Source organism: Lactobacillus sp. UBA5813 (assembly GCF_002417895.1).
GTDB lineage: Bacteria > Bacillota > Bacilli > Lactobacillales > Lactobacillaceae > Lactobacillus > Lactobacillus amylolyticus.
The window spans coordinates 1-57,671 of sequence record NZ_DICZ01000044.1 but is presented as its reverse complement, the minus strand read 5'-3'; the positions used below and the strand labels follow the sequence as shown (position 1 = coordinate 57,671).

Genomic DNA, 57,671 nt, shown 5'->3' with positions numbered 1-57,671 from the left:
TGGATTGCATGGAACTCAATTAATTGGCTTGCTAGCTATTTTATTCATGCTTTTATCTACCTATCTCTGCTCTCGCGGAATGACAGGTATTAAAATTATGTCTTCGATCGGTGGAATCTTTATGATCCTGATGAATGTCATTTTTATTCTGACCAGTATCTTGATCCTATGCCTTAATCGCGGACAATTAGCTGAACCGATTCACGGCATTTCTAGTTTCATTGTTTCTCCTAACAAGAGTTTTCAAACACCGATTACAATTATCTCGTTCGTCGTTTATGCTGTCTTTGCTTATGGCGGAATGGAAACGGTCGGCGGTGTGATCAACAATATGAAAAAACCGGAGAAAGAATTCCCACGTGGATTAATCATCGGTTCATTGTTTACCATTATTTCTTATGTCTTGATGATCTTTATGACCGGCTTTTCAGTCAATTATCAACAAGATATTCTTCATGGAAATGCAAATACTGGTAACATCACCTATATTGTGTATGGTACTTTAGGTCGCGAATTAGGTCATGCGTTGAACCTTGACCCACACGCATCATTAATCATCGGTCAAGTTTTCACCAGAGCTATTGCTTTATCCGGATTGATGGGCATGATGGGAGCCTTCTTCGTCTTGCTCTACTCACCTGTTAAGTCCTTCATCATGGGCTCAAACCCTAAATTGTGGCCTAAAGCCACAACCAAATTGAACAAACATGGCGTACCTGCCAATGCAATGTGGGCTCAAAGCATTTTCGTTTGTTTATTAATTGGTGTCGTCTCCTTTGGTGGCTCTGCTGCAGCCAGCTTCTATCAAGTTTTAACTGATATGGGCAATGTCGCAGCTACTGCACCTTATATTTTCTTGATTGGTGCTTTCCCATTCTTCTTAAAGAAGGACTACCCACGCAAATTCAGAATCTTCACCAATTACAAGTGGACTGTTGCGTTAGTTGTCTTTGTTGAAATTATTGTATGTACGGGAATTGTCTTCACGATCGTAGAGCCAATCCTTGAAGGAAATTACGCTACTGCATTCTGGACCGGCTTTGGTCCTGTCTTCTTTGCACTAATTGCTTGGATCTTCTATGAAGTTTCCAGAAGAAGAAATCATATTGATGAATAAAATAAAAAATTGCAGCTGCTTTAATTAGCAACTGCAATTTTTTTATCTTATTTTTTCTATTTCTGCTTGTAAATTCGAACATGGTTCTGCGTACAAGCAAAATACCAGTATCCAGCTTCATCATCGCTTACTAATTCTTGGCCATCTGCGGGCAATTCCAAAGCTTCATTGAAAATCTTTTCATATTCAGCGATGCTCAACTTGCTTCTGCGATCAAGCAAAGCCTGATCGCCTTCAGGATCCAATTGTCTTTGATAATTATCAATTACGTTGCCAGAATAGAATTCAGCCATCGCACCAGACCCATATGAGAATAATCCAATTAATGCGTTGTGAGACAATTCAGCATTTTCAAGCAAACTAAGCAAACTCATATAAAGAGCTGCTGTATAAATATTCCCCACTTGCATGCTAAATTGCTTAGAAGCATCAAAATTGGTCATTAATCTTTCAGCCGTTCTTTCATCTTGATCTTCAATGGCAATTCGGTTAGCTTTCAATCCCTGCTTAGTAAAAGGCAAATGATAAATAATAGCGGAAAAGTCTTGCGTATTCCAGCCCTTTTTTTCTTTATAAGCATCAAACGTCTTTTTAAAGAAATCCAAATAAACTTGCGTCGAATATTTGCCTTCAACTAAGGCAGTAGAATGATCATTTGGCCGCCAGAAGTCGTTAATATCTTGACTATATGCACTATGACCATCGTTTAAGGCTAAAATCTTAGGTTCACTCTTAATCAGCATCGAAATTGCACCGGCACCTTGGGTTACTTCTCCTGGAGTTTTAATCCCATAACGGGCAATATCACTGCCGATCACGATCGCAGTCTGCTCAGGGTGAACACGAACAAAGTCGCGCGCAATCATCAAGGCTGCTGTTAGACCAAAACAAGCTTCCTTAACTTCAAAAGTTCTTACTTCTGGCTTCATTTTAAGAGCAGTTTTAACAAATAAAGAAGCAGATTTTGATTGATCAACACTGCTTTCTGTTCCAAAAATAAGCAAACCAACTTTATCCCGCTCGATCTTGTTCCAATAACGCAAGGTGGCGTTAATTCCCATTGACACAGCATCTTGAGTTTGGTCGGCAACGCTCATTTTTCTTTGGCCAATTCCAATTAGATATTTATTGGGATCTTCATTTCTGGCATTTGCCAAATCTACCATGTCCACATACTTATTCGGTGTAAAAAAGCCAATTTTATCAATTCCTACTTGCATAAAACTTATTTTTCTCCTCTTACTTCTTTTAAAAAAGCCTCTGCATCTTTCATTGAATATTTTTTTGCTTTGCGCATCAATTTCAGAACCTGCTTTTTTTCTTCGTCATTCGCCTTTAAAGTGGCAACAAGGTTACGTGCTTGCAATTTCATATGTCCCGCTTGAATACCACTGGTCGAAATTGCCAAGATTGCCGCCAAATTGTTTGCTAAACCAACACTGGCAATAATTTCGGCTAGAGTCTTAGTATTAACTTTACCCAAAATTCGATAAACCTGCTGAACATCTTCACGAGCCGAAATGGAGCCGCCTACCGTGCCAATTGCCAAAGGCAGAGTTACTTCTCCGCAGAGCTTGTTATCTGCAACGGTCCACTTTGACAAGCTGCGATATTGTCCATCCTGATTAGCTAGAACACCACAAGCCGCTTCAACGGCGCGATAGTCGTTGCCTGTTGCCAGCAGGACCGCATCAACGCCATTCATAATTCCTTTATTGTTGGTCACAGCCCGATAAGGATTATCATGAGCAATCTGACTGAGCAAAGCAATTCTTTGGGCAACTTCAAGTCCACCAACGCTGGCTGGATCTAATGCGATTTTAGCCGTTGTCAATTGACTTGGATAATTGGATAAGATTGCAAACATTTTTTCATCAATGCCAGCATAGTTTTCTAGTTCAGCCGCCAAATATTCTAAAATCGAATTTGTTTTATTGGCACCCATCGCCTCTGCAGGATCAACCAATACTTTTAGATAAAGAAGGTCCTGCTTGACTTCGGCCTGGATTTTCTTTAGACCGCCGCCATGCTTAACCAAGGAGTTGAATTGCTGATTGGCTTTTTTAATCAAATCGGGAAAGGTTGTTTTTAGCGTTTCTAAACTAAAGTGTTTATTAATCTTTAGAACGATTTGACCAAAAATCCCGTTCCGTTTGCTATCAGCTATGACGCCACCATTTTTAGCAAAAATACTCATGCCATGATTGGCAGCTGCAACCACAGATGGCTCCTCTGTTGCCATTGGTACCACATATTTTTGCTGATTGACAATTGCCTTTTGAACAAGGCCAACCGGCAAACGCAACTGGCCAATGACATTTTCACTTAATTTATCCAGCCGCGACAATACTGCATCATCAATTGCATCTAACTTGATGCCAGCAGCAAGCAGTTTTTTTCTTCTTTGTTCAGGACTAAGTTGATAAAATTTCATTATACGCGCTCGATTTCATAGGCAATTGCCTGTCCACCACCGATACATAGAGTGGCTAATGCCTTTTGCCCGTTTACCTTTTTTAAATCGCTGATTGCCGTTGCAATTAGACGGGTTCCCGTTGCTCCCAAGGGATGGCCTAAGGCAATTGCTCCACCTAAGATATTCAGCTTATCAGCCGGGATATGCAAGTCGCGTTTAAGAGCGACAGCTTGTGCCGCAAAAGCCTCATTAACTTCAAAGGCATCATAGTCATTAATTTGTGTTTTAGCCTTTTTTAGCAATTTTTTAACGGCAAAATATGGCGTATAGCCCATTAAACTTGGATCAAATCCAGCTTCTGCGAAGTTTCCAAGTTTAGCAAGTGGCTTTAGACCTAATTGGTCGCATTTTTCTTTAGTAGCTAAAATCAACATGCTTGCGCCATCATTTAAAGGTGAAGCGTTGCCCGCTGTCACTTTGCCGCCTTCTTTAAATACGGCTTTCAGCTTAGCTAAGGCAGACATGCTTGTATCCGGACGAATGCTCTCATCTTGAGCTAAAGTCTCGCCATTAAGCGTAATTGGCAATATTTCATCCGCAAACGCATTCTCTTCAACCGCCTTGACGGCTTTTCTATGAGATTCAACACTAAAACGGTCCATTTCTTCTTTAGAAATATGATACTTCTCAGCAACGTTTTCCGCCGTGACACCCATGGGTTGCCCGGAAAAAGCATCAATCAAAGCATCGGTAAACAGAGTATTTCTTAAATGACCGCTTGGATTTTCTTTATCTTTTTTATCAAGTACATACGGTGCATTGGTCATGCTTTCAGCACCACCAACGGCTACCAAATCCAGATCGCTCATCATCATCTGTCCTTGAGCTAGACGAACTGCTTTTAAACTCGAGCCACAGACGTCATTAACAGTTGTTGCGACCGTAGATTCAGGCAAACCTGAATTAAGTGCTACTTGCCGCGCCATATTTTCGCCTAAACCGGCTGCTATGACGTTTCCCATGAAGACAGCTTCAACTTCAGCCGGATCCAGATCAATCGCTTTTAAAGTCCCTTTTAGGGCCATTACGCCGAGATCAACGGCAGTTTGATCCTTAAAAAAGCCCTTATAACGACCAAAAGGCGTTCTTTTGGCTGCAACAATATAAATATCTCTCATCTAAAATTATTTTCCCTTTAGCTGTTTTTATATATACCTCATATATTATAAATAAAACCAAGAAAAAGCTCAGGCATGATTGTCTGAGTTTTATTAATTCTTCAAATTATTTCTTTTCAGCAGCTAATTTCTTGCCTAAATTGATAATGTATTCGCGCAATTCATCTTTTGTCTTAGGATGATGCAAACCATATTCAATTGAAGTTTCAAGGTAACCTTCCTTGTTACCAACATCATGACGGTCACCCTTAAAGACGTGAGCAAATACTCTTTGGGTTTTGTTCATAGTATCAATCGCATCAGTTAATTGGATTTCGCCGCCACGACCTGGTTTTTGATGAGCTAAAATATCAAAAATCTCTGGCGTCAGCAAATAACGGCCGATAATTGCATAATCACTTGGCGCTTTATCCACATCTGGCTTTTCCACAAATGATTTAACGTTGATTAAGCCTGGTTCAATTTCATCAGAAGGTTCAATGACACCATATTTAGACACTTCTTCATGCGGCACTTTCATAACGGCAATTGTTGATGCATGGGTTTTATCATAACGATCAATCAATTGTTTGGTTAATGGTTCTTTGTCATCCATTAAGTCGTCGCCAAGCATAACAGCAAACGGCTCATTCCCAACGAAGCCGCGGGCCTTTAAAATAGCATCTCCTAAGCCATTTGGATGTGGTTGCCGAGTAAAGTACAAATTAACACCCAAATCGGTAATATCTTGCGTTAACTTAAGGAGTTTATCTTTACCTGTTTTGGCTAAGTCCTGCTCAAGTTCTGGGTTGGAATCAAAATGATCCTCAATTGAACGCTTATTTTTGCCAGTTACGATTAAAATATCTTCGATACCTGATTTTTTGGCTTCCTCAACGATAAATTGAATCGTAGGCTTATCAACAATTGGCAGCATTTCTTTTGGCATTGCCTTAGTTGCTGGTAAAAAACGGGTGCCAAGACCGGCAGCTGGAATAACTGCTTTTCTAACTTTCATAAATACACACTTTCTATTATTGATGACGTTTTTGCTGAATGTAAGAAGCAATTCGACCTGATGAATATTCTAAATCACCATATTTGATTCTAGTGATTGTCGCGTTAATGCTTGTTCCAAATAAGAAAAGCAAAGAAATAATGTTCAGCCACAACATGAAAATAATAAAGGTTCCAATAATGCCATAGTTTTCCCAACTGATAGGAAAATGATGCAAATAAAAGCCAAACAAATAAGACAGTGCTGACCAGCTAAGAACCGTAAAAATTACGCCAGGCCAAATAATCCTTTTCCGCAGCTTAATATTCGGCAAAACATAATTAAGATAAGCTACCGCAACTACCATCATCAGAATGATGACCGGATAGCGATAACTAAATATCTTTTTAATCTCTCCAACTGAAATGGACATAATTGGACGCAAGAACTCCAATACTTGCTGACCAAAAATCATTACTAAAGCAATTGCCGTAAAGACAATAATCATGAGCGCCGTCAAAAGAATAGTAAATGACCTTGTCCACAAAAAATTCAGAAAGGATAATTTTAACTCAACTGCATGAACGCCATAGAGTCGGTTCATTCCAATTCTAATTGCATTTACCATGTTCGAGAAAGACCAAATGGCCAAAATAATACCGAATGAAATATATCCGGTCGAATTATTTTTCAGCAAAGTATTAATGATTGGCATGATATATTTGGAAACCTGATCCGGAAAAATAAGGTCCAAATAGTCTGCAATTGGCTCTGTATTGATATGAAATAGTGGCAGAACATTCCCAACAATAATTATGATTGGAAAGATTGAAAACAAAATATAATAGGCAATTACAATTGAACTTTGAAAAATTTCACCTTCAGCAAGCACTGAAGACAACTTTTTATAAAAAGAACCTGCTTGCTCTCTAAAGCGCCCGACAGAAGTTTTCATCCATCTACCTTAGTCATCCATCTCATCAAAATGAGGCAAGTATTTTTCATAACCATCATATGGCTTTTGCAAAGTCAAAATCTTAGGACCATCTTTGGTAATTGCAAAAGTGTGTTCAAATTGGGCGGCTTTTGAACCATCTGGAGTAGCATAGTAAACCCAATCATCATTTGGATCATCAACAGTTCTTTGATCAATATGCCAATCGCCGCCTGCTTCAACCATTGGTTCACATGTAATAGTCATGCCCTCACGCAGACGAAGACCATGACCGGCTTTACCCCAGTGTGGAACTTCAGGATCTTCATGAATAGATGGTTGAATACCATGACCAACTAATTCGCGAACGTCACCATAATGATGCTCATCTTCAACAAAAGTTTGAATAGCATGGCCGATATCTCCAATTCTGTTGCCAAGAACAGCTTGATCAATCCCGAGATACATTGCTTTTCTGGTAGTTTCGATCAAATCTTGATCTTCTTTTGAAATTTTGCCTACAGGATAAGTAGTACATGAATCAGTTTCATAGCCATTAAGGTTGCAAGTTACGTCAACCTTAACAATGTTGCCTTCATTTAAAATGCAATCTTTTCTTGGAGTTTGGTGTGCAACTTCATCATTAACTGAGATGCAGGTACCATATTTATAGCCTTCGAAACCTTGTTCTGAAAGACGGCCACCCTTTGATTTAACGTATTTTTGGCACCATTCTTCAATATTCCAAGTTGAAATACCTGGTTTAATTACATCACGCAAGCCTTCAAACATTGATGCAAGAAGTCGGCCGGACTTTTGCATTCCTTGCAATTCACGAACAGATTTTATCGTTATCAAAATATTCTCTCCTCATCAAAAAATAGTTACTTTTATTATAGCGTTTTTTAAAAGTTTGCTAAAGGATTACGATAATTATCAGAAATTATGTATACGATAATTATCAGAAATTATGTATAATAAAGGTTATATATAAGACGCATGAAAGGTAGAGTTATCATGAAAGCCAAAATTGTTTATGCCAGCATGACTGGTAATGACGAAGATATAGCTGACATGCTTGAAGAAGATTTGCAAGACTATGGCTTTGAAACAGACTCAAGCGACGTCAGTTTTGCGGATGCAAGTGAATATGAGGATGCAGATTTATGCATTTTCATTACCTACACTTACGGCGAAGGCACGATGACCGATGATTTGGCTGACTTTTACGACCAACTGAAAGATATTGATTTAAACGGCAAAGCTTTTACGGTGATGGGTTCAGGAGACAAAACCTATGGTGAACACTTCTGTGAAAATGTTTTTGACTTCGAAAAAGCATTTAAAAAGTGCGGCGCCGAAGAAATCACAGCACCGGTAACCATTGAAAATGCTCCGGATGATGACGATATTGCGTTAATCGATCAAGCCGCAAAGGAAATGAATGAAAAACTAAATGGATAAAAATATGCAGCAAAATAAATGGGCTGTGTTTAGCGACAAAAAAAATATTCGTCATTTGGGGCAAAAGCTAATGAGACGTCATAGAAATTTATGGGTTTACATGCTTTTCGGTTTTGTCGCAGCTCTAATCAATACTGTGGCCTTCATGATCTTGCATCAGTGGTGGCACAGTGCCGTGGTGATTTCCAACACGATTGCTTTCATCGTTTCTAATTTGGCTTCTTTTTACTTTAATCAAAAAGCTGTCTTTATCAACAATGTCGACCATGAACATTCAACTTGGCATAAACTAGTAGCCTTTTTTACTTATAGAATCATTTCACTGATTCCAGATACATTGATTATGTTGGTTGGTCTTTCATGGCTCCATCTTAATGCCTTGCTTGTCAAAATTATTGATCAAATTTTAGTCGGAATTTTCAACTATCTGACGACCAGATCAGTCTTCCAAAAGCAAGAACATACAATGATTGAACGAGCAAAAATTCGGTTGGAACAACAAAAAGAAAAGCATGAACACAAAAAAAAGCAATGAGTAATTAAAACTCATTGCTTTTCTTTTATTCAAAATCCTTTGGTCTTGGACCTGTCTTGTCTGAGAAGTAGTATGCAATATCATCCATGATCCGATCAGCCGCATGACCATCCCCATATGGATTCTTTGCATTGGCCATCTTGTCATAGGCATCCTTGTTTTCCAAAAGCTCAAGCATGCTCTCTCTGACTTTATCCACTTCTGTACCCACAAGTCTTAAGGTTCCGGCTTTGACTCCTTCTGGGCGCTCAGTGGTATCTCTTAAAACAAGAACGGGCTTGCCAAGGCTTGGTGCTTCTTCTTGTACACCGCCGGAATCGGTCATGATGAAGTATGAACGTTTAGCCAAATTGTGGAAATCGACCACATCCAATGGTTCAATCAAGTGAATTCTCGGGTCACCGCCAAGAACTTCGTTGGCAACTTTTTGCACTCTTGGGGATAAGTGGACTGGATAAATGATTTCCACATCATCATGGCTGTCGATAACCTGCTTCATGACCTTGAAGACGCGGCGCATTGGTTCACCCTGATTTTCGCGACGGTGCATGGTTACCAAAATCACTTTGCTCCCAGGCGTAATTTCATCCATCACAGCGTGATGATAATCTTTTTGCACAGTTTCATGAAGAGCATCGATTGCAGTATTACCGGTCACAAAAATGCCATCTGGTTTGTGATTTTCTTTTAACAAATTAGACTTAGACAATTCAGTTGGTGCAAAGTAAAGATCAGCCATGTCATCAGTCATTTGCCGGTTCATCTCTTCAGGAAACGGTGAATACTTGTTCCAAGTACGAAGTCCGGCCTCAACGTGGCCCAAAGTTGTTTGTTCATAAAAAGTGGCTAAGCTGGCAGCAAAACTTGTTGTGGTGTCGCCGTGAACTAGAACGATGTCTGGCTTTTCTTCTTGGATGACTTTAGCTAAATCATTCAAAACTTTTGAGGTAATATCCTCCAAAGTCTGGTTCTTGTGCATAATGTTAAAGTCATAGTCAGGCTTAATTTTAAAAATATCCAAAACCTGATCCAGCATTTCACGGTGCTGCGCACTAACAACCGTTACTTCATCAAAACGCTCATCTTTTTTCAGTTTTAAAACGAGCGGTGCCATTTTGATTGCTTCTGGACGCGTACCGAAAACCGTCATTACTTTTATTTTTTTCATTACGCTTTTTCTCCTTTATTTCATTGGATTAAGCATGATCACTGTCACTAAGCCCCAAACAAGAAATACACAAATTAATGCTGTGTATAACAAATATTTTCTTGTCTTTGGTGGCCGATTTTTATCCAAACCAAAAACCAGGCAAAAACAACCAATAATAATTGCGGCAGCTGCTAATAATAAATAAAGCATAAGTCTCTTTCTTATCCTAACTATTCAAAAATATGATCCTGGTGAGATTTGAACCCACGACACACGGTTTAGGAAACCGATGCTCTATCCAGCTGAGCTACAGGACCAGCACAAATTAACTTTATCATAAAATGACAGTTAATTCACTATGTAATAGATTAATATTCCCGACTAAAGAACGTCCGCGGATGATTCGTATCAGCGATTTTATCAGCAGCAAAAACAAACGGTGCCCAAATCTCCAATGCAATTAACATGTTGATTATTGCCAAGATAATTGCTCGCCAGTCATAATTGCAGGCCAAAAAGGAATTAAAAATCGGCGGCACAATCGATGGAACGGCAACTTGAACCGGATTGACCAAGCCCATAACGGTTATCCAATAAGAGAAAGCGACATTAACCAAGGGTGCCAGTATAAATGGAATAAAGTAAATTGGATTCAGAACAATGGGTAAACCAAAAACAACCGGTTCATTTATATTGAAAATTCCTGGAGCAAGTGCAACTTTGGCAATTGTGCGGTAATCACTGCGTTTTGAAAATAGCAGAATCGCAATAATCAGCATCAATGTACCGCCCGTTCCGCCAAACCAGGAAAAAGAATCAAATGATCCTCTTACCCAAATAAATTTCGGAACTTGAGCATTTCGAGCAGCCGTGACATTGACATTTTGCGCAGTTAACCAAATTGAATCCAAAATTGGCGATAAAACAGCCAGACCATTTAGGCCGAAAAAACCAAAGACTTGCACTAGCAGCGTGACAAGCATGACCACGCCAAAGCCTTGACCTAATTTGACTAAAGGAATTTGAATTGCTTCCAAGAGCCAGTTGCCAAAATAAGTGCCCACAAATGTCTGAAAAAGATAGTTGATTGCACCTACACCAAAGATTGCAAGAATTCCTGGAATCAAGGAATCAAATGCAGCTTGTTCAGCATGCGGCAAATTGGCCTGCAAATGAATCATGATCCGTGCTTTATAACATAATACATAAATGCCAAAGCCGAGTGAGCCGAACAAAATGGCAGTGAATATTCCCGTGGTTGAAAATTGCTCAATGCAAAAAGCTTGTTTGACCGTAACGTTTTCACCATGAAGCTTAATCTGTGCATAATTGGCAACGCTGATCATAAAACTGGACAATGAAATAATTGCTCCAGCCAAACGGTTTGCTTCAAATGTCTTTGCCAACTGATAACCCAAGGAAACCGCTAAGAATAACGCAAACAAGGCAAAACTGCCGCGCCAAACGATATTGCTGATTTTGGCCAACGGCTGCATGGCAAAAGCAAAGGTATCCCAACCCAATTGTGTTCTAGCAGCATCAATCAAGCTTTTAATCAGGACCGCTACTGATCCAGCAATTGTAATCGGCATTACTGAAACAAAAGCATTCCTCAAGGCTACCAACCACCGAATTTGAGCGATTCGGTTAGCAATTGGCAACAGATTATTCTCCATCCAATAAACTAATCGATTCATTTTTTCACCTTCAAATAATGTGGATGATAACCTTTATTCTTGTTCTTTCTCTTCTTATGCTTTTTAACTTTGGCAGTGACCACTGCCGTTGCCTCTTTTTTCTTTAGTTTTGGCTTCTTTTGCGTCAAATGATAGCCCGCAAAATAAACTCGCCTAACTTCAACTTCTCCAGCCAATAGCTTTTTCAGATCACGAAAATCATGATCATCGCCTAAAGTAACAACATAGCCTTCTTTATTCATCCGACCCGTTCGTCCAGCCCGATGAAGGTAGGTATTAACCTCGCTTGGAATCTCATAGTTAATTACATAAGTTAAGCCTGGAATATCCAAACCTCTCGCCGCTAAATCCGTTGCCAGCAGCAATTTGGTTTTGCCATTTGCTAAATCATGCAAGGCTTCTTCGCGACGCTGCTTGCCAAATTCATTAGCCAGCAATTCAAATTTGGTTTTGGTGTGGCCGAAGATTCCAGCAAATCGGACCATAGTTTGATTTGAATCAAAAAAGAGAATCCCCTTAAATTGATCAAGTTTGGTCATTCTTTGCAAGAATTCTATTTTATGAGCATTATCGACTTGCAAGAAGTAGTGTTTGGTTGTCGTCCTTTGCTCTGGACGCACATCAATTAGTAAAAAGCGGCGGGCAAAAACATCTTCGGCATCCTGCGTTATTTCGGAATCAGTTGCGCCAAACAGCAAAATCTGTGCCTCACTTGCAAGATTCTGCCCCAATGAACTAAGCAATTCCATCTTAGTAAATTCCAATATGTCATCAGCCTCATCGATAACCAATGACTTAATCTGGGCTACTTTTATGCGTCCGCTAGAAAAGAAGTCAAAAAAACGACCTGGAGTGGCAACAACTACCTCTGGATGCTTTTTCTTCAGTTTATCTTCTTGACGCCCGCGATTACCAGCACCTACCAAGGACACTCCGCTTAAGCCTAGGGCATGCAAATAAGGATTAATTGCATGTCTGATTTGAACGGCTAATTCAGTAGTCGGCGCAATAATCACAGCGCTATTTGCTTCGCCCTTTTTGATTCTTTCCAAAGCCGGCAACGCATAAGCTAATGTTTTACCAGTTCCTGTTTTAGCCAGGCAAACACAGCTGGCACCATTCAAAATGGCGTCATAGCTTTCTTTTTGAATTAAGGTTGGTGTTCTTTTATGTTCTTTTGCGAGAACTGCTTTAATTTTTTCTTGATACATTATTGTGTTAATTGTCCATATTTCTGTTTATATTGAGTAACCGAACCGTTATAAGAAAACATCGTTACTCCCTTTTCCAAGCCACTAACATCCTTGACTCGACCATTATTAGTATAACGCCAAAATGCATATTTCATTTTATTTGGCTGCTTGCTACCAGACGTGATAAATTGCGTTTTTGCCGAGAAAAATTTTGCATAACGATAATCGACCGCTACAATCACTTTCTTACCTGATTGCATTAATTTTTCTGCAAGCTGCCCCATTTTGCTTAGGTAGCTACTCTTTGTACTGGCAACAGCCGGAATAAGCATAATTGGTAAACTGCCAGAATTATTGCCGACTTTTTTAACAAAATATTGATACTGCTGCTGAGGTGTTGACTGATTGCTAAAGTAAATCTCCGTGCCAAAAGCCAGCTTCGTTCCCTGAATCTGATCACGACAGGACAGATAGTTATCATCAAAATAAGATTGTCCTTGTGTGCCGCGCAAATAAACAAAAGAAATTCCGTTTGCCTGCAATTTATGCAAATCAATGTAATCAAAATCCTGCGTCAATTCTACGCCGATGGCACTGGTATTCGAATTGCTGGGCAAGGTTGTTTGCCGGCGAAAATTAAGAAAACCGATGAAAAGACCTGCCACTGCTAAAACAAGCAGCGTTAAAATCAACGGCAAAGTAAATTTATGATGAAACCTCTTCATCGCTTTTTCCTCCCTAACTAACTATTTTAACCAATCTCTTCTTCTATACCAAGCCCTTAATATTTTGTATAATAAAAAGAGTTTGATTCACGTTCTTTTTTGAAAGGTTGATAAAATGAAAAGACAGATTTCCTTCACCCAGGCTCTGGCGACCGTAGTCGGATCAGTCATCGGTGCTGGAGTTTTTTTCAAAATAGGTACAATTACGGCCCAGACAGGCAGTACTTCAATGACCTTGTTTGTCTGGATATTAGCCGGAGTAATTTCAATTGCTTCCGGCTTAACCGTTTCTGAAATTGCGGCCAGTTTGAAAGTCAACGGGGCAATTAAATATTTAGACTATACATATGGCAGAGTGTGGGGCTTTCTCTTCGGTTGGGCACAAATGATCGTCTACTTTCCCGCCCAAATCGGAGCCTTAAGTTCTATCTTTGGCGTTCAATTTGTTTCTTTGTTTGGCATCCCCAGTAAATTTTCCAATCTAATTGCGATTTTACTGGTTCTATTCTTATTTGGAATTAACCTAATCGGAACGAAAGTTTCCAGTAAAATGCAATCAGTAATTACGGTATTAAAAATTATTCCAATTGTTTTAATCATTATCTGGGGAATTTTCAATCAAAATCGAATCAATATTCAAATTTTGCCACTTACGGTTGGTGCCGGCAAATCAATGGCTGGTGGCCTAAGTCAAGGTCTTCTTTCAGCACTTTTTGCCTTTGAAGGCTGGATCGTAGTTACTAATCTCGCCAACGAAGTAAAGAATCCTGAAAAGGACCTTTCAAGAGCCATTATTGCTGGATTGTCCGGTATCACTTTGATCTACGTACTGATCAATTATACCTTTTTGACTGTTCTGCCAATTCATCAATTAGTCAATAACAACAACGCTGCTTTTGAAGCATCAATTAAATTATTTGGTCAATTTGGCGGCAAATTGGTAACTGTCGGCATTTTGATTTCGGTCTATGGTGCAGTTAACGCCTTTATGCTAACAGGGATGAGAACGCCGTATATTCTTGCTCAGGACAATTTGCTCCCTTATTCTAATAAGATTGGTAAAACTAATATCCATACTGGTGTACCAATTATTGGCGCCGTAATCGTCAACTTGATTGCAATAATTATGATTTTGCTAGGCAACTTTAATGTTCTAACTGACATGCTGGTCTTTGTCATGTGGACCTTCAATACAATGCTTTCAATTGCAGTTCTTGTTTTGCGCAAGCGGGAACCTGAATTAAAGAGACCATTCTCGGTTCCTTGGTATCCATTGATTCCACTAATTTCAATTATCGGTGGTGTTTTCATTGTTTTTTCCACAATTATCAACCAATTCATTCTTTCAATGATTGGAATTGGCTTAACCTTGCTAGGAATGCCAATTTATTATTACAAGCAAAAACAAAATAAGGCCAACAATAATTTAAAGAATTAATTTTTGTAAAAATAAAAACCTTGCCGTTTTTGGGCAAGATTTTTTATTTACCTTTTTTAATTACTTGGCATATTTATCAATAATTTTTGGCTTTAATACACCGATATAAGGAATATTACGATACATGTTTAAAAAGTCTAAACCGTAGCCAACAACAAATTCGTTGCCAACTTTTGAACCATAATAATCGACTGTGACGTCAGTTGTTCTGCGAGCGTCCTTATTCAAAAGAGCACAGCACTTAACGCTCTTAGCTCCGCGACCCTTAATTAGGTCCTTCATAAACTTCAACGTTAAGCCAGTATCAACAATATCTTCGATAATCAGCACATCGCGATCTTTGACATCGGCACTAAGATCTGTCACTACTTTAATTTTTCCAGTAGATTCAAAACCATTGCCATAACTGGAAACATCAAGGAAATCTAATTGATGGGCAACATCCATTTGCCGGGTAACATCAGTTAAGAAATAAATTGCGCCTTTTAAAGCACCAACAACCAATGGTTTTTTGCCAGCATAATCTTCAGTTAATTGCTTGCCCAAGCGGACGCACATTTCATGAATATCATCTTCAGTGAACAACTTATGATCAATAATTTGATTAATATTATCTGCCATTTTGTTTAAATATTCCTTTACTAATAATCATTAATAAATACTCGATAAAAGTGATTATAACATCTTTATATAAAAAAAGCGCTAGTCTCAGCGCTTTCTCTTAACCTTTTTAAAAATTATGCTTATTCTTGATCAGCATTTTTTTCACTTTCAGGTTTAACAATAAACCATCTCATAAAACCTTGTTCAATACTATCAAGTTTGAAATTGTAACCTTCAATTGTGATGGAATCATCCTTTTTAAGATCAGGATAATGTTCCATCATATAACCACCAATAGTAATAATGTCGCTATCTTGAAAGCTCTTCAAATCAGTATGGAAGTAGCGTTCAAAATCATACAGGGTAGTTTTACCAGAAACGTGAACATTGCCTTCTTTATCCTTAATGATGTAATCATCAGAAACATCATCAATTTCATCTTTAACGGAACCAAAGAGTTCTTCATAAATATCTTTATCAGTTACAATTCCGCTCGTACCACCGTATTCATCAACTACCAAAACAATTGGTGTGTGTTTTTGAATCATCAAATGCAAAATATCTTGAATTGGCATTGATTCAGGTACAGTAATAATTGTCCGAATAATTCTGGTTACAGGGACGTTGTTGTCCACTTGGTTTTGCTGAACAATGTCATAAGCATAAACATAACCAACGACGTCGTCTTTATCATTATCACGAACAACTGGAAAACGACTGAACCCTTCATCCAAATACATTTTAAGGGCTTGTTTAATTGTGTCAGTTGAATCAAGAACCGTTAAGCGTGTCCGGTCAGTCATAATGTCCTTTGCAACTTTATCATTAAGCTCAAAGGCACGTTCCATGTAAGTTAAATCATATTTATCAAGTGATCCGCCATGAACGGCATTTTTCGATAACTTAATAATTTCAGACTGTGAATAAATTTCGTTTTCTTCGTCAGCCGGCTGGAATCCCATTAACTTTAATAGCCCATTGGAACTCTTGTTTAAAAGCCAAACAAACGGATAAACCAAGGTATGGAACCATTGCAGCGGCGTAATGATACCCATTAAAATTTTGACCGGCATATCAATTGCAATATTCTTAGGCACGATTTCGGTAACGACAACTTCCAAGTAAGTTAACAAAATCAAACCTAAAATAGTACTGACTGATTTTACCAATGAAAGATTCATTGGCGTCAACTTAAATAGTTTTTCAAGAATGGCAGCAATCGTATCAGCCGAGAACCAACCTAAAATAGCACCAACTAAAGTAGTACCAACCTGGGTAGTTGACAAATACTCATTCAGATTGCGAACCATATGCAATCCCCGTTTTACTTTTTTCTTGTTGCCCTGACCATTACTAAGCATATCTTCAAGTTGACTGGCACGAGTCTGCACTAACGCAAATTCGGCAGCAACGAAAAAGGAAGCAAAGATAAAAATAATCAGTGTTGCAATCAAATTTTCAATTATTTCAGGATCACTCAAAATTTTGTCACCTTTTTAATAAGAATTTATAAAATCTTCCGTTTACTTTCATTCTACCATTCTTATAAAAACTTATTTACTCAACTTATAAATCTTTTCAAATGGTACTCTGTCTGGGTAGAACTTTGGATCATTTACTTCTGCACCATTGTCGCGATAGCCAAGTGCAATTGCCATTCCGACCAATTCATTTTCAGAAATGCCGGCATATTTGCGAACCAGGTCAGGATAAGAAACCAATGAGTGCGCAGGCATTACTGAAATACCGTTATTAATTGCTGAAAGCATCAAGCTTTGTGCAAAGATTCCCAAGTCAAAAACAGACCAAGTTGGGGAAATCTTAGGAATGGTCAAAAATGCAATTGCTGGTGCATTAAACATTTCCTTATTTGCTTCATTAACCAAATTAAGCTTATTTCTAAAAAAGTATGTCTGCGAAGCACCCATCGTTGCCATGTTGCGACTTGGAAAAGTATCCCAATCAAGCAAAAGCATTGATGCAAAGTCTTCACTTGGCTCTTTGCCAGAATCAGCGTTTTCCATTTGTGCCTGCTTTAACTTAGCTAAACTGTTACCCGTTACCATGTAGACGTGCCATGGTTGAGAATTAAGCAAGGATGGTGAATGCTGCGCATCTTTAACAATTTTAGCCAGCAATTTTTCATTTACTTTCCGGTTAGTAAATTTACGGGTTACTCTTTCCTTTTTAAAAACTTCATCAAAATCCATTTAGAAGGCCCTCCTAATTTCTTAGTTTAAATTATATTAAAACCAGAATAATTTTTCTTACTTTTGCTCTTCTTTCTTTGCTTTTTCTTCGGCCTCTCGCTTCTTAATTGCTTCTCGCATCGCCAAGTCATTCTTGTGAACAGTATTAAGAGCCGTAATTGTCAATTCTAAACCACCAATACAAATTAATATTAGACCTAATGGAAACAAAAAGAAGAAATTCGGATTATTTTTTAATGGCGCAACAATCCCCCAACAGAGAATTCCTGCAATCATAATTACAATTCCTATAACAACACTTTTGGTACTTGGTCGATATCTTTTCATAAAATCACTCTTTCAAATATTTCTTTAAGGCTGCTAACTGCTTCTGCCCTTCATTAATTCCAATCTGGTAAACGCGCTTTAATTCATCCTTATTAGTCTCAACCGTACCAATTTCAAGCGGATATGGCGGACGAATCACAAAAATCTTCTTTTCCTTTTCTTGCCGTTCAATTTCATCAAGACAGCGATTATAATCTTGTGATCGTGTTTTTATTTTCTTTAAAATGGCTGGATATTGCCGTAAAACCATTTTCTCAATTGGCCACAATTTATCTTTGCCTTTGCGATATTCTCTAGGCTGAGAAGTTATCACGACGTTTAAATCATAATGCTTTTCTGCAAAGGTCAATGGTATTGAGTCAGAAACCCCACCATCAAAATAGTAATGTCCTTTAATTGCGACAGGATGTGCAAAAAATGGAATAGAAGCCGAAGCTCTAACCCATTCAAGGTCCGTATAACTGCCATCCCTTAAAAGATGATAGTCAGCTTCACCAGTCTCAACATCAGTGGATACGCTCCAAAATTCCATTGGATTTTCTCTAAAAGTTTTTTTATCAAACGGATCGTACTCTTCAGGAATCAAATGGTAGCAAAAATTTGCCGCATATAAATTGCCCGATTGAAACCAAGACTTCCAACTGGCATAACGTGGATTGCCAGCAAAACGTAAATTATAACGCAAGACTCGTCCAGGCTGTTTAGATTTCAGATTAACACCAAAAGCCGTACCAGCTGATACGCCAACTGCTCCGTCAAAAGTTACATTGTTTTTCATCAAGACATCAAGAACGCCAGCGCTAAACATTTCACGCATTGCACCGCCTTCAAGAACTAATCCCTTTTTCACCTGAACACCTCCATATTTACTCTTCTTATTATTTTATAACAAAAAAGTTCCGACTAAACGTCGGAACTTCAAAACTATCAAATTAGCTATTATCAAATTGAGGTTAATTTAACTTTCGGGGAAAAAATATTTAACAAAACAATTAGTTAAAATGAATAGTTTGTGCTTTTTCGGAATGCTGAATGCTTCGCTTTTCAATTGGATCAACAGCCTTAAGCAGATCCATGTTAGTGTAAACAACAATTACACTGTCATCATAACCGGCATCAGTAATTTGTTTCAGGTCCATTGTGGCTAACTGATCACCTGCTGAAACTTGATCGCCTTGTTTAACATTAGTAGTGAAAGGAGCACCTTTTAACTCTACTGTATCAAGACCTAAGTGAATTAAAAGCTCAAGACCCTCTTTAGTTTTAATTCCAATTGCATGCTTAGTTGGGAAAACAGTAGAAATTTCACCGCTTACAGGAGCATAAACATTGCCATCATTTGGCTTAATTGCAAAGCCATCACCTAACATCTTTGTTGAAAAGACGTCATCTTTAACATCAGTAATTGGCATCAATTCACCACTTACTGCTGCTAAAACTTCAGTACCAGTAGCTTTCTTTTTCTTAAAGAAATTGAACATAACTATAACCTCAACTTTTTATAAACTCATTAAAAGGATAAGTCCGAAACAAATTACTAAAAACAAACCGGAAACAATGCTGACAACTGTGGCTGTTGCATCACGCTGCCCATTCTTAAGACTTTTTGCTTCGTGAATTCCAATTAAAGCCATCACAAAACAAAGAAAATTGCCAACAAGAATTTGACTTATAGCTTGCCACATCATGAAGAAACGATAATTCTCATAAGTTTCAAGCACTTCTTGTTCTTTCAGTAATAAATAGTATCCTGTCATCAAATCAACGAATGCGATGATCACACCCACTGCAACCGCTGGTTGTTTGAACATTACTGTCCATGATTGCTTGCTAGCGAGAATGCGCATTTCAATCATTAACCAAAAAGCAATTGGGATTAAAAACAAGATGTAAGAATACCATTTAATGGTTCGATTTGCATCTAAATGTACCGTTCTTGCAATTCGGTCAAGTAGATTCGAAAATTTGCGTTTACTTACTGCCCACATCACGGTTCCTCTTTTCAGTATGAAAGGCTGAATAATCACTAACCAATAGATCAACTAAACAATAGGCTGGAGTAAAGGCAACCTCTTGGTTATCTTCAGGTCCTTCCAAAAAAACTACAGTTGGAAAATACATATTGTATTGCGTTAAAGATGCTAATTTATTTTGCTTCATGTTGGTTAATGAAACCAAAACAAACTTATCCGTCCGCAACTTCAATTTTGCAATTTCTTCATTGATGATCTTACTGTCACCCGAAAATGAAATAATGAATAGTACATCACCTTTTTTAGCATTTCGACCTGCAGCCTTAAGCTCATCTACAGCAGAAGGCAAAATTGTCGTATGTAAACCAACCATGAATAACTCATGTGAAATGTATTGTGCAATTAACTGCTGTTCCCATCCAGTTGAAAAAAGATAGACCATGCTTGCATTATCAAAAGCTTGATATAGATTTTTCAAATTCAAGCTATGAAAATACTTTACAACATCAGCTGTTGCCTTTAACAAATCATTAGCAAAATCACTATGGACTCTAATTGCTCGATTCTCAGACGAAGCAAGTTCATCGAGATCAAACTTTAATTCACTATAACCACTAAGTCCTAATTTCTTGCAGAGTCTGAAAATAGCGGATTCTGAAATATACAGTTTCTTTGCTAATTTAGACAAACTGAGTTTGCTGTAAGATTCTGGGTTATTTACAACAAATTGAATGATCTTTTTTTCAGAATCATTCAATTTATCGTTATTATTTAAAATCATTGTTTTTAGATTTGCCATAACTCGTGCCTTTACATACATTCAAAATGTAAATATATTTTAGCACAAGTTAGCAATCGCTTACAATTACATTAAACTCTTCATGTTATCAACAATTTGATCTGCGTCTAAGCCAACTACAATGTCAACTTCTTTTTCATTATCTTTACGTTCGACTTCTTTAGCATCGTACTTCTTGAAGTCAACATCGTTAGCAACTTTGCTCATATCAACAACATGAGCTCTTACTCTAGTTGAGCAGCTGATCAAATCATTAATGTTGGATTCGCCACCAAGCAAGTCAAGGTAAGCAGTAGCTCTTTCAATATATGGATTATCTTGAGTAGTTGATACTTGAGCAGCGTTTCCGCTTTGTTTCATCAAGTCGTTCATTTCATCAAGAACTTGAGGAACATCAAGACCTACAATAACTTGAATAGCTTTACCATGGTGAACAACGTTAACAGCCTTGTTTGCCTTGAATTCTGAGTCAGGAGCAACCTTGCTTGGATCTGCAACAGATACACGTAATCTAGTAGCACATGAGCTCAATTCGGTAATGTTTGAAGCACCACCTAATAAGTCAAGGTAAGCAGTAGCTCTGGCAATGTAAGGATCGCTAGCATCTTTGCCAGCTTCCTTAGCAGCCATCTTTTGTTTGTATTCTTTCTTGTTAATAAGTTTAACATCTTGATCATCAGCTTCACGACCTGGAGTGATGTAGTTAAACTTTTCAATCATAATCTTGAAGACGAAGTAAGTAATAATACCGAAGATAATACCAACGATAAATTGCATTACATAAATCTTCCAGTGGTGTTCCCACAATGGCAACCAGTTCTGGGATGCGATACCAATAGCACCGTCTGACATAAAACCTCTTAAACCAAATGCGTACATCACAGTGTTCATTGTAGCTGACATTACTGAGTAAACAACCCAAAGAACTGGAGCTGCGAACAAATAAGTAAAGTCAATAGGTTCAGTAATACCTGCTAAAACTGAAGTTAAAGCAGCTGGGATAAGCAAAGCTGAAGTTTGCTTCTTCTTGTTCTTCTTAGCAGTTGCGTAGAAGGCAAGACAAATAAATGGAACTAAGAATACTTTTTCGTTACCGTAAAGCTGGAATCCTTCCATTGGTGCTAATTGAGCCAAAGGACGAGAACTTGCGGCATATTCTGCCAAGTGCTTCAACCAGTATGGTTGCAAACCACCGGCAACAACGGCTGGACCGAACTGGAATGGAATGTATACCAAGTGGTGAAGTCCAGTAGGAATCAAAATACGGTTTAAGAAGTTGTAAACCCAAATACCGATAAATCCACTGCTTACAATGAAGTGTTGCATAGCAGTAATACCGCTTTGGACTTTTGGCCAGCCCCAGCAAGTAAGAAGTGCTAATGGAATCATTGCAAAGAATGCAAGGAAGTAAACATAAACTGAACCTTGGAAAATACCTAACCAATCAGGCAACTTCTTATCGAAGTATTTGTTGTGGAGCCATCCAACGATCAAGGCAACTACCAAGGCACCCAAGATACTGGTATCAAGAGTCTTAATACCGGCAATGGTAGTCAAACCGTTGTTAGTAGCGTTTGAGGCAATTTGAATCTTGTCAAAGTTTGGAATACCAAATGCGCTGCCCCAGTGTGACAACATAGCACCGATAAAGTAGTTATAAGTCAAGTAAGTGATTACTGACTCCATGGCAGCTCTACCTCTAGCTTTGTTAGCTAAACCAATAGGTAAACCTACCGTGAACAAAATTCCTTCTTGGTTGAAGACTGTCCAACCACCGGCTGAAATTGTATCCCAGATGTTGTACCAAGTGGTACCTGGGTTTGCAAGTGAACCGAACAACGTTGCGTTATTGAACAAGCTACCAAGAGCTACGACAATACCCGCAAATGAGAACAGCATAACTGGGACGAACATCGCAGCCCCAAAACGCTGTATTTTCTGCATCATAATTATTTCACCTCTAAAAACTATTTAAGTTCTGGCCAATATGGTTTATTAACAACCATCATGTCATCAAGAATCTTCTTAGCAACGCTTGCATCTGGAACAGTCTTGTTCAAAGTGAAGGCTTGAAGCATCTTGTTGTATGAATGTTCAACATATGCATCAACAACTAATTTTTCACAAGTTTGTTGTTCCATCATCAAGCCGCGTTGGAATCTACCAGCCTTACCAGTAGCAAGTGGTTGGATACCATCTGCGCCGTAGAGGCAAGGAACTTCGACAATTGAATCTGGATCCATATTGGAGATAGCACCATTGTTAGGACAGTTGGCTAAGAACTTTTCATGAGTGTTGTAAGCAATTGCGTGGCAAATATCTACAATATATTCTGAGTGAAGTCCTGAAATGTCCCAAATGTTATCTTTAGCAGTACCAGCTTCAACAATTCTCTTGCATTCACCAAAGACAATCTTTTGACGGTGTTCAAGAATTTCATCAGTACGAGTGTGCTTTGGATTTGCATTAGCAACTTCGTATTGTGGGAAGTAGTAGTATTGCATGTAAGTGTTTGGCAAAGTGGTTGGATCTAATGAGTAGCAGTCTTTAGCTTTCTTAAAGGTTGCTTCCCAACTAGCTTCAGTATCTTTATCGTAGTCGCCGCCAACCCAGTAGCCATCTTTAGAAACGTAGTCCTTAAGCTTAGGCATTAAGTCTTCGCCAGTCTTCTTATTGCGAACTGACTTCCACCAGCCGAAGTGGTTTAAACCATAGTAAGTGAAGTCTAAGTCGTGGAATGAATCCAAACCACAGATCTTAGCCATTCTGTTCATAATGTCGATAGGCATGTCACAAATGTTGATAACCTTTGCATTTGGACGAAGACGACGACAAGCTTCAGCAACAATGGCAATTGTGTTTGAATAATTAATCATCCAAGCATTTGGTGAATACTTTTCCATCCAGTCAATAATTTGAATAATTGCTGGAATAGAACGTAAACCATAGGCCATTCCTCCGGGTCCGGTTGTTTCTTGACCATTAACACCGTACTTCAAAGGAATCTTTTCGTCTAAGCTTCTCATATGATACTTACCAACACGAATTGAACCCATTACGAAGTCAACATCAGTAAAGGCTTCCTTTGGATCGGTGGTGTATGAGAACTTAATTTGTGGCGCTCTTTCTTTAATGATGATTTCTACGGCTTTTGCAATTTTTTCTTGACGTTCTGCATCGTTGTCATAGAACTTTAATTGTCTAAGTGGAAACATGTCTTGACTTTTGATCAAGTCAAGCACGAAGCCTGGTGTAAACGTGCTACCGCCACCGGCGATAACTACCGAATACTTCTTATCATTAGCCATTTAGAATTACCCCTCAATATATCTAAAACACTAAGGCTAAATCAAATGATATCAACTTTTGAAAAGCCTTATTAAGCAGTCAGCTAACTTACAGTTTTATTTATATCATAATTTTAAAGTTATGTAATCGCTTTCTCTGACTACTGAAAATTTATTTCAGCGTTTGAATGCTTTATTTCATTTTATGAAATATATTTCAAAGGTAAAGAAAATTATCGAGCCTTTATTTTAAGACTAAAATAAACTGATGTATAAGTGCTTTCTTTTGGTACCAATGTTATTTTATTTGAGTTATAACTTGACCGTCAATTTTGATGCTTGGAATTCGTTTCAGCATTTACGAAACTCTTACATGCTCTAATAAATAAAGACAAAATAAAAATCACAGCCTTTCAACTGTGATTTCTATTAATCTATTCTATTGTTTTGTCTTAATTAAGACCTTCCCATTTCCATTCGGTAACTTCAGGAATATCCTTACCATTATCACGAATGTATTGGTAGTGCTTAGCAAGCAAGTTATCCATTTCATTTACAAAGTCCGCATTCTTGCCAGCCAAACTTGGAATGCTTTCAACAGCATCTTTAGCTAAATCGAAACGATCAAGGTGGTTCAAGACACGCATATCAAATGGAGTAGTGATATCACCATTTTCTTCATAACAGTGAATATGAACATTGTAACGTTTACGGCCGAACCAGATTGATTGCATCATGCTCTTGTAGCCGTGCCATGCAAAAATAACTGGAACATCGCTTGAGAATAGACGATCAAATTCTTCTTGTGAAATAGCGTTAGGATTATCCGTCGTGTTCATCAATTTCATGACATCCACAACATTGATGTAGCGAATCTTAAGTTCTGGGAACTTCTTGTGCAAAATATCAATCGCTGCTAAAGTTTCCAAAGTTGGTTCAGTTTCAGTTGAAGCAAAGACAACATCTGGCTTTGCACCCTTGTCAGTTGAAGCCCAATCAATGTAGCTTAAGCCTTTGTCAGCAAGTTTTTCAGCTTCTTCAATTGAGAACCATTGTGGACGAGGTTGTTTAGAAGTTACCAAGACGTTGATACATTCACGATTTTGGAATGCCTTATTAGATACAGCAAGCAAGGTATTTGTATCTGATGGCAAATATTCATGAATCAAGTCTGGACGATTCTTTTCATATAAGTGAGTCAAAATACCTGGATCTTGGTGAGTGTACCCATTATGGTCTTGTTGGAATACTGTTGAAGTTGCCACGAAGTTAAGAGCTGGGTAATCGTGACGCCAATATTGTTCCTTAGCTTTACGAAGCCATTTCATGTGTTGCGTAAGCATTGAATCAACTACACGACCGAATGCTTCATAAGTTGCAAAGAAGCCATGACGACCAGTCAAAACATATCCTTCAAGGAAGCCTTCATCTTGGTGTTCTGATAATTGTGAGTCAATGATGCGGCCGCTTGGAGCCAAGTTTTCATCATTTGGTTCATGAATTTCTGGTTCCCATTGACGCTTTTGATCATCAAGCAAGCTGAACAACCGGTTGGACTTAGATTCATCAGGTCCAAAGCCTCTGAATGTATCAGGGTTAAGTTTAGCAATTTCATCCAGATACTTAGCCCATTCAACCATGTCTTGTGCTTCCATTTGACCTGGCTTAAATTTCAAAGCATACTGGCGGTAATCTGGCAAATTCAAGCGCTTAGGGTTCTTACCCCCATTAGTGATTGGGTTCATAGCCATTCTGTGATCGCCCTTAGCAGTGTTTTCGGTAACGATTTCTTTAGGAGAGCCGTCTTCATTGAACAACTCTTCAGGCTTGTAGCTCTTAAGCCAATCAACAAGCATATCCTTGTGTGTCATATCGCCTTGTGCGACTGGAATTGGAATTTGGTGAGCACGGAATGAGTTTTCAATTGGGTTGCCATCCAAGTCCTTCTTTGGGCCAGTCCATCCCTTTGGGCATTGGAAGATAATCATTGGCCAATGTGGCAAACTTGCGTCATTGTTTTCACGAGCATGCTTTTGAATAGCTTTGATTTCTTCAATGACTTCATCCATGGTCTTAGCCATTTCTTCATGAACTTGCATTGGATCCTTTTCACCGTCAAAACGGCCACCCTTAAAGACAGAAACAAAGTGTGGATCCCAACCCATGCCGCGGAAGTATTCAGTTAATTCTTCATCGCTCATTCTCGCAACGATTGTTGGGTTAGAAATCTTGAAACCATTAATTTGCAAAATAGGAAGAACGGCACCATCTTTGATTGGATTGATGAACTTGTCGCTAAACCAACTTGCTGCAAGTGGTCCAGTTTCTGATTCACCGTCACCGATTTCAACAGCGGCAATTACATCAGGATTATCCAAAATTGCACCGGTACCATGTGAAAGTGAGTAACCCAATTCCCCACCTTCGTGGATTGATCCTGGAGTTTCTGGAGCAGCGTGAGAAGCAACACCACCTGGGAAACTGAAGCGCTTGAATAATTTTGCCATACCCTTTTCATCTTGAGTAATTTCTGGGTAGCGTTCAGTGTATGAGCCGTCAAGGTATGAGTTAGAAACCATTACTTGGCCACCGTGACCGGAACCTTCAATATAGAACATATCTAAATTATATTTCTTAAGTACACGGTTTAAGTGAGCGTAAATAAAGTTTTGTGGAGCAATTGTTCCCCAGTGACCGATTGGCTTTGGCTTTACATCTTCAGCAACTAAAGGGGTCTTAAGAAGAGGATTCTTCATTAAGAAAAGCTGCCCAACTGACAGATAGTTGGCTGCACGCCAGTATGCGTCAACACTCTTTAAGTATTCTTTTGAATCGTAATCGACTGACATTTTCTTCTCCTTTTAAATAATTTTGAAAAGCTGATACATTTATATTTGATATTTTTGACTACGCCTATATAATACCAATTTTTAGTAAGAGTTCAACTATTTTTTAAATTGGTACCTACCAATTATGATAAGTGCTTTATTTCTGCTGTCACGCTTAAAAGATTGTTATAAAAGCATTTATCATTTTTGGGCTAAGTGTTTGCTTTGTGATATGCTTAATAATGCTTATTTAATACTGCTAAAATGCTTACTAAACTAAATAACTTTTTGAAAAGCTGTTAGCTTTTGAGATGGAGGAAGAAAAATGACTCAAGAAGAACGTTTGCTAGAAATTAAAGAAATGCTAAAAAAGCAGCATCGGCTTTCTACACGAAAACTAGCTGATCATTTTGGCGTCGCCTTTGATACAGCAAGACGCGATGTATTGCGATTAACTTCAACCGGTCAAGCCGTTCGTATTCACGGCGGTTTGATGGAGCTTGAACATAATACCGTTCCGGACTTCTTAGTCAGAAGTCAAATTCAATCTCCGCTTAAAGAAAAAATGGCTAGAAAAGCCAAGCGTTTTATTCATCCTGGGCAGAGTTAGATTTTATTGCTTCTTCGACAACCTTGGAGCAGCTTTGCCATATGATTGCTGGCATTGATTTGCAAGTTGTCACTAATTCAGTTGATAATGCTTTTGCTTTGATGAATTCTCCGCTTCCTGGTGTAACGATTTTAGGTGGCAAGCTTTATAAAAAAGAGCATTATCTTGCTTCATCTGATGCTCTAGAGCAAATAAAAAAGCTGCGCTTCAACACAGCTTTTATCGGAGCATCCAAAGTTCGTCAAGATGGTATCTATACCGCTAGTCAAGCTGATGCGGAAATTATCGAAACAGTAGTTGCTCACAGCAACCAAGTTGCTTTAATCGCAGAAAAATACAAATTCACCAATCATAATTCTTCCCCTTACTTATCAGCTCCATTGAGCAAAATTGATGTCGTCATTACTGACACGCCAATTCCTACTGAATTTAGAAATGCGTTTACTGAACGGACGCAAATTATTCCGGTGATGAGGAAGGATAGTTATGCTTAGTCTCTTTAACAAATTTAATTCTAATCAGCAAAAAGAAACCGATGAAGTTTATCAATTATTGCAAGAATTTTATGATAGCTTTTTTGGCAATATGTATGGCCATGAAGCATTTGCCGTTAACGAGTCAGCAGCAAAAGCTGATGAACGAATTGAATTTAAAAACAAAGCGGGTAAGCTTGAGCTATGTTTACACCAGTCCCCTGAATGATGCCAAACAGTTCATGCCTTTCTAAAGACCTGTTCTAATTACGATGAATCTAAAAAGAGTGCAAGACGCACATGGTTTGCACTCTTTTTTTAACGATTTAAATTGACGAAAGTATTAAACCGCATGTAATGATAATGAACGCGCATATTAGAAACTTCAAATGGCGTCCCATCATCCAAGAAGAAAATCCCTTCCATTACCCCTACAGGTTCTGTTGCCTTCAACTTCATTTTTTCTTGATCTTCTTTGTTTGATGGCTCAACAGTAATATTCAAAAAGGATTTCGTTACTGTTTTATTCTGTTCATCTTCCAAATAATTAAACAAAGACTGCTGCAAGGTTTCTGGTTTTAGTTCCGGCATAATCTTGATCGGCAAATAGCCGCGCTCAATTAGGAAAGGCTGCTCATCTAGCAAACGCAGACGTTTAAATTTATAGACAAAATCATTTTCATTCAGAAACAGGTCCTGGGCAATCTCCTTGGGAGCCTTAATAACATGAAAATCCAGCAATTTAATTTGCTGCTTTTTGCCTGGAACTTTAAAACTATCTGTCAGTCCCAAGTTTGATCCTTCATAGCGAAATAATGCTTGGTTTTTCAAATACAGCGGATTGATAAATGTGCCGCTGCCGCGTTTTTTAAAAACAATTCCCTGATCAGCCAGCAGCGCTAACGCCCGCTTAATTGAAGAACGACTTACTTGATAAGTCTGAGCTAAAGTCCGCTCATCAGGAAGGCGCATTCCATTAAAACTATTACTCAAAATTTTGTGCTTTAAATCGTGCATCACGCTGCGATAAACATAATCTGCCATTTATTTTCTTCCTTGATCTGCTTGGTTAATACTATTAGTAAACCAGCGACTAAATTTCTCAAGATCAACATCAACTGCCACTTCGGCATTCGGCTGACCACTCATAAAATCAATTACGCTTGCTCCATAAGTAAAACGACCGGCAAGTTCAATCTCTACTCTCGCCTTTTTTATCACAAAAGCCTCAGGACAAAGAATCAGTGCTACTGCGGTTGGATCGAAAATCTTAATTCTTGGATCGCCATCTGGTTCTTTAATATGCGAAAACAAGCCGTACAGCCTTTTACCAACCTCACCGCAATTTTTAATTTCTTCCATTTGTTGCGGCGTAATGTGAGTTTTATTGCCAATTTCCAAAGGAGCTACCTTAATTTCAACCCCGCTGTGGAACACTACTTGAGCAGCTTCAGGGTCGCCAGCAATATTATATTCTGCAAGTGGACTGTGATTGCCGCGTCCAATATTGCCACCCATGATTACGATTTGAGCAATATTTTCTACAACGTTTGGATATTGTTTTATTAAAAGCGCAAAATCTGTTAACGGTCCAATGCCGAGCAAAGTTACCTTTTTAGGACTATCCATAATGGCATTGTACATAAGGGTTGCAGCCAGACCTGGGACAAGCAACTGCTCATTTGCCTCAGGAAAATCATAACCTGCGACCCCAGTCTTGCCGTGAACCGAAGCGGCAGAAATCATTGGTGCGACTAGTGGTTGATTTGCACCTGCAACTACCGGAACTTTTGTATGCAAAAATTCTTCTAAATTTAAAGTATTCTGCAGAGTATATTCTAGTGCAACATTGCCCCAAGTTGGCACCAGCATTTTGACATCAAACTCAGAAGCAAACAAGCTGATAGTCATGGCAGCAATATCGTCAATTCCGGGATCTGTAGAAATAATTAATGGCTGTTTTGTCATTTAAATCGTCCTTTCAGCATTTATTCGTGTAAGTTAATCATACCAAAACTCGACTAAACTTGTTGTCTTTATTCAAATAAAAAAGGAATGGGCAACCATTCCTTTTCAATCTTTATAATTTATTTTCTCTTGTCTTCGATGCTGCCATCATTGTGAGCAATGATCACTTCATCGCACATGTCCAAGAACAAGCCGTGTTCAACTACGCCCACCGTATGATCCAAATAGTCAGCCAATCCATGTGGTGCTGGTACCGGATCAGCGGCCAAATCAATGATGTAGTTGCCATAGTGCGTTACGTAGCGCTTGCCGTTTTCATCCTTGCGCCATTGCGGCTTTAATCCTTCCTGCTCGAACTTTCTGAAGTTTTGTTCACAGGAAATTGGCAATACTTCCACTGGAAGCGGGAAGCCGCCCAAACGATGAACTAATTTTGATTCATCGACAATCCAGATAATCTTCTTGGAATTGATGGCGACATTTTTCTCCAAAGTCAATGCACCACCGCCGCCTTTGATGCCGTCCAAATTATCAGCCACTCTGTCGACACCGTCTACCGTCAAATCGGCTTGATCAATATCGGCCAGTTCGTCTACTTTGAAGCCAAGCCCTTCAAGCTGCTTCTTGCTACGGTTGGAAGTGGTGACGATATGCTTTAAAGTGAAGCCCTCTTTTTCTTTTCTCTGTCCCAAGGCATCGATAAAGAAGGCAACGGTTGAACCGGTTCCAACGCCTAAAACCGAACCCGGCTTAACCATTTCTGCTGCCTTAGTGGCTGCTTCTTTTTTTAACTGATCTTGTTGCTTTTTGTCCATTTTATTTCTCCATTAAATCTTTAACTTCTTTTGCTGTTGGAATTGAAGGCTGAGCTCCCAAACGCTGAACGGCAATTGAGGATGCTCGACTGGCGATTACTGCAGCCTGTTCAATATTGGTTAAATCCTTATTTAAATTGCCAGCCAAAAATCCAAGGAAGGTATCACCAGCAGCAGTCGTGTCAACGGCGCTTACTTTAAATGCTGGCACTAATTTTTCGGCAACGGCAGTAGAAATATAAGCACCTTTGTCACCATAGGTGATCACTACATTGCTGACGCCCATTTCATGCAACTTGGCAGCACTAAGCTTTAAATCATTCTCTTCATTGATTTCAATCCCAGTAATTGCGGCACTTTCAGTCTCATTGGGTGTGACAACGTCGGTTAACTGCAGCAATTCTTGTGGAATATTTTTAATTGCTGGAGCTGGGTTTAAGATTGTGACTGCACCTTGCCGCTTTGCCAATTTAAAAGCCTCAATCGTTGCCTCAAGCGGAGTTTCAAACTGAGCAATGACGCAATCTACTTCACCAAGCAAATTGCTTGCAGAATCAATATCTGAAACGCTCAAACTATAATTGGCGCCATGATCAATAATAATGTCATTTTGACCATTGTCATTTAAGGTAATGTAAGCATGACCTGTATTTTGTCCAGCAGTTGTTTGTACATATTCAAGGCTAACACCATAATTTTTCAACTGCTTAAGCATGAATTCACCGGTACTGTCTTCACCAACACGCGAAATAAATTGCGTTTCGGCACCGCTTTTTGCGGCAGCTACAGCTTGATTAGCTCCTTTCCCACCAGCAGCCATCGTTACCTCAGAAGCATTGATGGTTTCGCCTGGTTTAGGAAAATCCTTTACATGCAAAGTTGTATCCACATTGCTTGATCCAACAACAACAATTTTTTTCATCTTATGCAATCCTCTTAATTAAGCATTTTTATCAAGTCAATTATAACAAAAAAGCACTTTTATCGGTGCCTTTTCCATTCTTTTACCATTTATCTTTAAAGCAAAATGCCGCCATTTACAAACCCATGCAGGCGTTTAGCCTCCCACTTGAGAGTATTGGAATCATCAACTTGAGAAATCTTATAGCCAACAAAATATGGGGAAGCGTAAAAACGTGGAATAATCTTGCAGCATGTGCCTTGACCATCATTGATTGGATAGAAAAACAAGTTATAAGAATCCACACCATGTGATAAAACTGAGCGGACATACTGCGTTCCTTTTTGAATTAAATCTGCCCAGATATTCAAATCTTGATTATGGTGCGTCAAAATATTAACTTCTTGATAGCCTTGCACCGGATGGGCCGACAAATTCATTTCAACATCCCCGGACTTGCCTACTTCAAACCCTGTAAAGTTTCCAGCTTCAATATCCCGGTAACCATCTTTGTGATATAAGCCAACGATCTGCATATGCGGATGAGTCAAAGAACCATCTGACTTAGGACCGAAGTTCTTATACCAAAGAACGCTCTCATATTTGCCAAAATTATTCATTTTTTGAAAACATTTGAGCGCAAAAGCCATTAATTCTTCGTTTTCTTCACGGGTATAAGTGGAAACATCCCCTTGGTGGTCGCTAGACTCAATTAAAATGGTTTGGTCAGTATCCTGTAGAGTTGGATACTTGTTCTTGAGCCAGATCATGTCGCCCTTTTTCTCATAAATATTTTCCAAATGAGCTACATTACAGAAAGGACAGCCTGCACTCTTATTGCCCTGCCGGTTGCCATAATCATAATCGTAAGGCTTACGTTTACCAATTGAATAATTATATACTAAGGGATTTTTGTCCATATTCTCACCTAAAAAATAAAATTTATCTACACAATATTTATATTCTTAATTTTAATTTTATTTTGTCAACTGTCAATTAGAAACATTAATTTAAATAGTAACTTCAAAAGTACGTCTTTTATGCTAAAATGAACGCTGTAAGGTTTTAAAAAGAAGGGAGAATAAGTTATTATCATGAAACTTATTCATAAAGCAGCTGCAGTTGCTGCAGTTGCAGCAGCTGCATTAGGCTTGAGTGCATGCTCAAATAGCCAAAGCAGTTCATCATCTACTAAAATTCCAACCAAAATTACTAAGAAGACAACTGTTACTTTTTGGTATTCATTAACAGGTTCCTCACAAAGTGCCTTAAAGAAATTAACGAAAGAATTTGAAAAGAAGAATCCGAATATTACTATTAAGTTGCAGAGCCAGGGTGGCAACTATTCTGACTTGCAAGCCAAGTTAACTTCTGGTCTGCAATCGCCAAAAGATTTGCCAACCATTGCTCAAGCTTATCCAGATTGGCTATATAATGCAGCCAAAAATAAGATGCTGGTCAACCTCACTCCTTATGTTAAAAATAAAAAAATCGGTTGGGGTTCATATAAGAACAGCAAGATCCAAAGTGGACTGTGGAACGGTGCAAAAATCGGTGGAACTCAATACGGCGTTCCGTTTAACAAGTCCGTTGAAGTGCTTTTCTACAACAAGACTTTGCTTGACAAATATGGTGTCAAAGTTCCAACCACAATGGCAGAATTAAAGACAGCATCACAAAAGATCTATGAAAAGAGCAATCACAAGGTTCGGGGCATGGGCTTCGATGCTTTGAACAACTACTACATGCTTTCAATGAAGGAAAACGGCGTTAGCTTCAACAAGAATCTTAACTTTGCTAGTTCCACTTCCAAAAAAGTCATTCATTACTATGCCGATGGCGTTAAGGCTGGCTACTTCATGCAAGCCGGAACTGAAAAATACATGTCTACCCCATTCAGCAACGCTCAAGTTGCGATGTTTATCGGTTCAACTGCTAACGAAGCTTACGTTAAGCAAGGTCTTTCAAAGAAATACACTTACGGCATTGCACCACGTCCAAGCAAGTTGAACGTTCAACAAGGTACTGATATTTACATGTTTAGTCACGCTACTGCTACTCAAAAGGCAGCCGCCTTCATGTATATGAAATTCTTAACCAGCAATTCCTCTCAACTTTACTGGGCTCAACAAACCGGTTATATGCCTGTTAACTCAGACGTTTTAAATTCATCAACTTATAAAGCCGATAAAAGCAGCAAGATACCTGCAATTTTAGCAAAAACTACCAAGAATCTATACTTCTTGCCTGTAACTAAGAACGCTGCCTCTGCTTATGACCAAGTAAATGCCAATATGCAATTTATCCTCGCTCTAGCTGCTAAAAAGCAAAGCTGGAACAGTGCAATTACTACTGGCAAGAGCAAACTGGACAGTTCTTGGAATCAATAGAATATTAAAGTAAACAAAAAGGACTTAGCTTTTCAAGGCTAAGCCTTTTTTTAGTCATTTTTATCTTTTAAAAGGCCTGACTTGTTCAAAAAATCATTAATTTTTGACCAGCCACGCTTGTCTGGCCAACGCTGCTGCAACTCTTTAAATTTGCGATTGGCAAGCTGCCGTATTTCTCCAGCCTGGCCCATTTTTTCAACGGAGTAGGCCAAATCATTTGAGCGGGACAACAATTTATGCTCACTCATGCTTTCCTGCAAAAAGGCGTCGTCAACTTCCCGCAACTTTACATTGCCATTTTTATCAAATTGATAACCACCCCATAAGTGCTGTTTGATTGGTGGCATCTTTTCACTATCAACATAGCACAATTTGCCAATCATATGGTGACTGGCAGTAATTCCTAAAGTTACCGGATCATAGATATCAACATAATTATAAATCTTCTGTCTCATCTCATTCACGCGGTGGCGCTGCCTCTGATCCAGCAGAAGCCAGATATTGGTTCCTTCATAAAGATATGCCCCGGCAATTCGATCTGGATGACGACAATTAGCTAAAGCATACTGCGCATTGATAGCGCCTAAAGAATGACCATAAACGTAGAAGTGCTCACCCTTATATTCATGAATAGTCTGATTAAGCAGATGAGCCGCACTTTTTAGTTGACTAGGAATCTTTCTTTCATTGGCCAGTAATGCGACCAAAATCGGTAAGTTAGTTCGCAGCCATTCATCCCTCCAAGTGGTAGGATTGCCTTTTGCGATACCGTATGAGCCCTTAAAAAGAATAGTAATTTCTCTTGGATTAGCAATTACAAAAGCTCGCAAACCATCTTCTTCATAAACTGAATTAGTGACAATTCCGATAAAATGATGATCGATTTCAACTTTTTGTCCCAATTTCAGTTCTTCGTAAGACTTCTTGGTTAATTCAATTCGCTGTCGATCAGTTAATTGTTTATTAATATCCATCTTTTTTCCTGCAAAAAAATACTAGTTACCTACTTAATCTTAGCATGCAACTAGTATTTTCTTTTGGATTTATTTGTATTTTTTTAGTCCATCTTAAAACGTTTTTGCAAGTAGCTGGCAAACATCGACAAACAGAAGCAAACGATGAAGTACATTACCGCAATAATTACGTACATTGGAATAATATACGTAGTGTTTTGACTATAAATAATTTGTGCGTGGTAAAGAAGTTCAGGCAAAACAATAATCGTTGCCAAAGAAGTATCCTTAACTAAGGAAACAAACTGTGACAATAAAGCTGGAATCATGTTATGCAAAGCCTGTGGCATCACAACGTGATACATTGCCTGACCAAAGGTCATTCCGTTGGAACGGGCTCCTTCCATTTGTCCAGGATCAATTGATGAAATACCACTACGAACAATCTCAGCCAGCATTGCGCCTTCAAAAATAACCAAGGCAATAATCGAAGCCGCCGTTTGATTGGTAACAATTCCCAATTCTGGCAGACCGAAGTATGTAAAGAAAATAATCAGCAGCAAAGGCAAGTTACGAATAATATCAATAACAAAACCTACAATTGCTGAAACATATTTGATCTTCATATAACGCAAGAGACCGAAAATCAATCCCAGGACAAAACTTAAAATAATCGAAATCAGCGAAACATAAATTGTTACCCACAAACCTTGTAATAAGAAGTTGATATCAACCCATGAATAAGCATGAATAAAAGTTTCCATTTTTCTTCCTTCCTATTCTAGTTTGCGAGTTTCTTCTCTAAGTGGCGCAAATAGTAGCTTAATGGCAAGGTCAAAACCAAATAGAACAAGCCAACTACAATATAAGTGTCAATTGTTTGAAAAGACGCAAAGGCAATCAACTGAGCCTGATACATTAAATCAAAACCGGCAACAAAGGCTAAAACTGAAGAGTTTTTGATTAAGTTAACAAATTGGTTGCCTAATGGCGGAATAACAATTTTCATTGCCTGTGGCAAAATAACATAGCGCATTGCTTGTATATAAGTCATTCCGTTTGAACGGGCACCTTCCATTTGGCCCTCACCGATTGAATTAATACCTGAGCGAACCGTTTCAGCAATAAATGCGGAAGTATACAAGGTTAAGCCAATCGTACCTGATTGAAAACCAGAGAGCTTAAAGAAAAAGCGCGGAACAATCAAATAGAAGATCATCACAATGACCAACAAAGGAATATTTCTGAAAACTTCGATATAGATGTGTGCAATAATGCGTTCAAATTTTGGTGGGGCAACTTCAAGCAGAGCAAAGAAAATTCCCAAAATTAAACTAAAAATTAGGGCAATCACACTACACAAAATCGTATTCCAAAAACCTGTTAGAAAACTAGACCAGTTGTTTGTAAGAATCGACCACATTACTTCAACAACTCCTTCACATCAAAGCCTGGAATACCTTTGAACCATTTATTGATTAAACGATTGTAGGTACCATTTTTCTTAAGTTCAGCTAACGCAGTATTCAAATGATTTACCATTTGTGTCTGGCCCTTGTTAACGGCAATTCCATATGGAGCATTTGTATAAACGCCACCAACCAATTTATAGCCAGGATTTTCTTGAGCAATACCGGCAAGCAAACCATTATCAGTAGTCAAAGCAACACCTTGTCCAGCTTTCAAAGCCGACATTGCCTGACCATAGTCATCATATTGAAACACTTTAGCTTTAGGTGCATATTTATGGACGTCGTCAACCGCCGTCGTCCCTTTAACGGCTAAAACGGTCTTGCCATTCAACTGTTTAACATTAGTAATTTTGCTGCTGTTTGGAACCAATAATGAAGAACCAGCTGGGAAGTATGGATTAGTAAAATCAACTTGCTTGGCTCTTTCTTTAGTAATAGTCATCGTTGCCAAAACAGCATCAACGTTATGATTCTTAAGCAAAGGAATTCTAGTGTTGGCAGTTGTCGTTAAGAATTCAGCATGAGCAGAGCTGCCTAACATTTGTTTAGTAAGTGCTTTGGCCAAATCAATTTCAAAACCTTCGATTTTTCCGGTTTTAATATTAGTCAAGCCGAACAACCGAGTATCTGCTCTAATTCCCCAAACAATCGTCTTGCTTTGCTTTACATGTTCGTATGTATTATCGTTTTTCTTCGTACAACCTGCCAAGGCAAAAACCATCATGAATCCTAGCATCAGCAGGATAATCTTTTTTAATTTTTTCATGGTTTACACCCTTAATCTTTGGAAATGACTTTGCTTAAGAATTCACGTGCACGTTCGGTATTTGGATGTGCGAAAAATTCTTCTGGCTTCCGATCTTCCAAAACATGACCTGCATCAAAGAAAATCAAACGATTGCTTACTTCACGAGCAAAGCCCATTTCGTGAGTTACAACAACCATTGTAATTCCCTGTTCAGCAACATATCTCATAACATCAAGCACATCCTGAATCATTTCAGGGTCAAGGGCACTAGTTGGTTCATCAAACAAAATTACCTTTGGCTTCATTGCAAGTGAACGCGCAATTGCAACACGCTGCTTCTGACCACCAGATAATTGTCTTGGATAAGAGTTAATCTTATCGACCATACCAACTTTTTCCAAATATTGCATCGCGATCTTTTTATTTTCATCATCAGGACGCTTTAAAACAATCTTTGGGGCTAAAGTAACATTTTCAAGGACGGTGTGATTATCGTATAAATTAAAGTGCTGGAAAACCATGCCCACATTTTTACGAATTTTATTGATATCGGTCTTTTTATCAGCCAAATCATAGCCAGTAACCAGCAATTGACCTTTATTGATCTTTTCCAGACCATTCATCGTACGAATAAGCGTACTTTTACCTGCACCAGAAGGTCCAATAATAGAAACAACTTCACCTTCATTAATTTTTAAATTAATATCCTTCAAAGCGTGAAACTTGCCGTAATATTTATCAACATGTTTAAATTCAATGATTGGTGTCATGGGTCCTTATCCCTTCCTTTAAATTCATATAACTATTATTCTACCTTTTTTTCAGAAAATGTAAAAGAAATCTTAATTTATTTCCAAACATTTTTATGATGCGTTCTACTTATTGTTCACTATTTACTAATCATTTTTAAATTCGTACACTCAATTATCCGGTCTTCAATTGCTTGCAGTCGATTCTTTTGCACAAAGTATTGTCATGATCAGTCTTTATCGTTAAGATGATATTGAAATGAAAAAAGGAGAATAACATGACACAACTTGATAAACCTGTAATTATCGGCATTGCCGGTGGTTCAGGGAGTGGTAAAACAACGATCGCACATGAAATTGCTGATGAAATTAATGATGATGACCATATCACCATTTTGACGCAGGATTCTTACTATAAAGATAATACTGGTGTTCCAATGGCTGAAAGAAAGAAGATCAATTATGATCATCCAGATGCTTTTGACATGCCGCTTCTTGAAGCTCAGCTCAATCAGCTGCTTCATCGCAAGCCAATTGAAATGCCAACTTATGACTTTACCGCCCATACTCGCAGTGAAAAGACCATCTATGTCGAACCATCCGATATCATTATTTTGGAAGGGATTCTGGTTTTATCCAATGAAGCTATCCGCAATCTGATGGACATTAAAGTATATGTCGACACTGATGACGACATTCGCTTTATCAGACGATTGGAGCGGGATATGAAGGAGCGCGGCCGTTCTCTTGACTCCGTTATCAATCAATACTTAAGCACAGTTAAGCCGATGTATCATCAATTCATTGAGCCTACCAAGCGCTATGCTGACATCATCGTGCCTGAAGGTGGAGAAAACGATGTGGCAATTGACATGCTGACAACGAAAGTCAGATCTGTTCTTTCCCACAAATAATGAATACAAAAAAAGCCTATTAGTTCTGATTTTGCCAGGCACATAAGAAGTCCACATTAACGGGTATATTAAGTCATAAACCTCGATTGCCGTCCATGAGATGGTATAAGCAAACATAATCACAATTTCATTGCTGGTAACACACGTTAAAGCCATGAAAATTGCCGTCATTGGTGGTAAAATCAACAAAGTTTTGCGGTAACCCAATTTGTGAACAGTGGCAATCATCAAAGACATCAAGATTGCCGTTGCGGCATTAAAAATATTCAAACTTGAAATTAATTGTGGTGCAACAATTTTGTAGTAAGAAAGAGCTGCATCATTGGTAATTCCAGTGACTGCACCTAAAATGCCATATATCAAAAGGTAAATGATGATATTTCGTTTATAACGCGGATTCCAGTTCTTTATAGCCTCCGCTTCCTCTTGTTTTCACTTACTGGTCAAAAAATCCTCTCCCTTTCGCAACTGTAAGCGCTTATCTCTACCTATTATTATTGTAGAACTAAAAGAGAGAAGTAAAAAAACGCTTATGAAAGTTCAGGCTTCAAAATTCGATCAAACAAATTAGTAATCAGCTTAACTAGGACACCATCAAACAGTAAGGCAGAAATAATTCCAGCAATAAACATTGCAACCTGTAAATTGAAGCTGTATTTATACCAGCCATACAAGAAATATTGTGGAATATAAGCACCAAGATTGGCAAAAAAGGCACCAGTTAAGACGCTTGCCCATGAAAAGTTGATATAACGCTTTTTCTTAGGGAAAAAACCTATTTCATTAGCAGCACCCTGAATCAGTCCTTCCAAAACCGTCAGCGCGCCCCATTGCCCGCCCAATGCCATTTCAACAATAGATGCCAATACTTCGCCAATTGTGCCCGATCCGACCGTGGGAACAAAATACATTGCAAGCGGTGCTGCCATAAACCACAGACCAGAAAATATCATATCCATCACTGGTGCATAACCTGTGGGCAAAAGCGCTAATTTACACAGATTATACAAATTGTTGAATCCATAAGTATAGACTACGCCCATGATTATTCCAATCAGTGCTACCAAAATAACTGCTTTAACATCCCATTTCGATGATCTTTTAAACATAAAAAATACTCCTAACTAGCTAATATTAATAAGCCAAATAGGAGTACAAGTTATTTGCATTATTTCACTTCCCTTGCGCAAGTATTATCTTGTTCAGGTTCAAAGGGTATCATCTCAGCTTAACAGCACCCCTAGCGGCTTACTATTCATTAATTCATCTCATTTATTATAACATATTTAATCAAAAGCAGTTTGATCAGTATACAACTTATAATAGAAACCATGTTCTTTTAGCAGTTTTTCATGGTTGCCTTCTTCAATTACCGTACCGTTTTTCAGTACTTCAATTTTATCTGAATTCAGGATCGTCTTTAAGCGGTGGGCAATAACAAAACTCGTTCGGACAGCAATCACTTCATCCATTGAAGCATCAGGTTTGCCATAACGAATATTGTCAGCAATTGTCCCCGTAAACAAAACGGAGTCCTGCAAGACGATGCCAATCTTATCTCGCAGCGTCTTCAGCTGAATTTGCCGCAAATCCGTTCCATCATAAGTAATTCTGCCCGAATCAACATCATAAAAACGATTCAGCAGGTTCATAATTGTCGTCTTTCCAGAACCGGTTGGTCCAACTAAGGCGACCGACTTGCCTTTATGCACAGTAATATTAACGCCGTGCAAGATCTCCTTATCTTTATTGTAGCCAAAATGAACATTTTCCAGTTTTAATGCCGTCTGCAAACTGCCAATCTTTTTTACCATTTGGCACTGCATCTTCATCAGGCTGCTCTTCAACCTCAGCTAATCTTCTGGCACCGGTCAAAGCTAATTGAATCATTGAATAAATTGAAGTTACTTGAGTGATTGGTTCGAAGTATGTTTGCGAATATTCAACGAAAGTTACAATCAAGCCCAAACCAATAGCTGCAGAAACTTGACCTGAAATAATCATCCATGCACCCATTGCAATCACGATCGCTAAATTGAGTAAATTTATGTCCTGCCGCAGTTAACTGACAGAATTTTACTCGCTTATCGTGAGAATCAACAATCAATTCCAAGTAGCCTTGGTCTTTTAAGATTTTTATGCCTTTATTGATTGACTGCTTTGGCAAATCGCCTAATTCGGCTAGTTATTTTTGCGTTAGCCGTTTGCGAATGAGCAATTCGTACATTATCAAAGACAGATAATCGTTCAGGCCATTCTTTTGATTCCACTCAGAATAATATTGACTGCCGCGACTGAGTGAAATATTCAACTTTTCAGTGATACTGATGTTCATATTAGTCTTCTTGTGTACTATAGTTGCTAAATATATTAGTACACGCAGGGACTACTGCCAACTAAGATAAAAATAAAGCTGCACTTCAAAAAGAAGTACAGCTTTTCAAATGTATGAACAAATTATCTTAGACTAAATTACTTTTGAAGTTTGGCCAAAATCTTGTCATATTGCCGAATAATATCGAAATTTGAATCCTTAGAACTTACATAGCCGTAGTGTGAATAGATGCTTTCAATAATCTTTCTGCCCTTCTTAGACTTTGCAATTGCTTTGAAGGCTTTGGCAAGCTTTTTTCTGAATTTATAGCTCATATCATGACGAACCGAAATCGTATCATTAGGAATTGGCTTGGTAAAGTAAATAGGCACAACATCCTTCATTACTTTAGGATCATCTTGAGCAGCTATTGGACGAGCATCCGCGAAAGTGAAGGCAGCATCGACATCTCCATTTTCAACAGAAATAATTGCTTGGTCATCACCTTTAATTTGAACGAGCTTGCAAGATTTAAGAACGTTCAAACCTTTTTTATACAGCTCTACAATTGGGAAAATATAACCAGAAGTTGAAACTGCATCTTGAACACCAATCGTCTTGCCTTTCAAATCTTTCCAGGACTTGATCTTAGAACCTTTTTTAACATAAATTCCGGCACGGTATGAGTGGACTAAAGTGTGATTTACAGTACCACTTGGTTCATTATAGCCATAACGCTCAGCTTGCAGAAGAACATCAGCAATTTTCTTCTTGTGCGCTAAAACGTAAGTAGCTGGCGGCATGAAACCGACATCAACTTTTTTAGAAGCCATTCCTTCAATCATTCCGTCATCATCAGTTGAAACGATAACACGAACAGGAATGCCCAATTGTTTCTTAAGCAAAGCTGCCAGCGGTTTTGCTTTTGCCTCTATCTTATTTGCTTGAACAGACGGAACAAATTCAACAGTTAATTCTTTTGGCGTATAGGTCTTGTTGCTGCTTGAACTTTTGCTGCCCGAACAAGCAGTTGCCATTAAAGCCGCGCCGACGGCGACGATCCCAACAATAAATCTCTTAAATTTCATTTTTATTCTCCCTAAAATTCGTATTATTTGAATTTATGCCTCGAGTATAGCAAAGCTCATCATAGTTTTCAACACATTTTATTAACATTATAGGCTTTTTATTCATCTAATATTCGTTTTTAGTAAAAAGAAGCAAGCAGCTTTTAATTTTCATTAAATTTTCTTAGAAATTATGTAATAAGATAAATGCATTATCAAATAAGGAGGAGTTTACGTGAACAACAAAAAGCCAATTTGGAAACGAAACTTACTAGTGCTCTCAATTGCGGTTTTTATCGCTGGAATCGCCTTTTCGGAAGTTATGCCGTTTTTGCCGCTCTATATTGACACTTTAGGGACTTTTACTCATCAGCAATTAAACTTCTGGTCCGGCTTTGTCTTTTCTGGCATTTATTTTGTTTCGGCAGTTGTATCACCTTGGTGGGGCAAGCTTGCAGATAAAAAAGGACGCAAGCTGATGACTTTGCGTGCTTCACTGGGAATGGCGATTGTTCTTGCTGCAATGGGATTAGTGACAAATGTTTGGCAACTGTTCTTCTTGAGAATGCTGCAGGGATTTTTTGCTGGCTTTGTTTCCAACTCCAATGCCTTGATTGCCACTGAAACGCCTAAACAAAATTCCGGACAAGCCTTAGGGACAATGGCATCTTCCTTTACGGCAGGCAACTTGCTCGGGCCTTTTGTTGGTGGAGCCTTAGCCTCAATGTTTAGCTATCGGATTACATTCTTTATCACTGGTGGTCTTTTACTAATCTGTTTCTTGCTTTCACTCTTCTTTGTCCATGAAGAGGGCTTCAAACCAGTAACAGAGAAGAAATTGGACAAAGCAAGCGGCGTTATTCATGAACTTAAGAGTCCTGCCCTTATTTCTGGACTGTTGCTTACTACATTGATTATTCAAGCGGCAAACAACTCTATTAATCCAATTGTTTCCCTTTATGTCAGACAATTAATGAACAATCATGGCAATGTCGTCTTCATTTCAGGCATTATTGCCGCCTTACCGGGAATTGCAACCTTCTTAGCTGCTTCACGTTTTGGCGCATTAGGCGATAAAATCGGAACGCAAAAGATAATCATTGCTGGATTTATTGGTGCTACAATTCTCTTCTTTTTAACAGCCTTTGTGCAAAATACTTTGGAATTGTGTATCCTGCGTTTTTTGGTTGGCTTTACCGATGCTTGCCTGTTTCCTCAAGTGCAAACTATGCTAACCAAAAATTCACCAGGCAAAGTTACAGGAAGAATTTTTTCATGGAATCAGTCTGCAATGTATATCGGTAATATCGTTGGACCGCTTCTGGGATCGACGATTTCCGGCTTTTCAAGCTACAGCATGGTCTTCATCGTAACTGCCGGAATCGTGGTTTTGAATTTAATCTTGTTTAGAATCAACGTTATTAGAAATATGGGATAAATTTTTACTACAAATAATCCTGCAGGCAAAAGTTAAAATAGTAATTGACAAATTTATTAAAAGCTAGTTAAATAAGAGGCAAATAGGAATGATGACCTTTAAAGTTAGTCCCGTGAGGCTAAGAAGGAAATCTGCGTTAGTCATGCTTTTTGTGCATGCTCCAGAAAGACCATCTTGGACTCAGTGTCCAGAATGGTCTTTTTCTTTTCCGGTCATCATCATGAAAGGAAGATGTTATGTCAAAACAAATAGTTGACGCAATCGGAATTAAGCGTGCTTTGATGCGAATGACATATGAAATTGTCGAACGCAACAAAGGAACCAAAAACTTGGTTTTGATTGGAATTAAAACTCGTGGTTTATATCTGGCCCAAAGAATTGCCGGAAATTTGAAACGCCTGGAAGACGTCGACATTCCTGTAGGCGCCCTCGATATTTCCAAGTATCGTGATGATTTGCCAGAAGATGAAAAAAAGAGCATGATTCATAATCAACAGCTTGATTTAGATATTACCGACAAAAACGTAATTTTAGTTGACGACGTTCTGTTCACCGGTCGGACAATCAGAGCTGCACTTGATGCTTTAATGGATCAAGGTCGCCCTGCCAAAATCAACCTGGCAATTTTAGTTGATCGCGGTCACCGCGAATTGCCAATCAGACCTGATTTTATTGGAAAAAACATACCAACTGCTGTCGATGAACAAGTTAAGGTTTCGCTAACCGAAGTTGACGATCAGGATGCAATTTCTTTAATCAAGTAATGATTAACAAAATTGGGAGTAAAAATGAACAAGAATAATATGAAAAACTTTCGCAATCCGGATGCGATTTTAGATGTTTATGAAAAGCCGGAATTTGCGCAAGGTGTCCTGCTTTCATTGCAGCACATGTTTGCCATGTTCGGCTCAACGGTTTTAGTACCGATTTTAATCGGAATTAGTCCAAGTATCGCTCTTTTATCTTCAGGCGTTGGTACTCTGGTGCACATGCTTTGCACTCACTTCAAGATTCCTGCATACTTAGGTTCAAGTTTTGCCTTTGTAGCTACAATGCAAGCTTTAATGAAAACAGATGGCTATCCAGCCGTAGCCCAAGGTGCGATTGCTGCTGGTTTGGTTTACGTAGTCGTTTCAATCATCATCAGCCAAATTGGTTCAGCTTGGGTAAATAAAGTTTTGCCACCAATCGTTGTTGGTCCAATCATCATCGTTATCGGACTTTCATTGGCTACAACTGCTGCTAACGATGCCATGCTTAAGAATGAAAAATACGATTTAACCTACTTCGGCGTCGCAATCTTCACTTTGGTAATGACTTTGATCTTCCAAATGTACTTTAAAGGCTTCACTAGTTTGGTTTCAATCATGCTTGGTATCATCTGCGGCTACTTGCTCTCCTGCGCTCTGGGAATCGTTGATTTCTCTGGCGTACAAAAAGCTGCCTGGTTCTCACTGCCAGCACTTGATATGCCTGGTATTTCCTACCACTTCAAGTGGTATCCAGCTGCTATTTTGGCAATGGCTCCAATTGCCTTTGTTACTATGACTGAACACATGGGCCACATTATGGTTTTGAATTCCTTGACCAAGCGTGACTTCTTCAAAGACCCAGGTCTTCACCGGACAATGCTGGGTGATGGTCTGGCAACGATTATTGCTGGTTTCATTGGTGGTCCTCCTACAACTTCTTATGGTGAAAACATTGGTGTCTTGGCAATGACCAAGGTTCACTCAGTTTACGTTTTAGCTGGTGCCGCTGTTTGTGCCATCATCTTCAGTTTCGTAGGCAAGCTTGCCGCTGTCATTGAATCAATTCCAATGTCAGTAATCGGTGGGATTTCATTCCTGCTTTTCGGAACAATTGCTTCTAACGGTTTGAAGATCCTAGTTGATAACAAGATTGATTTTGGTGAAAAACGCAACATGCTGATTGCTTCAGTTATCTTAGTAATCGGTATCGGTGGTGCCTACTTGCAACTTGGCAACTTCCAATTGACTTCTGTTGCTCTTTCAACCATTATCGGTATGATACTTAACTGGATTTTGCCAAAACAATCTGCCAGTGAAAAAGCCTTGGAAGAAAAGAACAAGGAAAAACAAGAAGGTAAAATTTACCAATAAAATTACCCATTTTGAATATCCAAAAAAGAGAGGCAATCAACTTGCCTCCCTTTTTCTTATTTCTTTTGATGTTTATGGTGCAGATAAATAATTTCCCCGGTAATAATTACAATTAACCCGCTAAAGCAAACAGATAATCCATGGGTATCAGGAAAAAGTTCTCGTGCAGAAATCCTTGTCTATCAACATATTCCACTGAAATGGACTTAATAAAAAGGCACAACGCACCCATTAGCATAATGGCAAAACCAATAATCATGGTAACCATATTGAACTTTGCCTTACGATTTTCATCCGTATCTTTGATCAGCTTTTCTGTCATCTTGTTCATATTCTCGTCTCCTAAAATCAATTTATCTAGAGAGATATGAAAAATAGAACTAATCTCAATCAGCATTTCAAGATCAGGCAAATTACGGTCATTCTCCCAATTAGAAACGGCTTGTCTAGAAACACGCAGCTTGCTGGCAAACTGACTTTGCGATAATCCCTTTTCTTGGCGCAGCTGCTTAATTTGATCACTAAATTTCATTTTTTCACCTCTCATTTAGAATCTTAGGTCGACTCTTTTTGTCAAACAAGAAAGCGTCACTGGCATAGACGACAGCGACGCTTGACACTTTATTTTTCTACTTTAAATTAATAAAAGCCAAAGCTCATCTGCTTTAAAGCTTTAACAAATCCAGATTTATTAAATTTTTTGCCTGTAGTCAAAGCTTCAAACTCTCCATCTTGATCTTTTAATTTTTGATCGGTACGATGGAAGCCATCACGCTCATAAAATTTGAAACGACTCACTCTCTGCTGATAATTTTTGGCAGTTGGCACAACCGGCTCAATATCAATCACAATTGCCTGGTCCGGATATTGCTTCTCCAAAAGAGATAATATTTTCGTACCATAGCCTTGACCTCGCAAATCCTTGTTGACGGCTAAGTAAGTCAAATAAACGGTTGAATCGCTAATGACATAATAGGCAATACCACAAAACTTGTCTTCATCATAAAGCACATTCTTGCCCGTAAACAGAATATGCTTTTTAACTAATTCTTCTTTTGGTTATAGTGGAAATTTAAAAACAGCGCAATAATCAATAAAATAGTTGAGCACAACATAATGTCTCGCAATCCAGTATAGAAAATATTGCGCATGATTGGCAGCAGTTCAATTGGCAAGTGAACCGCTGCCTTGGCATCACTCAACTTATTCATCATGCCCATCGTTACTTCATGATTCGTTGACACGCCTCTAGCTAAGGCTAAATTCATGATTACGCCATAAATCGCAGCCATAACCGTTTGAGCCAAAATTCTAATTAAATAGGACAAGGAAGTTGCAGGTGCCATATTTTCCTCACCCGCATCAACTTGAACCTTTACCTGCAATAAAACAAAGATAAAACCTACACCAAAACCAGAAAAAGTAGCTAAAGCCGTAATTATCCAGAAGCTTGTATCGCTCGGTATTAGGACCATTGAGAGGCTAGAAATCAGCATGCAGATAATTGCCATGAAGATTAATGTTCGGTCGTTAAAGCGCTCTTTAAGCGGGTTAACGACCAAAGTACCAACTGTATCTGCGATTGAGTTGGGGATCAGAGTCATCCCACCGATTAAGGCTGTGGTTCCCAATAGCCCCTGTGCCCACATTGGCAGGTAAGTATTTACCGCTAAAAAGGCGCCCCAAGTAAAAGTAAAAAGAAGCAGATCGCCGACCAAAGCCTTATTTTTAAACATGCTAATTGGAATTACCGGATTCTTTTCATGAATTTCGTATTTGAAGAAGAAAATCAGAATGACAATTCCTAAAATAATCAAGCCAAGAATAATCGGCAGACTGGCCATCCCCAGCAACTGAATTCCTAGTAAAAATGATACTAAACCGCAAACTACCAAGAGTGAACCCCAAAGATCAAAGTGGGATTTTTCTCTAACTGCAGTATCTCGATAGTAGCAAACAGACAACAGTGCCGCAATTAAGCCAATTGGAATATTGATATAGAAAACCCAATGCCATGAAAAGGAGTCAACCAGATACCCGCCAACTAATGGACCAACAATTGCTGCAACACTGAAACTGGCACCAATATAGCCCAAGATCTTCGTTCTCTTTTTAATATTGGTAAAAATCTGCCCCGCCATAATATACGGAATCGATCCCATACCACCGGCTCCGATTCCCATGACCGTCCGGGCAGCTAAAAAGAAATACATATTTTGAGCAAGTCCTTGAAAGAGTAAACCTAAGACAAATAAAAGCAGAGATAATTCAAAGGCAGCCTTATTGCCGATTTTTTCACCCACTTTGCTCCAAATCGGCGTTGAAACCGACATCCCGAGCAACATAAGTGCAATAATCCAACCCATAAATTTAATACCATGCAAATCAGCAATAATAGCCGGAATAGCCGTGTTGATTATCGTACTATCTAATCCAGCCATGACATTCGCCAAAATCATCGCATAAGTTACCATGGTAACCTGCTTCTTAGTCATAACCTCACCCTTTTCTAAAAAATGCCAAAAATAAAAAGATTGAGACATTTTTCTCAACCTCTTTATGCTCTATCAATAATTATGCTTGCTAATTCTAATTATGACAAGTATTTTTTGGAAGATTTCTTTCAGTTGTAATAAAAATTAAGCGCTGTGGCAATAAAAAGCAGAATGCAGGATACAAGCATGATTTCTTTAATTCCTGAGTGAAAAATCACTCTCATTTCTGGAAGCAAATGCTGTGGCAATGTTTTTGCAGTTGTCGCGTCACTCAATTTGTTCATCATGCTCATCGTAATATCTCGATGGTTGGCAATTCCGTGCTCAAGCGAAAGATTCATGATGACCCCATAAATCGCGGCCATCATTGTTTGTGCCAAGATTCTGATCAAATATGAAGTAGACGTTGCTGTTGGCATATCTTTCATTCCCGCATCAACCTGTACTTTAACTTGCAGGACAACGAAAATAAAGCCAACTCCGATTCCGGAAAAGGCAGCTAAAACTGTTAACAGCCACAGAGTCGTCTGCAACGTTGCTAAAAACATCCCGCCTGAAGAAATCAGCATCGTGATAATCCCGATCATCACCAAGGTAAAAGTACGCACATGCTCCTGAATGGTTGCAACAGTCTGCGATGCGGTAATTTCTACAATTGAATTAGGTATCAGCGTCATCCCACCAGCTAGAGCCGACATTCCTAGCAATGCCTGAGCCCACATTGGCAAATAAGTATTGATGGCAATGTATGCTCCCCATGTAAAGGCAAAGAGCATGAAATCACCGTTTAGATCATGCTTTTTAAAAATTGTTAACGGAATAATTGGATTTTGTGCTCTTTTTTCTCTCTTAAAGAACGCAAAGGCCGCTGCAATACTAATCAAAATCAACAAGGCAACAATCCAGTTAGAAGTTATCCCCAACAATTGAATACCTAGCAAAAACAAAATTAGGCTGCTAACCAATAAACCAGCACCTGGCAAATCAAAGACTGGTGAAGTCTTAGGCGAAACCGGCTTATAAAAGATTAAACAAATCAGTAAAGCGATAACCCCAATTGGAATATTGATGTAGAAGACCCAGCGCCAAGATAAGGCATCAATCAAGTATCCGCCCACTAATGGGCCGAGAATTGCAGCACCGTTAAAACTAGCAGTCAGCAAGCCCAAAATTTGTGTCCTGCGTTTAATATTTTTAAAGACATAGCCAGCAATAATGTATGGCAGCGAACCCATACCGCCGCCACCAATTCCCATGATCATTCTTGATGCCAAGAAGAAGTAGATATTTGGTGCAATGCCTTCAAGCGCCGAACCAAGAACAAACAACAACAAAGAAATTTGAAAGGCTGCTTTATTCGTAATTTTTTCGCCAATTTTGGTCCAGATTGGAATCGACACCGACATCCCTAACAAGTAAACGGCAACGATCCACCCCATGAATTGTATCCCATGCAAATTTGAGACAATTGCTGGAATAGCCGTGTTGGTTATCGTTCCATCTAGACCGGCCATCACATTTCCCAGCATCAGTGCGATGGTTACCATTTTGATCTGCTTTTGAGTCATTATTTGCCCCGCTTTTTGAAAAAAGAAAACACATGTATTACACATGTGTTTTAATGAATCATTTTTATTATAAGCTAAATTCTTCTTTTATCCTACTTGCTGTATACTTCTTTTTTCAAAACACCAATATAAGGCAAATTGCGGTAAAAACCATTATAATCCAAGCCATAGCCAACTAAAAATGCGTTTGGTGCCGTAAAGCCAAAATAATCAGCGTGAAAATCGACTACTCTGGTTTCTGGCTTGTCGAGCATGCAGCAAGTTTCGACGCTCTTAGCACCACGCTTTTTCATTAAATCGAACAAATACTTCAAGGTTCTGCCCGTATCAATAATATCTTCCATGAACAAAACCGGGCGTCCTTTAACATCTGACTTAATATCTTGAGTGACAGTAACCTTGCCAGTTGAACTAGTTCCAACATAGCTTGAAACTTTGATCGGATCAACGGTTAATTTAAAATCGAGGCGTTTAACCATGTCCGCAGCAAAAATCATTGCTCCGTTCATAACTGGAATAACGATTGGCTGTTGGTCCTTGTATTTCTTATCCAGTTGCTGAGCCAGCTCGTCCATTCTCTTATTTAATTGCTCTTGATTAAATAAAATTTTTTCAATATCGTTGTTCATTGTTTCTCCCTCTCGATTAATCAATGATCAGATTTTACCACATAAATTGACTTTTTTCATGACTTTTAGATAAATTATTCATATTTTTACAGATTTATTAGAATAATATCTATTTAATTGTTCGTCTTTTGAAAAAAATAAAAAATAAAAAGGACATTATTAAGAGTGCTTTTAACGCTCAATTTGAACGAGTTTGCCTATCACGCTTTGTGGGACATCGCCTAAAGCCGGTCGGTTGGCACTGCTCACGAGTCTGGTCCGCTACCCTTGGTCTTCCCTTATCGTTACGCGACGTTGGTACCGTTTTAGGGCTTCCTCGTCAGAAAATTACGGCTGGGAAAGAACTCGTACACTACTTTTGTACTCCCTGCAAGCCAACCAAATCTAATCAAAAGCGCACACGTAACTTTCCTTATCATGCACCTAACAAATGGCAGCAATTCAAACAGTACAACCAACGTGACGTTGAAGTTGAAATGGAAATCACCCAGAAGCTCGAACGCTTTCCCGTTACAAAAAATGAATGGGGAAACTACTGGATGGATCAGGATATCAATGATCGTGGTATTCGGATTGATCAACAACTGGTTAACAACGCCATCAGATGCCAGAAAAATTTCCACGATCAATACTTGCAAGTTTCGCAGAAACTAACTGGCCTAGCCAATCCCAACTCACCATTACAGTTGAAGGATTGGCTTCATCAACAGGGAGTAAAAACTAATTCGCTCTCGAAGGCTGCAGTAGCTCAGCTTTTACATACTACTACTGATACGGTCCATCAAGTTCTAAGTCTGCGTCAGCTGTTATCAAAATCTAGTGTAAAGAAGTATCAGGCAATGCAAAAAGCAATGTGCCAAGATGGTCGTGTCCATGGACTCCGGCAATTTTATGGTGCCAATCGGACTGGCCGGTGGGCTGGGCACTTAGTACAAGTACAAAACCTTCCTCGAAATTCAATGCCTGACTTAGAGGACATCTACTGTGCATCCGCTAGTCAGATGTTCGGGGTTCCCGTTGTTAAACATGGAATCAATGGTGGACTCCGGCAAAAGGGTAAGATTGCTGAGCTTGCACTAGGCTATGGTGGTTCCATCGGTGCACTCAAAGCGATGGGTGCCATTAAATTGGGTTTAACCGAGGAAGAATTACCCCCGTTAGTACAAATGTGGCGTAATGCCAGTCCTCATATAGTGCAGTTTTGGTGGGATATCGACAGAGCAGCAAAAGAATGCATTAAAACACATCTACCGCAAACCACTCACGGAATGAAGTTTATTTATCGTAGTGGCTGTATGTTCTTACGATTACGGTCAGGTCGCAACCTTTGCTACCCCCAACCCAAGATTGGTACTAACCGTTTTGGTAGCGAATCAATTACCTTTATGGGTATTAACACTGTTAAAAAGTGGTCCCGTATTGAAACCTATGGGGCAAAGCTCGTTGAAAACATTGTCAAAGCAGCCAGTCGTGACTTGTTAGCTGAAGCAATGCGACGCTTAGAAGCTACTGGTAACTCTATTGTCATGCACATCCATGATGAAGCCGTGATTGATGCTCCAGCTGATCGTTCATTAGAAAAAATAGTCAAGATTATGACCGATGACTACAATCCACGTAAGGATCTGCAGCCGGGTGATCTCGACTACGAAAAGTTAAAACGTTCAATGAAAGAGTTCGGCTACGTTGATCCAATAATCTGGAACCAACAAACTGGTCACGTAGTCGGTGGACACCAGCGATTAAAGATTCTCCAGGATGAAGGAATCAAAGAAGCTGAGTGTGTAGTCGTCAACTTAGGCGAAGAGAAAGAAAAAGCGCTGAACATTGCGCTCAACAAGATCAGCGGTGATTGGGATAAGGATAAGTTAGTTTTGTTGATGACTGACTTGCTTGCTGCCGAAGATGAGAGTTATGAATCTAAGACCTCTGTAGAGGTAGTAAAACATGTTCGCAAATATGTAGAGAAACATACTAACTCTAATCCATGGAAATACTATGAGTCTACAATGGAAAGCATCATTGCTAACCATGTTGAAAATATGACAGACTTAGAAAATTATAATTATCGTTTGGCTGGCAAGAAGCATAAGCCTGTTCAACAGCAACTCCCACTTCTGTCTGTAGTAAACAATAATGGGAAGAAGTATAAGACTAAATACTACCATGGAAAACTAGTAGAACAAGGCACTGATTGGTCAAAGAAAAAAACAAAAACGTATACTGCTGAAGAATTAGATGCCCAAGCGCGTAATAGTCTTCACATGAAGCCTGATGAGCCGTTTACTGGAAAATGGGCTACTATGACACCTGCTGAACGTAGTGCTGAAGCTTTACATGAATGTTTTGTTGCACTAGAAAAAGGGGTAGATTTGTAAAAGAATTGATACTAATGGAAAAAATAATATAAGGCTAAATATTACCACTTATTAAATTATTTAGTTCGTGTAAACATAGCTTTTTTAGTAGTCTGTAAGTTTCTTTTACTTTGAATATATATTTTAACAGTGATTATCAAAACTAAAGCTTCTATAATTAACAAACCTAATAAGGCATATTGAATGTTGCTAAAACCAGAAATACTAGTTAAAAAAGTCGTCATAATTGGTGCCGTTATCATTAAAATTGTATTCAATAACCCGACGCTGGAAGCTAAAATTTTATGATCGACAGTTGTTACTAGCCATTGAGTTAGTTTAATAGAGCCTAAACTAGCAGTTACTGCTAACGAGAAATAGAAAGGCAAAATTACATAAAGATTAGCAATTAAAGCACCACTAGTAACTCCAAAACCAAAGATCAAAGCTAGAATAATAACAGTAAAAATAGAAACTTTTTTAAACAATTGTGGACCAAACATACTACCTAAGGCGGCACCAATACTGATAATTACCCCAATAATAGCAATTGTGAAACTATAAGTAGAAATAATCATCGTAGAGCGATGACCAGCCATGACAATTGGGATTAAAGCTTCCATGGCATCCAAAATGCCATTTAAAATAGCTATGATCAGTACGACACTCAATAAGCTATGCTGTTTTCTAACCTGTTTATAAGAAGTTTTCATAGTTTCCCAGAAATTTTTCTTATTTATTTCTTGATGTTCAAGTGATTCCCCCTTCTTCTGATGTATATAGCCGACTCTTAAATAAAGAAAACCGGCAATTAAAAAGGTTAAAGCATTGAAGTAGGCTAAGCTAGAGTAAGACATAAACAGTAACAAACCGGCACCAGCAAATTGAGCCACTGTATTAATTACTTCAGCAACACCACTAGTAAAGCCTTCAGCAATACCAAAATCTTCTTTACCAACAATATCGGCCACCAAGGGAGAAACTAAACCACTTGAATATGAGCCAAATGTATCAGAGATAAGGTTAATCAAAATAACGGCTAATACCAAGATCCAGTCATTTAAATGACTAGCAAAGAGCAAACCAACGACAAAATACAGAATAAAACGAATCATACACATTAAGAAGATATTTTTAAATTTGTGATGAGTCCGATCAGCTAAATAACCGCCGAAAATATCAAAAAATCTTGGAATTGCTTCTGAAATGGCAATTAGTGATAAAGCAAGCGAGTAGTTTTGTAATTTACTAGCATAAGTCATTAATGCTAAATAAAAGAGAATATCACCAGCACTGGATAGAAAACTGGCAATAGAAAATTGACGATAGTCTTTGTTTTTTAGGAAAATATTCATAATAGTTGACTCTTTCTTACTTAGTTTTCACAGATTATAATAGAAGTCCTATAATAAAAATACGAAAAATGTCGTATTCGAAAGCTTTAAGGAGATACAAAATGACCATTGGAGAACTTTTAAAAGAATATCGACTTAGCCAAAATAAAAAACAAAAAGATTTTATTGGACAAATTATAAGTACATCTTATTATTCTAAAGTAGAAAAAAACATTCATCGAATTACCGCAAGTGACCTATTAGCATTATTGCGCTATAATGACATTTCACCGTGGGACTTTTTTAACCGGTTGGATCAAGATGACCAATTCAAATATCAACAGTTGCGAGACTTTAATGATTTAATGTTAGATGCTTATTATAATAATGATAAACGAGAACTTGAACACATTAAAAAGTTAATTGATCAAAGTAGTTTAGCTAAGAAAGACAAGCAAGAACAAAAATTACTAGTTGATGGTTGGCTGGAGTCAATGAAAGGATCAGATGAACGACCCAACAATGAAGTCAGAAGAAAAATAAAGGAACAAATTTTTAATATCCCTAATCTTAATGAGGCTAAGATAACCTTATTTTGTAATTTTATGCGATTCTTTGACTTAAATACTGATAAGATGATAGCTACACAAATCATTAATCAATATCAAAAGGAAAATGATATTGATATTCAAGAGAAAATTCTTGCGGTTATTATTAATATACTTGTTTTTACTATTGAGCAACATAAACTAAACGATGTAAACTTTTTTATTCAAAGCGCGACGCAAATTAAAACTAATCCTGATCTCTTCTTTTATAAGAATGATTTATTATTTTTTGAAAATTTCATTGAATATCTAAAAACTAATAATAAGAAGGCATTAGACAAATGCAAGATTGCGATAAATAATTTTAATCTTCTAGGTATGCCAGAATATGGACAACAAATTCAGCTATTTTTTGACAAATACGAGAAATAGTTACTTAAAAATTTAAAATGTTAAAAATGTCATATTTGAAAAATAATTTCGAATATGACATTTTTATTTTGCTTTGGTTTTTATAGGTATATTAGAACCGTAATCAAGAAAGGAAGAGTTAAAAAATGAAAATTAATCCTTTGGATGTCACGGTTAAAGTGATTATGAAGCATTGAATTTAATCTCAAGGAGATGAATAAATAATGTGTTTTATGAGCGGAATTCATATTGGTCCACCACCATACATTGGAACTTGGTAAACCGAATGAAGAAAAAGAAAAAAGCAATTAATCCATCTTCTGTTGGTAAGCAAAAAAGTAAAAAATTGCATCCAACAACAGATGGGGTTTTAATCAAATTTAAATAATTAAAGAAGGTGAGATAATGAGAAACTTAGTTTTAGGTCATATTAAGATTATTATCAAATGGTAATTATTGAGAAAACAAAGTATCTGGAAAAAAACTCTGAAATTGAAGAATCCTATTAAATCTTGGCATTGATAAACCTTGATTTAATAGGATTTTTCTTTTGAGTATTTATAAATTTACTAAATAAGGAATTTTATATCAAAAAACGTAGTTTTAAGCTACGTTTTTTGTATTCATAAGTTGATACTCATGACGACAATTTCGATGTGGGTAGCGAATTGAATAAGCCAACTTTCTCTAAGGTAGGCGATCTCTGGCACTTGGGACGACATGCCCTACTGTGCGGTGATGCCACGAAAAAAGAGAGTTATCAAAAGTTACTTGATGATCATCAAGTTAATCTTGTCCTTACCGATCCACCTTATAATGTCGATTATCAAGGCAAAGCCGGCAAGATTAAGAACGACCATCAAGATGATGATAAGTTTTACCAATTTTTACTAGCCGCTTTTCAAAATATGAATACTGCAATGGCTAATGATGCCAGCATCTATATTTTACATGCCGATACTGAGGAATTAAACTTTCGGCGAGCATTTCAAGATGCTGGTTTTTATTTATCTGGTTGTTGTATCTGGAAGAAATAATCCCTAGTCCTAGGACGTTCGCCCTATCAATGGCAACACGAACCAGTTCTTTATGGCTGGAAACAAACTGGCAAACACGAATGGTACACCGGTCGGAAAGAATCCACTATCTGGGAATTTGACCGGCCAAAGCAAAGTAAAGAACATCTGGTGGTTCTGGATCTACTCTCATTGCTTGCGAACAGATTGGCAAGGATGGCAATCTTTTATCCCTAGATGAGATTCCTGCTGGATTAGTAACACATCTTAAGCAACAGGTATTCACACCCAGCGAGACGGTCAAGTTGAACATAACATATCGCCGCAATGAGCTTACTTACCAAGATCTAGATAACCTACGCCATTTAATCTGGGCAAAAGGACAATTAATCAAAGACGCTTGCCAACTGAACTCGTTGCCTCTCACAATTGATGACCAACAAGTAACCTTCGATTGGTTCACCGAAGTTAACACCGATGACGCTCCAGCTTATCAACAATTGATCGATAAGTTAGTGCGATACGCAAAGAGTCACCAGCGAATTATGTCAACGCGCCGTGATGAAAGTAATGAAAAATATGCTTTCCGCTGCTTTTTACTGCGTTTTGGTTTTATTGGTCCCCAATACAAGGCACAACGGAAAGTGCTACTCAAAAATTTAACTGGATCGGCTGCTTTTAAGAACCAGGAGGCTTAGTCATGAGCAGAATCAAAGATGAATTAGCCAAACGTGATCGTATTCGCCAACAGGTTTTACAAATTCGCAATACCGGTGAAGTAAATATGTTTGATGTCGAAAACGTAAAACGACTCGCTTACTACTATAATTGCCACGATCTGATCGACTATTTGACCACTGACCGTGCCGGGTACGTAAATTTGATATTAACTGGCAAGTTTAATTAATCATCAGCCAAGAATTGAGTTAATTCTCAGTGCTTTTTTAGTACAACTGAAAGGATGTGATGCCCTCTTGCGAAAACCAAAAGATTATAAACCCACTCAGTTCATGGCTAAGAATTCGGTCTACAACAAAGACGCTGCCGATTTTGCAGTTTCATTTATCGAATGCCTATGCCATACCAAGGGAACCTGGGCTGGTAAGCCTTTTGACCTCATCGACTGGCAAGAAAAAATTATTCGTGATGTCTTTGGAATCCTAAAACCAGATGGCTATCGTCAATTCAATACTGCCTATGCAGAAATCCAAAAGAAGCAAGGTAAATCAGAACTAGCTGCCGCCATCTCGTCGGCTCACGCGAAAACAGGGCGCTCAACATTACGAAACGCTTGATCCCATTTTTAGCGGCCGCCTGCATCAGTTTCACCGCCCCGAAGGCATCCGTCTGTAGCAAGTCCTTGGCGACCGATTCAGCGGTAAAGTAAATCGCGTCAACGTCGCCGATTGCTTGCCGCATCTCTTCAACACTCTCGTGGAGATCAAACTTTACCGGAGTGACCCGCCTATCCTTGACCACTTTCTCCAGGTGACGGGCGCCCGCAATAACTTCATAACCATCGTTAATT

The 57,671-nt window shown here is 38.5% G+C and carries 55 protein-coding genes, 1 tRNA gene, 6 pseudogenes and 1 riboswitch (1 of these 63 running past the window's edge); of the genes and pseudogenes, 17 read left to right on the top strand and 45 right to left on the bottom strand.

Annotation, left to right across the window (positions count from 1 at the left end):
* Positions 1–1,117: the 3' portion of a glutamate/gamma-aminobutyrate family transporter YjeM gene (gene yjeM / locus B2008_RS07725; RefSeq protein WP_281829912.1), read on the top strand. The gene continues 383 nt to the left of window position 1, outside the view; only the last 1,117 of its 1,500 coding nucleotides appear in the window; the start codon falls outside the window, past its left edge; it ends in the stop codon at positions 1,115–1,117.
* A gap of 56 nt (positions 1,118–1,173) precedes the next feature.
* On the opposite strand, the gene B2008_RS07720 is transcribed toward yjeM, so the two are convergent.
* The 6 genes from B2008_RS07720 to map all read right to left on the bottom strand — a co-directional run bounded on the left by B2008_RS07720 (position 1,174) and on the right by map (position 7,479).
* Positions 1,174–2,337, bottom strand: coding sequence for a hydroxymethylglutaryl-CoA synthase (locus B2008_RS07720; RefSeq protein WP_281829913.1), 1,164 nt, complete (start codon positions 2,335–2,337; stop codon positions 1,174–1,176).
* Positions 2,338–2,342: 5 nt separating this feature from the next.
* Positions 2,343–3,551, bottom strand: coding sequence for a hydroxymethylglutaryl-CoA reductase, degradative (locus tag B2008_RS07715; RefSeq protein WP_281829915.1), 1,209 nt, complete (start codon positions 3,549–3,551; stop codon positions 2,343–2,345).
* Positions 3,551–4,711, bottom strand: coding sequence for a thiolase family protein (locus B2008_RS07710; RefSeq protein WP_281829917.1), 1,161 nt, complete (start codon positions 4,709–4,711; stop codon positions 3,551–3,553). Before B2008_RS07710 ends, B2008_RS07715 begins: the two co-directional genes overlap by 1 nt.
* Positions 4,712–4,817: 106 nt before the next feature.
* Positions 4,818–5,708, bottom strand: coding sequence for a UTP--glucose-1-phosphate uridylyltransferase GalU (gene galU / locus B2008_RS07705; protein WP_281829918.1), 891 nt, complete (start codon positions 5,706–5,708; stop codon positions 4,818–4,820).
* 16 nt (positions 5,709–5,724) lie between these two features.
* Positions 5,725–6,642, bottom strand: coding sequence for a YihY/virulence factor BrkB family protein (locus B2008_RS07700; protein ID WP_281829919.1), 918 nt, complete (start codon positions 6,640–6,642; stop codon positions 5,725–5,727).
* Between the two features lie 9 nt (positions 6,643–6,651).
* Complete coding sequence (gene map, locus B2008_RS07695) at positions 6,652–7,479, bottom strand: type I methionyl aminopeptidase (protein ID WP_281829921.1); 828 nt, start codon at positions 7,477–7,479, stop codon at positions 6,652–6,654.
* Positions 7,480–7,638: 159 nt separating this feature from the next.
* Between map and B2008_RS07690 the strand changes: the two genes are divergently transcribed.
* Both B2008_RS07690 and B2008_RS07685 read left to right on the top strand, forming a co-directional pair.
* Complete coding sequence (locus B2008_RS07690) at positions 7,639–8,085, top strand: flavodoxin (protein WP_281829923.1); 447 nt, start codon at positions 7,639–7,641, stop codon at positions 8,083–8,085.
* A gap of 4 nt (positions 8,086–8,089) precedes the next feature.
* Entirely contained in the window at positions 8,090–8,620 is a 531-nt protein-coding gene (locus B2008_RS07685) for a GtrA family protein (RefSeq protein ID WP_281830077.1), read from the top strand.
* Positions 8,621–8,645: 25 nt separating this feature from the next.
* Here the strand turns inward: B2008_RS07685 and wecB are convergent, their stop codons facing one another.
* The 6 genes from wecB to B2008_RS07655 all read right to left on the bottom strand — a co-directional run bounded on the left by wecB (position 8,646) and on the right by B2008_RS07655 (position 13,385).
* Positions 8,646–9,788, bottom strand: coding sequence for a non-hydrolyzing UDP-N-acetylglucosamine 2-epimerase (wecB, locus tag B2008_RS07680; protein WP_281829924.1), 1,143 nt, complete (start codon positions 9,786–9,788; stop codon positions 8,646–8,648).
* Positions 9,789–9,803: 15 nt separating this feature from the next.
* Positions 9,804–9,980 (bottom strand): hypothetical protein, encoded by a 177-nt coding sequence (locus tag B2008_RS07675; RefSeq protein WP_006352685.1) that lies wholly within the window; start codon positions 9,978–9,980, stop codon positions 9,804–9,806.
* A gap of 33 nt (positions 9,981–10,013) precedes the next feature.
* Positions 10,014–10,087, bottom strand: a tRNA-Arg gene (locus tag B2008_RS07670).
* A gap of 51 nt (positions 10,088–10,138) precedes the next feature.
* The gene (locus B2008_RS07665) at positions 10,139–11,467 is read right to left on the bottom strand and encodes a PTS sugar transporter subunit IIC (RefSeq protein ID WP_281829925.1); all 1,329 of its coding nucleotides are present in this window, start codon (positions 11,465–11,467) and stop codon (positions 10,139–10,141) included.
* Entirely contained in the window at positions 11,464–12,678 is a 1,215-nt protein-coding gene (locus B2008_RS07660; protein WP_281829927.1) for a DEAD/DEAH box helicase, read from the bottom strand. Before B2008_RS07660 ends, B2008_RS07665 begins: the two co-directional genes overlap by 4 nt.
* The gene (locus tag B2008_RS07655; RefSeq protein ID WP_281829928.1) at positions 12,678–13,385 is read right to left on the bottom strand and encodes a GH25 family lysozyme; all 708 of its coding nucleotides are present in this window, start codon (positions 13,383–13,385) and stop codon (positions 12,678–12,680) included. Before B2008_RS07655 ends, B2008_RS07660 begins: the two co-directional genes overlap by 1 nt.
* A 115-nt stretch (positions 13,386–13,500) precedes the next feature.
* Between B2008_RS07655 and B2008_RS07650 the strand changes: the two genes are divergently transcribed.
* A complete protein-coding gene (locus B2008_RS07650; RefSeq protein WP_281829930.1) occupies positions 13,501–14,823 on the top strand; it encodes an APC family permease in 1,323 nt (440 codons plus the stop codon).
* A gap of 60 nt (positions 14,824–14,883) precedes the next feature.
* Here B2008_RS07650 and hpt (B2008_RS07645) read toward each other — a convergent pair whose 3' ends face one another.
* The 11 genes from hpt (B2008_RS07645) to B2008_RS07595 form a co-directional block, all read right to left on the bottom strand.
* Positions 14,884–15,444, bottom strand: a complete 561-nt coding sequence (gene hpt, locus B2008_RS07645; protein ID WP_281829931.1) for a hypoxanthine phosphoribosyltransferase — start codon at positions 15,442–15,444, stop codon at positions 14,884–14,886.
* Between the two features lie 122 nt (positions 15,445–15,566).
* Positions 15,567–16,907 carry a hemolysin family protein gene (locus tag B2008_RS07640; protein ID WP_281829932.1) on the bottom strand — a complete coding sequence of 447 codons (1,341 nt, stop codon included), beginning with the start codon at positions 16,905–16,907 and terminating at the stop codon, positions 15,567–15,569.
* 72 nt (positions 16,908–16,979) lie between these two features.
* Positions 16,980–17,636 carry a nitroreductase gene (locus tag B2008_RS07635; protein WP_281829933.1) on the bottom strand — a complete coding sequence of 219 codons (657 nt, stop codon included), beginning with the start codon at positions 17,634–17,636 and terminating at the stop codon, positions 16,980–16,982.
* Positions 17,637–17,693: 57 nt separating this feature from the next.
* Positions 17,694–17,963, bottom strand: coding sequence for a hypothetical protein (locus B2008_RS07630; protein WP_281829935.1), 270 nt, complete (start codon positions 17,961–17,963; stop codon positions 17,694–17,696).
* A gap of 4 nt (positions 17,964–17,967) precedes the next feature.
* Positions 17,968–18,813 carry a patatin-like phospholipase family protein gene (locus B2008_RS07625; protein ID WP_281829936.1) on the bottom strand — a complete coding sequence of 282 codons (846 nt, stop codon included), beginning with the start codon at positions 18,811–18,813 and terminating at the stop codon, positions 17,968–17,970.
* Positions 18,814–18,955: 142 nt separating this feature from the next.
* A complete protein-coding gene (locus tag B2008_RS07620; RefSeq protein WP_006352697.1) occupies positions 18,956–19,444 on the bottom strand; it encodes a PTS sugar transporter subunit IIA in 489 nt (162 codons plus the stop codon).
* 18 nt (positions 19,445–19,462) lie between these two features.
* Positions 19,463–19,951 carry a hypothetical protein gene (locus B2008_RS07615; protein WP_281829938.1) on the bottom strand — a complete coding sequence of 163 codons (489 nt, stop codon included), beginning with the start codon at positions 19,949–19,951 and terminating at the stop codon, positions 19,463–19,465.
* Entirely contained in the window at positions 19,935–20,735 is an 801-nt protein-coding gene (locus tag B2008_RS07610) for a MurR/RpiR family transcriptional regulator (RefSeq protein ID WP_281829939.1), read from the bottom strand. The genes B2008_RS07615 and B2008_RS07610 overlap by 17 nt, the downstream gene beginning before the upstream one ends.
* 66 nt (positions 20,736–20,801) lie before the next feature.
* A complete protein-coding gene (locus B2008_RS07605; protein ID WP_281829941.1) occupies positions 20,802–22,682 on the bottom strand; it encodes an alpha-glucoside-specific PTS transporter subunit IIBC in 1,881 nt (626 codons plus the stop codon).
* A gap of 20 nt (positions 22,683–22,702) precedes the next feature.
* Entirely contained in the window at positions 22,703–24,043 is a 1,341-nt protein-coding gene (locus B2008_RS07600; protein ID WP_281829942.1) for a 6-phospho-alpha-glucosidase, read from the bottom strand.
* A 431-nt stretch (positions 24,044–24,474) separates the two neighbouring features.
* The gene (locus tag B2008_RS07595) at positions 24,475–26,871 is read right to left on the bottom strand and encodes a phosphoketolase family protein (protein ID WP_281829943.1); all 2,397 of its coding nucleotides are present in this window, start codon (positions 26,869–26,871) and stop codon (positions 24,475–24,477) included.
* Positions 26,872–27,175: 304 nt separating this feature from the next.
* Between B2008_RS07595 and B2008_RS07590 the strand changes: the two are divergent.
* Both B2008_RS07590 and B2008_RS07585 read left to right on the top strand, forming a co-directional pair.
* A pseudogene (locus B2008_RS07590) lies at positions 27,176–27,954 on the top strand (DeoR/GlpR family DNA-binding transcription regulator).
* The gene (locus tag B2008_RS07585; protein ID WP_281829945.1) at positions 27,947–28,162 is read left to right on the top strand and encodes a hypothetical protein; all 216 of its coding nucleotides are present in this window, start codon (positions 27,947–27,949) and stop codon (positions 28,160–28,162) included. Before B2008_RS07590 ends, B2008_RS07585 begins: the two are co-directional and overlap by 8 nt.
* A gap of 89 nt (positions 28,163–28,251) precedes the next feature.
* Here the strand turns inward: B2008_RS07585 and B2008_RS07580 are convergent, their stop codons facing one another.
* The 5 genes from B2008_RS07580 to B2008_RS07560 all read right to left on the bottom strand — a co-directional run bounded on the left by B2008_RS07580 (position 28,252) and on the right by B2008_RS07560 (position 32,537).
* Positions 28,252–28,977 carry a GntR family transcriptional regulator gene (locus B2008_RS07580; RefSeq protein ID WP_281829946.1) on the bottom strand — a complete coding sequence of 242 codons (726 nt, stop codon included), beginning with the start codon at positions 28,975–28,977 and terminating at the stop codon, positions 28,252–28,254.
* Positions 28,978–29,901 (bottom strand): nucleoside hydrolase, encoded by a 924-nt coding sequence (locus B2008_RS07575; protein ID WP_281829948.1) that lies wholly within the window; start codon positions 29,899–29,901, stop codon positions 28,978–28,980.
* 119 nt (positions 29,902–30,020) lie between these two features.
* Positions 30,021–30,716, bottom strand: a complete 696-nt coding sequence (rpiA, locus tag B2008_RS07570; protein ID WP_281829949.1) for a ribose-5-phosphate isomerase RpiA — start codon at positions 30,714–30,716, stop codon at positions 30,021–30,023.
* Between the two features lies 1 nt (position 30,717).
* Positions 30,718–31,638: a ribokinase gene (gene rbsK, locus B2008_RS07565; protein ID WP_281829950.1), complete on the bottom strand. Its 921-nt coding sequence runs from the start codon at positions 31,636–31,638 to the stop codon at positions 30,718–30,720.
* Between the two features lie 95 nt (positions 31,639–31,733).
* A complete protein-coding gene (locus B2008_RS07560; RefSeq protein WP_281829952.1) occupies positions 31,734–32,537 on the bottom strand; it encodes a DUF4931 domain-containing protein in 804 nt (267 codons plus the stop codon).
* A 174-nt stretch (positions 32,538–32,711) separates the two neighbouring features.
* Between B2008_RS07560 and B2008_RS07555 the strand changes: the two genes are divergently transcribed.
* Positions 32,712–34,007 carry an extracellular solute-binding protein gene (locus B2008_RS07555; protein WP_281829954.1) on the top strand — a complete coding sequence of 432 codons (1,296 nt, stop codon included), beginning with the start codon at positions 32,712–32,714 and terminating at the stop codon, positions 34,005–34,007.
* 50 nt (positions 34,008–34,057) lie between these two features.
* Here B2008_RS07555 and B2008_RS07550 read toward each other — a convergent pair whose 3' ends face one another.
* From B2008_RS07550 to B2008_RS07530, 5 genes are all read right to left on the bottom strand, one after another.
* Positions 34,058–34,981 carry an Mbeg1-like protein gene (locus B2008_RS07550; protein ID WP_281829956.1) on the bottom strand — a complete coding sequence of 308 codons (924 nt, stop codon included), beginning with the start codon at positions 34,979–34,981 and terminating at the stop codon, positions 34,058–34,060.
* Between the two features lie 83 nt (positions 34,982–35,064).
* Positions 35,065–35,724, bottom strand: coding sequence for an amino acid ABC transporter permease (locus B2008_RS07545; protein WP_281829958.1), 660 nt, complete (start codon positions 35,722–35,724; stop codon positions 35,065–35,067).
* A gap of 17 nt (positions 35,725–35,741) precedes the next feature.
* Complete coding sequence (locus tag B2008_RS07540; protein ID WP_281829960.1) at positions 35,742–36,383, bottom strand: amino acid ABC transporter permease; 642 nt, start codon at positions 36,381–36,383, stop codon at positions 35,742–35,744.
* Positions 36,383–37,198, bottom strand: coding sequence for a transporter substrate-binding domain-containing protein (locus B2008_RS07535; RefSeq protein ID WP_281829961.1), 816 nt, complete (start codon positions 37,196–37,198; stop codon positions 36,383–36,385). Before B2008_RS07535 ends, B2008_RS07540 begins: the two co-directional genes overlap by 1 nt.
* A gap of 11 nt (positions 37,199–37,209) precedes the next feature.
* Entirely contained in the window at positions 37,210–37,950 is a 741-nt protein-coding gene (locus B2008_RS07530) for an amino acid ABC transporter ATP-binding protein (protein WP_281829963.1), read from the bottom strand.
* 257 nt (positions 37,951–38,207) lie between these two features.
* Here B2008_RS07530 and udk point away from each other — a divergent pair, with 257 nt between their 5' ends.
* Positions 38,208–38,843 (top strand): uridine kinase, encoded by a 636-nt coding sequence (gene udk / locus B2008_RS07525; RefSeq protein WP_281829965.1) that lies wholly within the window; start codon positions 38,208–38,210, stop codon positions 38,841–38,843.
* Positions 38,844–38,864: 21 nt separating this feature from the next.
* Here the strand turns inward: udk and B2008_RS08300 are convergent.
* From B2008_RS08300 to phnD, 5 genes and pseudogenes are all read right to left on the bottom strand, one after another.
* Positions 38,865–39,254 (bottom strand): annotated as a pseudogene (locus tag B2008_RS08300) (MFS transporter); the annotation flags it as partial.
* A gap of 119 nt (positions 39,255–39,373) precedes the next feature.
* Positions 39,374–39,952 carry an ECF transporter S component gene (locus B2008_RS07520; protein ID WP_281829967.1) on the bottom strand — a complete coding sequence of 193 codons (579 nt, stop codon included), beginning with the start codon at positions 39,950–39,952 and terminating at the stop codon, positions 39,374–39,376.
* A gap of 52 nt (positions 39,953–40,004) precedes the next feature.
* Positions 40,005–40,095, bottom strand: a riboswitch (TPP riboswitch).
* Between the two features lie 34 nt (positions 40,096–40,129).
* Positions 40,130–40,904, bottom strand: a pseudogene (locus B2008_RS07515) (ABC transporter ATP-binding protein); the annotation flags it as partial.
* Positions 40,905–41,028: 124 nt separating this feature from the next.
* Positions 41,029–41,178, bottom strand: a complete 150-nt coding sequence (locus tag B2008_RS07510) for a hypothetical protein (RefSeq protein ID WP_281829969.1) — start codon at positions 41,176–41,178, stop codon at positions 41,029–41,031.
* A 137-nt stretch (positions 41,179–41,315) separates the two neighbouring features.
* Complete coding sequence (gene phnD / locus B2008_RS07505) at positions 41,316–42,245, bottom strand: phosphate/phosphite/phosphonate ABC transporter substrate-binding protein (RefSeq protein ID WP_281829970.1); 930 nt, start codon at positions 42,243–42,245, stop codon at positions 41,316–41,318.
* A 214-nt stretch (positions 42,246–42,459) separates the two neighbouring features.
* On the opposite strand from phnD, the gene B2008_RS07500 reads away from it, so the two are divergent.
* The 3 genes from B2008_RS07500 to B2008_RS07490 all read left to right on the top strand — a co-directional run bounded on the left by B2008_RS07500 (position 42,460) and on the right by B2008_RS07490 (position 45,785).
* Positions 42,460–43,662 carry an MFS transporter gene (locus B2008_RS07500; RefSeq protein ID WP_281829971.1) on the top strand — a complete coding sequence of 401 codons (1,203 nt, stop codon included), beginning with the start codon at positions 42,460–42,462 and terminating at the stop codon, positions 43,660–43,662.
* 236 nt (positions 43,663–43,898) lie between these two features.
* Complete coding sequence (gene pyrR / locus B2008_RS07495; protein WP_281829972.1) at positions 43,899–44,426, top strand: bifunctional pyr operon transcriptional regulator/uracil phosphoribosyltransferase PyrR; 528 nt, start codon at positions 43,899–43,901, stop codon at positions 44,424–44,426.
* A gap of 24 nt (positions 44,427–44,450) precedes the next feature.
* A complete protein-coding gene (locus B2008_RS07490; RefSeq protein WP_281829973.1) occupies positions 44,451–45,785 on the top strand; it encodes a uracil-xanthine permease family protein in 1,335 nt (444 codons plus the stop codon).
* A 112-nt stretch (positions 45,786–45,897) separates the two neighbouring features.
* Here the strand turns inward: B2008_RS07490 and B2008_RS07485 are convergent, their stop codons facing one another.
* From B2008_RS07485 to hpt (B2008_RS07465), 5 genes are all read right to left on the bottom strand, one after another.
* On the bottom strand, positions 45,898–46,317 hold the full coding sequence (locus tag B2008_RS07485) for a helix-turn-helix domain-containing protein (RefSeq protein WP_281829975.1): 420 nt from the start codon (positions 46,315–46,317) through the stop codon (positions 45,898–45,900).
* A 107-nt stretch (positions 46,318–46,424) separates the two neighbouring features.
* The gene (locus tag B2008_RS07480; RefSeq protein WP_414672005.1) at positions 46,425–46,817 is read right to left on the bottom strand and encodes a GNAT family N-acetyltransferase; all 393 of its coding nucleotides are present in this window, start codon (positions 46,815–46,817) and stop codon (positions 46,425–46,427) included.
* 11 nt (positions 46,818–46,828) lie between these two features.
* Positions 46,829–48,280, bottom strand: coding sequence for an MFS transporter (locus B2008_RS07475; RefSeq protein ID WP_281830078.1), 1,452 nt, complete (start codon positions 48,278–48,280; stop codon positions 46,829–46,831).
* Positions 48,281–48,408: 128 nt separating this feature from the next.
* On the bottom strand, positions 48,409–49,848 hold the full coding sequence (locus B2008_RS07470; RefSeq protein ID WP_281829979.1) for an MFS transporter: 1,440 nt from the start codon (positions 49,846–49,848) through the stop codon (positions 48,409–48,411).
* Between the two features lie 92 nt (positions 49,849–49,940).
* A complete protein-coding gene (gene hpt / locus B2008_RS07465) occupies positions 49,941–50,477 on the bottom strand; it encodes a hypoxanthine phosphoribosyltransferase (RefSeq protein ID WP_281829980.1) in 537 nt (178 codons plus the stop codon).
* 1,595 nt (positions 50,478–52,072) lie between these two features.
* Here hpt (B2008_RS07465) and B2008_RS07460 point away from each other — a divergent pair.
* Positions 52,073–52,381: pseudogene (locus B2008_RS07460) on the top strand (ParB N-terminal domain-containing protein); the annotation flags it as partial.
* 530 nt (positions 52,382–52,911) lie between these two features.
* Here B2008_RS07460 and B2008_RS07455 read toward each other — a convergent pair.
* Positions 52,912–54,189 (bottom strand): MFS transporter, encoded by a 1,278-nt coding sequence (locus B2008_RS07455; protein WP_056985402.1) that lies wholly within the window; start codon positions 54,187–54,189, stop codon positions 52,912–52,914.
* 101 nt (positions 54,190–54,290) lie between these two features.
* On the opposite strand from B2008_RS07455, the gene B2008_RS07450 reads away from it, so the two are divergent.
* The 5 genes and pseudogenes from B2008_RS07450 to B2008_RS07430 all read left to right on the top strand — a co-directional run.
* The gene (locus B2008_RS07450) at positions 54,291–55,148 is read left to right on the top strand and encodes a helix-turn-helix domain-containing protein (protein ID WP_281829984.1); all 858 of its coding nucleotides are present in this window, start codon (positions 54,291–54,293) and stop codon (positions 55,146–55,148) included.
* 611 nt (positions 55,149–55,759) lie between these two features.
* Positions 55,760–56,382: pseudogene (locus B2008_RS07445) on the top strand (DNA-methyltransferase); the annotation flags it as partial.
* Positions 56,383–56,559: 177 nt separating this feature from the next.
* Positions 56,560–56,841 carry a hypothetical protein gene (locus tag B2008_RS07440; protein ID WP_281829986.1) on the top strand — a complete coding sequence of 94 codons (282 nt, stop codon included), beginning with the start codon at positions 56,560–56,562 and terminating at the stop codon, positions 56,839–56,841.
* A 2-nt stretch (positions 56,842–56,843) separates the two neighbouring features.
* Positions 56,844–57,050 carry a DUF5049 domain-containing protein gene (locus B2008_RS07435; RefSeq protein ID WP_281829988.1) on the top strand — a complete coding sequence of 69 codons (207 nt, stop codon included), beginning with the start codon at positions 56,844–56,846 and terminating at the stop codon, positions 57,048–57,050.
* A gap of 67 nt (positions 57,051–57,117) precedes the next feature.
* A pseudogene (locus tag B2008_RS07430) lies at positions 57,118–57,393 on the top strand (terminase large subunit); the annotation flags it as partial.
* On the opposite strand, the gene B2008_RS07425 reads toward B2008_RS07430, so the two are convergent.
* Positions 57,329–57,622, bottom strand: coding sequence for an NAD(P)H-binding protein (locus B2008_RS07425; RefSeq protein WP_286822641.1), 294 nt, complete (start codon positions 57,620–57,622; stop codon positions 57,329–57,331). The pseudogene B2008_RS07430 and the gene B2008_RS07425 overlap by 65 nt on opposite strands.
* Positions 57,623–57,671: the final 49 nt, after the last annotated feature.

What these genes read in the sequence shown, in the direction of transcription:
- B2008_RS07720 (WP_281829913.1), bottom strand. Translation starts at nt 2,337, where the DNA reads ATGCAAGTAGGAATTGATAAAATTGGCTTTTTTACACCGAATAAGTAT.
- B2008_RS07715 (WP_281829915.1), bottom strand. Translation starts at nt 3,551, where the DNA reads ATGAAATTTTATCAACTTAGTCCTGAACAAAGAAGAAAAAAACTGCTT.
- B2008_RS07710 (WP_281829917.1), bottom strand. Translation starts at nt 4,711, where the DNA reads ATGAGAGATATTTATATTGTTGCAGCCAAAAGAACGCCTTTTGGTCGT.
- galU (WP_281829918.1), bottom strand. Translation starts at nt 5,708, where the DNA reads ATGAAAGTTAGAAAAGCAGTTATTCCAGCTGCCGGTCTTGGCACCCGT.
- B2008_RS07700 (WP_281829919.1), bottom strand. Translation starts at nt 6,642, where the DNA reads ATGAAAACTTCTGTCGGGCGCTTTAGAGAGCAAGCAGGTTCTTTTTAT.
- B2008_RS07690 (WP_281829923.1), top strand. Translation starts at nt 7,639, where the DNA reads ATGAAAGCCAAAATTGTTTATGCCAGCATGACTGGTAATGACGAAGAT.
- B2008_RS07685 (WP_281830077.1), top strand. Translation starts at nt 8,090, where the DNA reads ATGCAGCAAAATAAATGGGCTGTGTTTAGCGACAAAAAAAATATTCGT.
- wecB (WP_281829924.1), bottom strand. Translation starts at nt 9,788, where the DNA reads ATGAAAAAAATAAAAGTAATGACGGTTTTCGGTACGCGTCCAGAAGCA.
- B2008_RS07675 (WP_006352685.1), bottom strand. Translation starts at nt 9,980, where the DNA reads ATGCTTTATTTATTATTAGCAGCTGCCGCAATTATTATTGGTTGTTTT.
- B2008_RS07665 (WP_281829925.1), bottom strand. Translation starts at nt 11,467, where the DNA reads ATGAATCGATTAGTTTATTGGATGGAGAATAATCTGTTGCCAATTGCT.
- B2008_RS07660 (WP_281829927.1), bottom strand. Translation starts at nt 12,678, where the DNA reads ATGTATCAAGAAAAAATTAAAGCAGTTCTCGCAAAAGAACATAAAAGA.
- B2008_RS07655 (WP_281829928.1), bottom strand. Translation starts at nt 13,385, where the DNA reads ATGAAGAGGTTTCATCATAAATTTACTTTGCCGTTGATTTTAACGCTG.
- B2008_RS07650 (WP_281829930.1), top strand. Translation starts at nt 13,501, where the DNA reads ATGAAAAGACAGATTTCCTTCACCCAGGCTCTGGCGACCGTAGTCGGA.
- hpt (WP_281829931.1), bottom strand. Translation starts at nt 15,444, where the DNA reads ATGGCAGATAATATTAATCAAATTATTGATCATAAGTTGTTCACTGAA.
- B2008_RS07635 (WP_281829933.1), bottom strand. Translation starts at nt 17,636, where the DNA reads ATGGATTTTGATGAAGTTTTTAAAAAGGAAAGAGTAACCCGTAAATTT.
- B2008_RS07630 (WP_281829935.1), bottom strand. Translation starts at nt 17,963, where the DNA reads ATGAAAAGATATCGACCAAGTACCAAAAGTGTTGTTATAGGAATTGTA.
- B2008_RS07620 (WP_006352697.1), bottom strand. Translation starts at nt 19,444, where the DNA reads ATGTTCAATTTCTTTAAGAAAAAGAAAGCTACTGGTACTGAAGTTTTA.
- B2008_RS07615 (WP_281829938.1), bottom strand. Translation starts at nt 19,951, where the DNA reads ATGTGGGCAGTAAGTAAACGCAAATTTTCGAATCTACTTGACCGAATT.
- B2008_RS07610 (WP_281829939.1), bottom strand. Translation starts at nt 20,735, where the DNA reads ATGGCAAATCTAAAAACAATGATTTTAAATAATAACGATAAATTGAAT.
- B2008_RS07605 (WP_281829941.1), bottom strand. Translation starts at nt 22,682, where the DNA reads ATGATGCAGAAAATACAGCGTTTTGGGGCTGCGATGTTCGTCCCAGTT.
- B2008_RS07600 (WP_281829942.1), bottom strand. Translation starts at nt 24,043, where the DNA reads ATGGCTAATGATAAGAAGTATTCGGTAGTTATCGCCGGTGGCGGTAGC.
- B2008_RS07595 (WP_281829943.1), bottom strand. Translation starts at nt 26,871, where the DNA reads ATGTCAGTCGATTACGATTCAAAAGAATACTTAAAGAGTGTTGACGCA.
- B2008_RS07585 (WP_281829945.1), top strand. Translation starts at nt 27,947, where the DNA reads ATGCTTAGTCTCTTTAACAAATTTAATTCTAATCAGCAAAAAGAAACC.
- B2008_RS07580 (WP_281829946.1), bottom strand. Translation starts at nt 28,977, where the DNA reads ATGGCAGATTATGTTTATCGCAGCGTGATGCACGATTTAAAGCACAAA.
- B2008_RS07575 (WP_281829948.1), bottom strand. Translation starts at nt 29,901, where the DNA reads ATGACAAAACAGCCATTAATTATTTCTACAGATCCCGGAATTGACGAT.
- rpiA (WP_281829949.1), bottom strand. Translation starts at nt 30,716, where the DNA reads ATGGACAAAAAGCAACAAGATCAGTTAAAAAAAGAAGCAGCCACTAAG.
- rbsK (WP_281829950.1), bottom strand. Translation starts at nt 31,638, where the DNA reads ATGAAAAAAATTGTTGTTGTTGGATCAAGCAATGTGGATACAACTTTG.
- B2008_RS07560 (WP_281829952.1), bottom strand. Translation starts at nt 32,537, where the DNA reads ATGGACAAAAATCCCTTAGTATATAATTATTCAATTGGTAAACGTAAG.
- B2008_RS07555 (WP_281829954.1), top strand. Translation starts at nt 32,712, where the DNA reads ATGAAACTTATTCATAAAGCAGCTGCAGTTGCTGCAGTTGCAGCAGCT.
- B2008_RS07550 (WP_281829956.1), bottom strand. Translation starts at nt 34,981, where the DNA reads ATGGATATTAATAAACAATTAACTGATCGACAGCGAATTGAATTAACC.
- B2008_RS07545 (WP_281829958.1), bottom strand. Translation starts at nt 35,724, where the DNA reads ATGGAAACTTTTATTCATGCTTATTCATGGGTTGATATCAACTTCTTA.
- B2008_RS07540 (WP_281829960.1), bottom strand. Translation starts at nt 36,383, where the DNA reads ATGTGGTCGATTCTTACAAACAACTGGTCTAGTTTTCTAACAGGTTTT.
- B2008_RS07535 (WP_281829961.1), bottom strand. Translation starts at nt 37,198, where the DNA reads ATGAAAAAATTAAAAAAGATTATCCTGCTGATGCTAGGATTCATGATG.
- B2008_RS07530 (WP_281829963.1), bottom strand. Translation starts at nt 37,950, where the DNA reads ATGACACCAATCATTGAATTTAAACATGTTGATAAATATTACGGCAAG.
- udk (WP_281829965.1), top strand. Translation starts at nt 38,208, where the DNA reads ATGACACAACTTGATAAACCTGTAATTATCGGCATTGCCGGTGGTTCA.
- B2008_RS07520 (WP_281829967.1), bottom strand. Translation starts at nt 39,952, where the DNA reads ATGTTTAAAAGATCATCGAAATGGGATGTTAAAGCAGTTATTTTGGTA.
- B2008_RS07510 (WP_281829969.1), bottom strand. Translation starts at nt 41,178, where the DNA reads ATGAACATCAGTATCACTGAAAAGTTGAATATTTCACTCAGTCGCGGC.
- phnD (WP_281829970.1), bottom strand. Translation starts at nt 42,245, where the DNA reads ATGAAATTTAAGAGATTTATTGTTGGGATCGTCGCCGTCGGCGCGGCT.
- pyrR (WP_281829972.1), top strand. Translation starts at nt 43,899, where the DNA reads ATGTCAAAACAAATAGTTGACGCAATCGGAATTAAGCGTGCTTTGATG.
- B2008_RS07490 (WP_281829973.1), top strand. Translation starts at nt 44,451, where the DNA reads ATGAACAAGAATAATATGAAAAACTTTCGCAATCCGGATGCGATTTTA.
- B2008_RS07485 (WP_281829975.1), bottom strand. Translation starts at nt 46,317, where the DNA reads ATGAAATTTAGTGATCAAATTAAGCAGCTGCGCCAAGAAAAGGGATTA.
- B2008_RS07475 (WP_281830078.1), bottom strand. Translation starts at nt 48,280, where the DNA reads ATGACTAAGAAGCAGGTTACCATGGTAACTTATGCGATGATTTTGGCG.
- B2008_RS07470 (WP_281829979.1), bottom strand. Translation starts at nt 49,848, where the DNA reads ATGACTCAAAAGCAGATCAAAATGGTAACCATCGCACTGATGCTGGGA.
- hpt (WP_281829980.1), bottom strand. Translation starts at nt 50,477, where the DNA reads ATGAACAACGATATTGAAAAAATTTTATTTAATCAAGAGCAATTAAAT.
- B2008_RS07455 (WP_056985402.1), bottom strand. Translation starts at nt 54,189, where the DNA reads ATGAATATTTTCCTAAAAAACAAAGACTATCGTCAATTTTCTATTGCC.
- B2008_RS07450 (WP_281829984.1), top strand. Translation starts at nt 54,291, where the DNA reads ATGACCATTGGAGAACTTTTAAAAGAATATCGACTTAGCCAAAATAAA.
- B2008_RS07435 (WP_281829988.1), top strand. Translation starts at nt 56,844, where the DNA reads ATGAGCAGAATCAAAGATGAATTAGCCAAACGTGATCGTATTCGCCAA.